Genomic DNA, 57,671 nt, shown 5'->3' with positions numbered 1-57,671 from the left:
ACGCCAGCACCTGTGACAAAACTTCCATCAACGGTTAAGTCAGGAAAGTCTAGCACACGAAACGAAAGGTAAACACCGAGCGCCATTAACGAGTAGAGAACACCTGATTCAACTGCTCCAAAAGTTGAAATAAACATAAAATATCCTGCCTTTCCACAACAATTAATTTCTTCATATGTAAGAGAGGCACGTGCAGAAATGTCTGCACGTGCACAGATTTTTCAAAAATAGGTATATCTTGCGTGCATGCTATCTAACTTCTAATAGGAAAAATCTAGCTTTTATTACGAATTTACGATCTTTTTTAGGAAAAATCCTGGTGGGCTAATATTATACATTAAGAATGTTTAACTTCGCTAAAGGATTAAAGTGTAAGATAAACTAAGGCTTTCGCCATGAAGGACTTGGCGATAAGTCAAGTTTTTCTAATATTATTCAAATAGTTCTGCTAAATCGTCCCAATCGTCGTGCCATTCAATAGCTTGAGCTTCTGCCGCATCTTGGTTGATAAATAATTGCATGTCAGCCGGATATTCTGAAGGGATCTCCGCTGTTGTTTTATCGCCACTAAGTATTTCGGCTGCCATTTCACCTGTACGGTATCCGATTGAATGGTAATCAATTCCGAATGTCGCAAATCCGCCTCTTTCAAGAGAGTCAGGCTCCCCAACAATAAGTGGAATGTCGTATTCGTTTGCAGTAGATACAACAGTTTCTAGCGCTGATACAACCGTGTTATCTGTAATAATGAAAAGGACGTCAGCTTCTCCGATTAGTGACTCTGCAGCTTGTTGTACTTCAGCAGACGTTGAGACACTTCTTTCAGCAGTATCAAGATTCGTTCCTTCAATCGCAGCATTGACAGCATCAATCTGTGCGAGAGAATTTTGTTCGCCAGAGTTATAAATCAAGCCAACTGTTGAGTCAGCAAAGTAATCTTCAATGAATCCAATTGTTTTTTCAATTGAATCTGGATGAAGGTCCACAACGCCAGTAATGTTGTCTCCAGGTTGGTCAAGTGACTCAACCAATCCAGCACCTACAGCGTCAGTTACTGATGTAAAGATAATTGGAATATCATCAGTCGATTGCAATGCGCCTTGTGCGCTTGGCGTTGAGTTTGCAAAAATCAAGTCGACTTCATCAGCGACAAAGTTCGTTGCAATCGGTCCTGTATTGTTTGGATCACCTTGAGCACTTTGGAAGTCAAACGTAACTTGTTCTCCTTCAACATAGCCATTGTCAGCTAAACCCGCCTTAAATCCTTCAAAAGCAGCGTCTAAAGATGGATGCTCAACGATCTGAGTCGCACCAATATGAACCATTTCTTCTTCAGCATTGTTCGCAGCATCATCACCATTTGATGCATTGTTAGCATTATTTTCATCTTCCGCACCTGCGGTTTCCTCATTGACAGAATTGTTGTCATTACCGTCTCCATTTTCATTAGCGCCAGCGTTCTCATCTCCTGTACCACATCCCGCTAATAATAAAAAACTCATCATTGCGGTTGCAATACTTACTTGCCATGTTCTTTTCATTTTCATTTCCCCCTACAATCATTTATCTGAATAATTTGATGATTTCATTATATTATAATATACGAAAAGTTACATGTATACACTAAATTTGCATCACTTTAAAGCGATAGAGAAGGAAGCGGGAGAACCGTCCCTCCGCTTCCTAGGAAGCGTGGGGACGGTTCTCCCGCTTCCTTCGTTACCATGTAGAGATTAATTTTTATGATATAATTATTATTAAGTTAATTTGACTAAACGTTCACGATAATTTAATCGATATTTTCTGAATCTAACTGGAGAAAAGAAAGGATGGTTACTTTTGATTGAAACGTTACTAATTAATTTTTTGTTTTTACTTTTCCCAGTAGTCATATATCTAATATTCTTTGAAAATATGTCTTTCACTATAAAGAATAAAATTTTTATGATTTTATTTGCATCGGCATCGATGATGTTATGTATGACATTTCCGATTGAACTAGATGTTGGATATATTTTTGACTTGCGATATATCCCGTTCATTATTGCTTCCCTTTACGGAGGGTATGTCATTGCTTTTCCCCTTTACCTAGTATTGAATATTTATCGGTTTCTTCTTGGCGGGGATGGCATACTGTTCTCCTTTTATTTTTCATCCATTCTATTCATGGTCATCCCTTTATGGAGTAAAAAGTTTATTCAGCAGAGATCTAAACAAAGAATTCGAACGGTAGGAATTATCTCGATTATTACAATGATCATTTTCCTTATTATTCTAAGTTTCCTTTATACAAACATAGGGGTGGAATATTTCAATATCGCTATGAATGTTTTAACTACGTATGTTATTGGTGGCATTGTGATCCTTGTATTGATAGAGAAAATTATTGTTAATGAAAAAAAACGGCAAAAATATATACAATCTGATAGATTAAATGTTTTAAGTGAATTATCAGCTAGTGTTTCACATGAAATTAGAAACCCACTAACTGTCACAAGCGGATTTCTTCAACTTCTAAAAACATCGCAGAATTTAGATAATAAGGAACAATCATATATAGACCTCTCATTACAGGAATTGAATCGCGCAGAAAAAATTGTGAGTGATTTTCTCTCGCTTGCGAAGCCACAAGCGGCAAATATGGTCTACTCTAATTTTAAAGACGAAATTGAGTATGTGAATAACATTATGATCGCTTATTCAAACATGCATCAAGTTAAGTTAGCATTCACTTTTAAAAATACATTATATAAGAGGTTCGATAAAAATCAAATGCAACAGTGTTTGATTAATTTATATAAAAATGGCATCGAAGCTATGAAAGAAACCGGTGGGACTCTTTCGATTGATATATTAGAAGAAAAGGGCAACATTAGCATCCAAGTGAAAGATACAGGGATAGGTATGACGAAAAGCGATGTTTTACGCCTGGGCGAACCATACTACTCTTCAAAAGAGGAAGGAACAGGTCTCGGTATGCTCATGGTGTACAGCACGATTGATAAATTGGGCGGAAAAATAGAGGTCAATAGCACAAGAGGAGTCGGTACGACATTCCGTATTTCCATTCCGACCGATGCTAAATAAACCAACAAAAAAATTTGACTGGAAGGGGATATGGAAGCAGGAGAACCGTCCCTGCGCTTCCTGGGAAATTAGGTGAAATAATTCACAATATAGTATATGATAGATCTAAGAAACCCTCTACAAAACACGGTCACTTTCTTTTTATGAAATCCGACCCTCCCATCCCGCCTAAGACATTATCCACTTTCATCAAACCTACATTTACCTTCAAAATCGAAACCTAATCTAATAAGTAGAGAAAGGAGTTGCTGTAGTTAGCTATATTGAAAATCAGTAATCGATGTGTACGTGTTTTCAGTTTAAGTGGACAGGTTTCTTTATTTTTCCAAAGAAAAGAGTTTCATAAAAAATAAGGGGAGTTGTGATAACGATGCCTCGAGTAGCTAGGGTGAAAAGTAGCTCTGGGATTTACCATATTATGTTGAGAGGAGTAAATCGGCGGCAGATTTTTCATGATGATGAAGATTGCATCAGGTTTCTCCAGACGGTCGGAAAATACAAACTGAAATCAGAGTTGGGCGTGTATGCGTGGTGTCTGATGGGCAATCATGTGCACCTGCTTTTAAGTGAGGGAAGGGAGGACCTTTCCGTTACGATGAAGCGGATTGGGGTGAGTTATGTTTGGTTCTATAATCAAAAGTACAGTTCGGTCGGGCATCTTTTTCAAGACAGGTTCCGGAGTGAAAGTGTTGAAACGGATGGATATTTGATGAGGGTTAGCCGCTACATTCATCAAAACCCAGTCAAGGCTGGCCTGGTTAAGTCAGCGGATGAGTGGCTTTGGAGTAGTTGTCAGGGCTATTACGGAAGACGTAGCTTTCCGGATGGATTGCTGGATGAAGCGATTCTTTTGCGGCGGCTAGCTGATGATCTTTCGGTTGCAAGAAGGGAATATAAAAAATTTAATGAGAGAGTAAATGATGATGAGTGTCCCTTCGATCGCGTGAATGACAGAATACGATTATCTGATGAAGAGGCGGCCGAAGCAATTAAGGAGGTAATTGGCCCACGCTAGATTGCGCACGTGAAAAATTTGCCGAGTCTGAAAAGGAAGGAAGTGTTGCGACATATAAAGGGGATTACTGGGGTATCACATCGCCAAGCAGCAAGAATACTAGGCATTTCAGCGAACCTAGTATTCAAAGCATAAAAAAAGGTGCGAAATCAACCCCACACCTTCTTCTTTGAAAAATCTAGTTTTACGTTCTTTCATATAGTACTAACTTACAACTAAATCGTAATTTCATTATCTTGTTTATGAGACCGGCGTCCGTCTAAAAGTAGTAAAATTGCCGTAATAATATGCAGAATCATTCCTAGGAAAGGGATCCATCCAAGACAAGAAGTAACAATCCCCAAGACACTTCCGTGAATTCTTTCTTTTTCTTTCATTGAAAAGATGAGAGTAACGATATGGAAAACGAGCATAAATAATAATGGGGTCCATCCCATGCTAATTATAACAAGGCCTCCGAGCACTGGGATGCCTAATAAAGCTTCTATCCCCCCGGAAATATACTTCAATAGCGTTGATATTTTCATCAATAAATACTCCTTCCAAAATTGTAAACTAAACTAATTATCCAAATTATAACACACCCAAAGGAGGAAGCGCAGGGACGGTTCTCCTGCTTCCGATCATTTCATAATTGACCTTTCCATACCAATAAATAATTAAGTAAATCAATGAACCTTTCACAATGAGGAAAACTACTTATAAATTCTTGATATAATTTATGAAGGTGAGACAAAAACCGAAATTAGAGATGAAGAGATGAGACCTTTTATTTGGATTATCGATGAGACATCAAATGCAAGGTATTTTTAAGTGATACCTGAAACTAATAAGAAAGCGCTGTTTTGGACTTTTTCTAATCCTTTTATTAAAAACATTGAGAATAACGTAAGAAGAAGAGAGTGGAAGCAGTAGAACCGTCCCTCTGCTTCTACTCTGCTTCCGGGGAGGTGTTAAGGTGAGTGAGAATAAGAAGAAGATTCGTAATCTGAGTTTATTTGCGCTAACGTGGCCTATTTTTATTGAAGCGCTTTTACATATGTTAATGGGAAATGCTGATACATTAATGTTAAGCCAATACTCCGATGATTCTGTTGCTGCAGTTGGCGTATCTAATGAAGTGATGCGTTTTATTGTTGTGATGTTTGGGTTTATTGCGACAGGAACCAGTGTCCTTATTGCGCAACAACTCGGAGCAGATAATGCGAAAAAAGCGAAAGAAGTTGCGGTTGTTGCCCTAGCTGCAAATTTAATTTCTGGACTCGTCTTAAGTCTCTTCCTTATTTTTGGTAGCTCGATGATCTTTAACCTGATGGGACTGGATGAAAGCCTGCTCGGTGAAGCGAGCTTGTATTTGGCGATTGTTGGTGGCTTTGCTTTTGTGCAAGCGCTGTTAATGACTTGTGGAGCGATTTTGCGCAGTCATCGTTTCACAAGGGATGTGATGTACGTAACGGTTGGCATGAACATCCTCAACATTATCGGAAATTACCTCGTTATTTTTGGACCATTTGGGCTACCAGTCTATGGTGTCACAGGGGTAGCTATTGTTACAGCAGGATGTCGATTTCTTGGGTTAATAGTTATATTTAGCGTTTTACTTAAGCGAATAAACGGTTCACTCCCCTTCGCTTATTTATTTCAAGGGATCCCTAGAATTGAACTCCGAAATCTTTTGAAAATAGGCATCCCAACAGCAGGGGAGCATTTTTCTTTTAATACGATGCAATTATTAATTACTTCATTTATTGCAACGATAGGCACGGAGGCTTTGACGACAAAAGTGTATACACAAAACTTGATGATGCTAGTGTTGTTGTGTGCGTTAGCGATTGGTCAAGGAACGCAAATTATCATTGGCTACCATGTCGGTGCAAAAAATTTAAATGCTGCATACAAACGCTGTATAAGTAGCTTGAAAATTGCGGTCTGTCTTTCTACAAGTGTAGCCATTATGTTTTACCTTCTTAGCAAACCATTACTCGGGATTTTTACGGATAATGTCGAGATTATTACAATGGGAAGCACTTTGTTGTTATTGGCGATTATAATTGAACCTGGCCGAACGTTTAATGTGATTTGCATCAACTCTCTACGCGCAGCCGGGGATGCTAAGTTCCCTGTCTATATTGGGATTTTTTCGATGTGGCTTATTTGCGTTCCAATTGCCTACCTCCTAGGGATTCATTTCGGGCTAGGGCTAATCGGCGTGTGGATCGCCTTTGCAGTAGATGAATGGTTTCGCGGCATTTTCATGCTCCGCCGCTGGAAACAAGGGAAATGGAGAGAAATGTCCTTTGTAACCGAAACAAAAGAGAAGCAGGGGGACGGTTCTCCTGCTTCCTAAAGGAACAGAAATTTTACAATGTGGAAGCAAGAGAACCGTCCCTGGGCTTCCATAATTAATAAATCTAGTAATGAGAACGTATGTTTGGTATAATGAGGAAGCAACTTCATAAAGCAAGGTGGTGGCTGAACTCCCTGTCGAAAGGGGGTGAGGTGAATGACGACATATGAAGCCTTCAGTTTAATCGCGCAGTTTAGTCTTGCAATAGCAACGACACTGACACTAGTCATAACGCTAATCGTCGTCATAAACAAAAAGAAATAGCCACCCGCAGTCCAAGTCAGGTGAGCTATTTCATAGGCAATATCCGTTTGGTCAGCCGCTTTTCATGCGGCATGTTGTTGCAACGGCAGAGTGTTAGCGCACTCAGCCGTTTTTATATCTGTTACCCAATTATACACGAATTTATAATAAGAATGCAATTTACTCCTGCTTCTCCTGATCTTTCTCTTCTAAAACTACACTACCTGTCAGCTAAACCTACTCTGCGAGTTCAGCAATCTCTTCTGCATCGATTGCCCCATCATAAATCCGTAATTCATCCATCATTCCTTTAAATGGCGGGTCCCACCAATTCACTCCTAAACTAAAGCTACCACCACTTGTCGTAAAAATATTCGGAAACTCAGAAACAACAAACGTTTCTTCACCATCAGGGCCTCTTGGTACAAGGCTTACCCAGTTATCCTCATCACGTGCACCAAAGAAAGTCGTTGTATACGTAGTTAATTCCTCAGGGTTGACCCATAAAGAAACCGAATAATCACTACTAGAAATCAAGCCATTCGGTAAACGGACTCCGGAATCACCATCAAAAACAGCTGCTTGACCTTCTCTTCCATCTGCAAAAGAAATTGATCCATCCGTATTATCGATACGATTACCAGTTTCTGAGCCGTCTTCAAAATCACCATGCTGATCACCCAAATTCTCATCGAACGGAAAGTGTGCCGTCAACTCTGCATCAACCATCGGCTGAACTTTAAGCTCGAAATCTTTTGTCTCCATAGCATCGCCTCTCGTAATCGTTGCTGTTAACGTAACATCGACTTCGCCCGCATCACTATTAGGACGAGTAACTTCTCCATCAGCTGAAATTAGATCTGAATCAGACGAAGCCCATGAAATTTCTGTATTTCTCGCTCCCTCTTGCGGAAGGTTTAAATTAGAAGAAATATTATTCGAATCACCGAGACTTAATTGGTCTTTAACCCTTGAAACTGTTACTTCATCATCACTATCATCGAACTTACTACCCCAAATTGTTTCATTCTGATTTGACATCGCTGTAAATGTCATCACGTCTTTCTCTGTTGAGTCATCCCATTGCTGCAAAAATATGCCATCAAACTCAACGCCATCTAAGGTCATCTGTAGTGTTGAACCATCGACTTTCTCCCAAGTTCCTTCAACCGTACCTGACACAGATTGATCATCATGCAAGTGAATTAAATCTGCACTCTTCACGGCATCATCATTATCGGTGCCATGGTTAATAAATTGATAATCGCCAACTATATCATCTTCATCTATGTTTTCGAGTGTTTCTCCACTATAACGATAAGGAGCTACTACTGGCCAATCATCGTCGGTCATAAACAATTGGTGAATGCGAAGTTCATGCTCTTCGCCCCTGTTTGGAAAACGAGAGTGAAACGCTAAAAACTTATTATCTGTATCAGAATCCGAGTAAACAGAATTATGACCTGGAGAAACATAGCCGTGGTTGCTACCAGAAGACCCACCGTCCTCTAAATCAAATTCAAAGTTGCCCATCAGTTTATATCCGTAAGAAGGGTTCCTAGCACCATCCGGCAAAACAGCATCCTGGTCATTGGCATCGAGATAAGGCCCTTCAGGGTCAGTAGCTCTAAATAATCTCATATTATAGCCACCATCAAGTCCTAACCAACCATATGTTACATACAAATAGTAATAACCTCGTTCCTCGTCGTAATCTAAATAAGGACCTTCCCCTGATTCACCGTTACCACCAGCAATATTGATCCCGAAATAACGATCAATTAACCGACCGTCAGCTGTCTCACCATCCTCACCAGGATAAATCGGTTTTCCGGTTTCTTCATCGATTTCAAGTAAGAAAATTCCGCCAGACCAGGACCCATAATTCATCCAAAGTGTACCTTCTTCGTCATAAAACAAATTTGCATCAATTGCATTTGGAAAGGATTGATTATTATAAGCCCCACCAACATGGAACCAATCGTCGCTCTCACCTGACAATTGCCCATCATCAATTAAATCGGGAATATTGGTATTCGACCAATCCTTATTAACGTCACTATTTTCATCATATGCTTCACCTTCTGTAAAACCAGAATAGACAATCGTATCGACATATTCGTAAGGGCCTTCAATATCTTGTGATACCGCATACCCTAATGCCGAGCGAATGTATGTGGATGAAGCACTATAATAAATCATATAAGCACCAGTTGATCCATCGTCATTGATGTAATTGTCATTCCAAAAAATATCCGGAGCCCATACCGCATAACCACCTTGACTGTCCGAATCATCTTCGCCAGCCCAATTAAACGATTCAGCCAAGTTCTCTGACAAATCACCATATAAGGCATTATCTGGTGTTGAATACCCATTTGTGAAGCTTATCCAATTCATTAAATCGGTAGAGTGAGCTGCCTCTATATGAGTTCCAAACGCATAGTATGTATCTCCTTCTTTAATAATTGAAGGGTCATGAACCGAAACATTAGTAAATGATGGGGCACCTCCTTCAGTGCTTTCTTGCATCGTGTCATTATTCTCAGAGTTCTGAGAACCATTTTCAGATGCTTCATTAAAACCACCATAATTCCCCCCGATAATAACCGCAACTAGAATAAATACAATTGAAATAGCAATCATCCAAACATTTTTTTTAGAACCTATCTTCACCACAAACCACTCCTCATCATTAACGCCACCCATAAAACAATGCTTTCAAAAACAATTGTTAATATATATATCAATATATTAACAATACTATAAACTATTAATTCAGGTCAACAGATGGAAGCAGGGGGACGGTTCTCCTGCTTCCTGAAGGAACAAAAATTGTTCTATTTGGAAGCAAGAGAACCGTCCCTTCGCTTCCACTAATAAAAAAGTTACCTAGAATACCCCTTTGACTTTCGTTTTTTTCTTGTATAATGGTAGATAATGTATGTGAACAGTATCTGGCGAAGAAGAGTCTCTAGTTAGTTAAGGAGGGTAACGCATGGATGATATCAAAATTCAATTGACAAAAATGAGAGCAGAACAGACGAAGCTTGCGAAAGATTTCGATGCAATTGTAAAAGAATATGAATCTAGTGATGTACTTCAGGAGAATGAAACACTTCGAAAAAGCGGGGAGGAATATCGAAAAAAACTTCAAGACATAAGCGAAAAGTATCAACATATGGAGGGAGAAAATCAAAAGCTGCGAGTCGCTCTTCAAGAGCAAATGTTAGATGAAAAAACAAACTTACTTAAGGTATCAAGACAAAAGTTGGATACATATTTTGCATCCACAGTTCGTCCGAAACAAAACGAGTTGAGAGATCTTGAGGAGCAATCCAAAAGGGAAATCTTGAAATTAAAGGAACGAGCCAATCAATCGATTCGTCAAGAGAAACAAGCGATGGTGGCGAAATTGGATGAAGTATCGATGGAAGTCAATGAAACGATCAAAAAGGAGCGTGCGCTTTTAGCAAAAGAAGAACGTGACTTGTTAAGTGGGGTCTCCGAACACTATGACAAGCTAGCGGATGAAGAGTTGACAGAGGATGTCATTCAAAAACGAGTGAAGCAAAATCAAATTGAAATGAAAATTGGCTTGAATTGGATCAACAAATTGGGAATGTTATTAATCATTTTTGGTGTAGCTGCTGCGTTTAGGCATTCTTACTCAAATTGGTTCAATGATTACCTCAAAGGCGGCACGTTTTTTGTAATTGGTATTCTCATGCTTGCAGGTGGCGAATGGTTGTATCAGAAAAAAAGAGAAACCTTTGCCTTAGGTCTTATTGGCGGGGGAATTGCCGTCATTTATGGATCGATTTTCTTTAGCTACTTTCTATTAGATATTATAACGTTAACGGGAGCTCTGCTTTTGTCTGTGTTGATAACTGTCACGGCAATTATCCTCTCACTTCGCTATCAATCGAAAACAATTTGTACGTTTGGTTTAATTGGAGGGTATATTCCATTTTACTCGTATTTAGGTACATTTGGACTGGAAGGCAATGCTGTCTATGCTGCTATGGCCTATATATTGATTTTGAATGTATCGATTTTATTGATTTCGCTGCAAAAACAATGGAATATCGTTCACTATATCAGTTTTATATTGAACCTTCCATCGTTTTTTATCCTAATCTACCTTTCGCAAAATAATGGGATTAATATGGCCTATACGATTCTCACGTTCTTACTATATTTGGTGTTAACGATTGGCTTTGCATTTAAACATAAAGTATCGATGAAGTGGATCGATGTGACCTTATTAGCTTTTAATACAACGATAAGTTGCTCAGTTATCTATTATTTGTTTAGTGACCTTGGCTGGCAAAATTTCAGAGGTTTATTAGCCGTAGGTTTTTGTATCCTTTATTTCGGATTAGGAAAATCGGTGCAACAGATAATGAACCACGAAAAGCAAACAATGGTGCTGTTTTATGGGACGTCGATAACGTTTGCGGTCCTTGTTATACCGTTTCAATTCGGCGTCGAGTGGCTAGCGTTAGGCTGGTTAGTAGAGAGTATCGTTATCATGCTCTACGCAAATCGCTATAAGCTTAAATTGCTTGAAAAAGCAGGGTGGGCGATCTTCAGTTTGACATTGATAACTTTTTTCATCGATTTCTTGCAATACATGGATGGAATATCACGAAACCCTGATCTCTTCCATTTTAAGTATTTTGCGATTATGACAGGTTTAGTTCTCGTTATGCTCTATTATGTGTACGATCAGGCGAAAAGAGAGAGCACATATCTCTTCAGAGGGTTTGCTAATTTTATTAATTGGTTGAAGTATTTCACCCTGGTTAATGTTTGGATTTATTTCACCCATGAAACTTCGTACTGGTACGATCAATGGGTACCGAATGATTTTGATCACTTTTGGTTTTACAAATTTCTGATGTTTTCATTCATGTCAATCAGTTTGGCATATGGACTTAAGAAAACCCCACTTTTATACGACAGAGTGGTCAAATATTATTGTCTCTTTTTATACAGCATTGGAAGTTTTGTCACATTAATTGTTACGGTGTCGATGCCAACGTTAAACTCGACTATGGCAGAAAATACATTTATCGACTATTTGGCCTTGATTGTACTTATCGGATTTAATGTCCTGATTTTCGCAACAGGTCGCGACCTATTAATGGCTTATATTAGAGGTCAATTTAAAAATGTCGAGTTGTATCCAACGATTTTGTCTGTGTATTTTTTAGCCATTTTAGCAGCATTTTTAAATGTACAGTTTCAGCTAGGAGATGTTGGGTTTGTCATTAGTTTGATCTTCCTCGTCGTTGCAGTTGGCTACATTCTTTATGGATTCAAGAGGAAGTTCGTCTACGTCCGTCGGATTGGACTTGGATTAACCTTGCTATCAACGGGGAAACTATTCCTTTACGATTTAGCATTCCTTACTGAAACGAGTAAAATTCTCGCATACTTCTGCTTTGGAATCGTGCTATTAGGAATCTCGTATATTTACCAAAAAGTCTCCAGCCGTCAGGAGGAAGCGTAGGGACGGTTCTTCTGCTTCCTCTCGACCGTCTTTGGCTGTGGTTGGTATGCACAAAATCCGTGGGTTATGCTGAAAGACTGGTGCCCTATGCACAAAAATCACGAGTTATGCTGAAAAAAATACGTTGTATGCACAAATATCTGGATTTATGCTGATATTAGAATAATTATCAGCTATTTACGAACCTAGCAACGCCTAAGAGGCGTTGCTAAATTTTTGATACTATTCTGGGTAGGTGCTAAAGAAATGAGGGACAATAATGAAAATTTTATTAGTTGAAGATGATAAAACAATTGCATCAGGTTTAGAATATTCGTTACAGCAAGAACAATTCGAGACAATCCTTTGCTATGACGCGAAATCTGCTGAAAAAGTCATTAATGAAGAACTCAATCAGATTAGTTTGTGTCTGTTTGATTTATCGCTCCCAGATGGAAGTGGTTATGATTTGTGTAAAGCTGTGAAAGATCGTAAAGATGTGCCAGTTATTTTTTTGACGGCGATTGATGATGAAGTGAATGTTGTGATGGGACTAGATATGGGCGCGGATGATTACATTACAAAACCTTTTAGAGTTCGTGAATTGATCTCTCGAATTAAATCTGTCTTACGCCGATATGAAAAACAGACGAAACCAAAATCAATCATTGTGGTGAAGAATATACGTGTCAATACGCTGGAAGGAAAAGTGTATAAAAATGAGGATGAAGTATTCATGACTGCATTGGAATACCGCCTTTTTCTCATTTTTGCCAATCATATTGGCCAGATTTTTACGAGAAATCAATTGTTGGAACAAATCTGGGACGTGGCAGGAGATTTCGTTAATGACAATACATTGACTGTTTATATAAAGAGATTACGGCAAAAATTAGAAGATGATCCACAGCACCCGACGATTATTAGAACGGTTCGCGGGTTGGGCTATAAGGTAGGTGACTAAAGATGTTTCGCAATCGAGAAATTTTACTTTTCTTTGCTACCTTGATATTCATCGCTATTGGAACGAGCGGATATGCAGCGCTACTATCGACAGAGGCGCTACTTATCGCACTAGTGTCTTCTGTCTTGTTAATCACCGTGACCTTTCTTTTCACCCAATGGCGTTACCGAGAACTCGAAAAACTATCGACCTATCTCCGTGAAATTAGCAATGGAAATTACACTTTGGATGTTCGCGATAATTTCGAGGGTGAGTTAAGTATTTTGAAAAGTGATATTTATAAAGTGACTCGAATGCTTTCAGAACAAGGAAATCACCTTAGAAAAGACAAGCTTGAATTGACGAAAGGAATCTCTGATATTTCTCATCAATTAAAAACGCCGCTCACATCGTTGCAAGTGATGGTCGATTTATTGAGTGGATCAAACTTGCCTGACGCAAAACGGGTTGAATTCACGGAAAACATTCGTCGCCAGCTCTTACGAATCGACTGGCTTGTTTCCTCGTTGTTGAAGCTTTCAAAAATTGATGCAGGAGCGGTATCCTTTAAAAAGGACGAGCTTCGAGTAAAAGACTTAATCAATAAAGCGGTGGAGTCTGTGCTCATTCCGATTGATATTAAAGAACAACGCCTGAATATACAGGGCGACGAGAAGGTAACGTTTCAAGGTGATTTGAATTGGACTGCTGAAGCTCTGATAAATCTGCTGAAAAATGCAGTTGAACATACCGATGAGCAAGGTATCATATGCATTTCTTGGGATGAGAACGCACTGTACACCGAAATTATCGTGATAGATAACGGAGAAGGTATTGCGAAACAGGATCTTGCTTACATTTTTCAGAGATTCTATAAAGGAAAAAATGCGAGTGATGAAAGTATCGGCATTGGACTAGCAATGGCGCATAGCATTGTTACGAGTCAAGGTGGCGATTTAGTTGTCACGAGTGAACGGGGGAAAGGAACCGAATTTCGGATCAAGTTTTACAAGTAGAAGGCTAAGTGACTAAACTGTCATATTTCAGTCACTTGAGAGTCATCTTGGACAGATATACTGAGCCTATCATATAAAAAGGTGGAGGCCTGATTAAACATGGAAATATTGAAAATAGAAAATCTGTCCAAACAATACGGAAAGGGAGAAACAGCAGTAAATGCATTGAATGATATATCTTTTTCGATCAACAAAGGAGAATTTGTCGCAATCATTGGACCATCTGGTTCGGGGAAATCAACACTTCTCCATATGCTTGGGGGTGTAGACCGACCTACTAGTGGAAAAGTAATGATAGATGGCACGGATATTTATAGCTTAAATGAAACGCAACTTGCTATTTTTAGGCGCCGCCAAATTGGATTGATTTATCAATTTTATAATCTGATTCCTATTTTAACAGTAGAAGAAAATATTACCCTTCCGATTCTATTGGACCAGCATAAAGTTGATCAGAGAAACTTGGAGGAGATTGTCGGTAAATTAGGTTTACAGGAGCGCCTGAATTATTTGCCTAATCAGCTTTCAGGTGGCCAGCAACAGAGGGTTTCCATTGGTAGAGCATTGGTTAGTAATCCAACGATTATGCTTGCTGACGAACCGACAGGTAATTTAGATAGCAAAAACAGCGGTGAAATTATTGATTTATTAAAAATGTTTAATAGAACGTACAATCAGACACTTGTTATTATCACCCATGATGAACGTATTGCCTTACAAGCCGACCGAGTGATTGAAATAGAAGACGGAAAGATTGCGAAGGACGAGGTGATTCGTCCGTGAATATCATAAATAAACTAACTGTTCGTCATTTGAAGGAAAATAAAAAACGTACGTTAGTGACGGTAATAGGTGTAATTATTTCAGTCGCCATGATTACAGCAGTTGTAACACTCAGTTTTTCGTTTATGGATTTACTACAACGGGAGACAATGAAACAAGTAGGCGAATGGCATGTCGTCTACAAAGATGTAAATCTAGCACAAATCTCAGAGATTGAAGCAGATGAAGGAACCAAGCGAGTCATCCTTTCTCAAGATCGTGGTTATGGGGATTTAGAGGGGAGCATAAATCAGAACAAACCTTATTTATTTGTGAAATCTTATAACACAGTCGGGTTCGAACAGTTTCCGATTGAACTAAGTGGCGGGCGATTACCTGAAACGACAAATGAAATTGTTCTCTCTGATGCGATTGCCGATAACGCCGACGTTCATTATGAAATCGGTGATGAGATAACGGTCGACATAGGAGAACGCCAATTTCTCAGTGTGGAACCTGAAGGAAAGATTGATCAAACTTATTCATTAGAAATGGTGGATGATCAAATCGATGAGGAACTCATCAATACAATGGAAGAAAGCTATACCGTTGTTGGTTTCATTGATCGGCCAACGTGGGAACCAAGTTGGGCACCTGGCTATACTGCGATAACCTATATAGACGAAGACATGCTTAAGGAAGGTGAGCTTGTAAATGCTTCGGTTGTGTTGGAAGACGTTACAAGTTCTATCTATGACGATGCCGAAAATATAGCTACGGAAAATCAGATTTCTAACGTTAGTTATAACAATGACCTTCTTCGTTATTATGGTGTGACAGATAATGATGGTTTAGGACAAACTTTTTTCGGCCTTTCAGCTGTAATAATTTCGGTAATTATGATCGGTTCTATCGCGCTTATCTATAACGCCTTTGCCATTTCCGTTTCGGAAAGGTCTCGACATTTAGGGATGTTATCGAGTGTTGGAGCAACGAAGCGACAAAAGATGAATTCCGTCTTTTTTGAAGGGGCAATCATCGGGTTGATTAGTATTCCAATTGGACTCTTATCTGGTTTTCTAGGAATCGGTGCAACCTTTTGGTTTATAAATTCATTTTTGGAAGGTGCGCTGAATGTCACGGAAGAATTACGCATCGTCGTAACCCCGATTTTACTAGTTATTTCTGTTGCGATTTCGATGCTGACAATCTTCATTTCGACTTATCTACCAGCTCGAAAGGCGTCAAAAGTTTCAGCAATTGACGCAATACGCCAAACGACAGACGTGAAATTGACGAAAAAGGCAGTGAAAACGCCTAAAATAGTTCGCGTAATATTTGGAGTAGAGGCTGAAATTGCACTTAAAAATTTAAAAAGAAATAAGCGTAGATATCAAGTGACTGTCTTTTCACTTGTGATAAGTATTGTACTCTTTCTAACTGTTTCTTTTTTTACAGCAAGCTTAGAGAGATCATTGAAAATGTCACAAGACGGAGTGAATTTTGACATTCAAATACAGTTGAATCAGGCTGATGAAGAAGAGAAGGAGCAGCTTACAACTTCGATTACTGCTCTGCCTGATGTGACTGAGTCAAGTGTGATGAAACAACTTGATATTCATTCGTTTGTCCCTGAAGAAAAATTAGGGGAACAACTGGCCGAGCAGGTGAAAGATGACCAAACTCAGCTTATTGAAGGAGGATATCCTTATTATGTTGAAGTGAACAGTTTAAAAGATGAAGCACTTGATGCGTATGCTACAGAAATTGGTGTTGAGCCTGATTTACTGCGAGATAAAACGTCACTTAGAGGAATTCTTGTCGATACTGTTTCGTATTATGATCATCAAACTGAAAAAGTTATTGAGTCACGAGTGATTGAATCGGAAGTAGGAAGTACCATTCCACTCAGCAAATTCGACTGGGAAACAGAAGAGAAAACTTCTATTAGTGACATAGAAATTTCTGCACTTACAGGAGAATTACCTATGGGTGGGATTTCTGGTTATGAAGGAGGTCTTCAATTCTTCGTTTCGGAGGATGCCTTTGACGATTGGATAGATTTTTATGAGTTAGAAGGTTCGGTAACAGAGGTTTACCTTAATAGCGCTGACCCGCTTAAGACTCAATCTGAAATTGAAGAAGTAAGTGATACTAATATTTATGTGCACAATGTATTTCAAAGAAGGCAGCAAGAAGAACAGATGATTTTGATGATGTCGATTTTCACTTATGGGTTTATTGCCTTAATTACTGCAATTTCGGTCGCTAATATTTTTAACACAATTTCAACGAGCATTTCATTACGAAAAAGGGAGTTTGCGATGCTGAAGTCGGTAGGTATGACTCCGAAAGCATTTACAAAAATGATGAATTTTGAAAGTTTGTTCTATGGCATAAAAGCTTTACTATATGGGATTCCAATTAGTATCGGAGTGATGTATTTGATTCATTATTCGATGATGAATTCATTTGATTTTAATTTTTCACTCCCTTGGCTGGATCTTTTGTATGTCATCATCGCCGTATTTGTAATTGTCAGCTCAGCAATGCTTTATTCCATATCAAAAGTAAAAGAAGAAAACATCATAGACGCATTAAAACAAGAAAATATCTAATTTTGAGGAAGCGGAGGGACGGTTCTTCTGCTTCCTCCTGGCGTGTGGCACCCAATGCGGTTTTATGCACAAAAATCGTGAATTATGCAGATAAAATGGGTCCGTATGCACAAAAATCAATGTTCTTTGCTGAAATCATCGGCATCTATGCACAAATTCCACTGTTCTATGCTGATATTAGAACAATTATTATCAACCAAAAGGAACGCCTCTCATGCGGAGGTGTTCCCTTTGACGTTTTACCTAAGTTATTTGTATGTGACAACAATTTTCATTTGAAACAATCTTGAAGGAGGTGTATAATTTCTAATTAGTTTCAGAATCCGAAATAGTTTCATTTTATACTTTAAGAATGCTTAACTTGGCTAAAGGATTAAAGAATAAGATAAACTAAGGCTTTCGCCATGGAGGACTTGGCGACAAGCCAAGTTTTTCTAAATTATTCCCCATATAACGATTCGGTTGTTCTTTCTGAGTTTCTGACAAAGCTTCCCCCTTTATATCATGTGAAAATATAGATAGATTGATGAAATACTCGCAATAATAGATTTATAGATGAAAAATAGGAGTCCTTTGAATGGATAAAAACGAACAGAATTATAGTAAAGTATTGATTGCAGGATTGTTGCTTTGTGGTTCTTTTATTGCCGTTTTAAATCAAACATTGATGATTACAGCGATTCCACCAATCATGCAAGAGATGAATATTACTGCGAATACAGCTCAATGGTTAACGACTGTATTCATGTTGATAAGTGGAATCATGATACCCATTTCTGCGTTTCTGATTGAGAAGTTCACGACAAGACAACTTTTTATGACAGGTATGTCAATATTCGCACTTGGGACACTTGTCGGTGGTCTTGCAACGGATTATCCATTGTTACTTACAGCTAGAATCATTCAATCCATGGGGGCAGGAGTCATGCTTCCACTTATGCAAACTGTTTTTCTGATGATTTTTGCAGTAGAAAAACGAGGCGCAGCGATGGGGTATATCGGACTGGTTATCTCTTTCGCACCAGCGATCGGACCAACTCTTTCAGGGTGGGTGACATCAACATATGATTGGCGTTTTTTGTTCTGGGGTATATTACCGCTTGCATTAATTATGATTGTTGTCGCTTATTTTGCGATGCGGAACGTGACGGATCAAAAAGATCGAAAAGTCGATCCAATTTCGATTATGTTATCTACGGCTGGTTTTGGTGGACTACTTTATGGCTTTACGAGTGCCGGTAATATTGGGTGGGCGGAACCAATAACAATCATCGTTATGGTTGTGTCCGTAGCTTCCATTTATTTGTTTATTAAGCGTCAGCTTAGTATGAAACATCCGATGCTCGAATTCAGAGTGTTTAAAGCACGAATTTTTACCATTTCGACAATTATTTGTAGTATAGGTTTTATGGGATTGATTGGGCTAGAGACGATCATTCCATTATATGTGCAAAACATGCGAGGGTTTTCGGCAATGGAAGCAGGACTTGTCTTATTTCCAGGTGCGTTAATTGCTGGCTTGATGGCACCAATTACTGGCCGGATTTTTGACAAAATCGGTGCTCGCGCATTGGCTATTCCGGGATTGATCTTGATGATCATTTCAACGTTTGCGCTACTATTCATTAATACAGATACGTCTCTCGTATATCTCGGTGTGATGTACGCAATCCGCATGTTTGGCTTCTCTATGGTCATGATGCCAACGAATACAGCCGGTCTAAATCAGATGCCTAGAAAGCTGATTCCACACGCGGCTGCAGTAACAAATACAATGCGTCAGATGGCAGCATCGATTGGAACGGCTTTGCTTGTTGCAACGATGACGACAACTGAGATGAATACAACTGGTAACCCGTCGGTTGCTAATCCTGATATCTTAGGTGCGATTGTAGCACTTGGAATGATCGGTTTATTGACAGCGGTCGCGTTTGTATTGTCTTTCCAGATTAAGAGGACCTATCCACCAACAGACGAAGAGTGGGATGCGAGTATTAGAAAAGAAGCATAGGGATTTTTCCTTCCGAAAACAAAGGTAGCGCCTACTTAGGTGCTACCTTTGTTTGTCATATCCGGCTACTTTTTCTCGACGATACCGTAAAATAATATCTTATTGATATCTTCGGTAATAGGTAAGATTTTCGGATAGACATCTTCTCGTTGCATGTACTCCTGCATCATATGGATGTAAAATAGAATCGCTTCATTTGAAATGTCAGGATTAATTACTCCTTGTTCTTTTCCTTCATTAAATAAATCAATCATCCGTGGAATAGCCTTATTTTGTATGAATTCGTCTATATAATTGAGACCAGAAGTATACTCCTTCATAAAATAATTGTAGAAATCTGGGTTAATGTTATTTGCTGTTTCTTTTTTATTAAAAATAAGTTGCTTTATTTTTTCCTGAACAGGTATGTCGCTATCCATGACTAATTCCGCTTGTCGCCACTCTTTATCCACATAAAAAATAATTGTTTCGTGAACTAAATTATGTTTACTATTAAAGTAATTATAGATGGTTACTTGAGATACATTCGCTTTCTTAGCAATTTCAGCAATTGAAACTTTTTGCACGCCATGCACCATAAATAAATCTAATGATGCTGCTAATATTTCTGTTTTTTTGAGTTCTCTTCGACGCTCGAATCCATCCATTTGTCTTTCACCTCATTCCTAGTTTAATAAAAATTATGAAATATGACAAATAAATTGTTTCAAAACATATTGCATTCCGGTCATTTATTATATATTATGAACCATATAGGTATATATATTTCATATTTTAGTGTTATCTAAAATGAGGAGGAATAAATATGGGACTCGTTAACGTATCAAATTTAACGAAAAAGTTTGGTGGGTTTACTGCTTTAAACGGAGTTAATCTAGAAGTGAATGGTGGGGAAGTATTTGGATTTATAGGCCCGAATGGTGCTGGTAAATCAACGACAATTCGTGTGTTGCTAGGAATTTTAAAGGCGTCAGATGGAGAGGTCAAGATTTTTGGGAAGGATGCATGGAACGATGCTGTCGAGATTCATAAGCGTGTTGCCTATGTCCCAGGTGACGTAAACTTATGGCCGAATTTAACAGGTGGAGAAGTGATTGATTTATTTGTGAAATTACGTGGGACAAATCATCAAAGCAAACGAGAAGAGCTAATCAAAAAATTTGATTTAGATCCAACAAAAAAATGTCGAACGTACTCTAAAGGGAATCGGCAAAAAGTAGCGTTGATTGCTGCTTTCTCATCCGATGCGGACTTGTATATTTTAGATGAACCGACGTCAGGACTTGATCCATTGATGGAACAAGTTTTTCAGGAATGTGTAATGGAAGTTAAAAGCAAAGGGAAAAGCGTTTTGCTGTCGAGTCATATCTTATCTGAAGTGGAAAAACTATGTGACAAAGTTGCGATCATTCGTGAAGGGGCTATCATCGAGACAGGAACGTTAAACGAGCTTCGTCATTTGACTCGAACTCAAATTCTCGTTGAAACGAAACAACCGATAACGAATTTAACAGGTATTAAAGGAATTCACGAAATCGAAGAGACAAGTCAAGGTCTGTCTTTCCAAGTAGAAACAGAAGAAATGGACGTCGTAATCAGGCATATTAGTCAGTTTGGTATTGTAAAACTGGAAAGTGCTCCGCCAACATTAGAAGCATTATTTATGCGTCATTATGAAGGGACAGAATCAGTAACGGGTACAGGAGCGGGAGGTGCAAACTAATGGCTAAAAATCTATTGGCTAGAACTAGTCACCTTTCCCGGTTTATTCTCCGTCTTGATCGGATGCAAATTCCAATTTGGTTGATCGGTATTACTTTCTTCACTTTGATCGTGCCAATTGCTTATAGAGATTTATATGGTTCACAGCAGGAAAGAGATGCGATGGTTGAAACGATGGCAAACCCAGTGATGACGGCAATGTTCGGTCACGGTGATTTGAGTAATTATACGATTGGTGCGATGACGGCGCATTCAATGTTACTTTTTACCGCTGTTTTAGTTGGGTTGATGAGCATTTTACTCGTGACTCGTCATACTAGAGCAGCTGAAGAAGATGGTCGCATTGAAATGATTCGATCGTTGCCGGTAGGTCGGCTTTCTTATTTAAATGCAACATTACTTGTCTTGGCTGGAAAAAGTGTTGCTTTAACTCTTATCGTAGGATTTGGATTAGCCGCACTTCGAGTTGAAAGCATGAATGTAGCAGGGTCACTGCTTTATGGAGCTGCTTTAGGTGCAACATGTTTGTTTTTTGCTGGGGTGACAGCAGTATTTGCCCAGCTTTCAGAAAACTCGCGAGGTACGATTGGTTTCTCGGTTGCGGTATTACTTGGCTCCTACCTAATTCGAGCAATTGGTGATGCAGGGGAAACGGCACTTTCATGGTTGTCTCCATTAGGATGGGTAACGAAAGCAGAAGTGTATTCCACCAACAATTCGGGCCCGATCATTTTATTGGTTGCTGCATCTTTTCTATTGTTCATCTTTGCAAATTATTTGAATGCGATCCGTGACCTAGAAAGGGGCTTCTTCCCTTCGAGACCAGGTCGGAAGTATGCGACGCGATTTTTGCAAAGCACGATTGGACTTGCATTAAGACTTCAGCGAACGGGGATCATCGCTTGGGCAATTGGCATGTATATTCTAGGTGTTTCTTATGGATCAGTTTTAGGTGATTTAGACGCCTTCTTTGAGGGTATTGAGATGATGGAGCAGATGTTGATAGCTGCTGATGGTGCTACATTAACGGAGCAATTTATTCCGATGTTAATGATCGTGATTTCGCTGTTGGCGACAGTTCCTCCTGTGATGGCAATGAATAAATTGATGGGAGAAGAGAAAAAAGATCGTATTGATCATATGTTAGCAAGAGCAGTTTCACGTACGAAACTGATGGGAAGTTATTTAGTGATAGCAGTAGTTAATGGTTTTGTAATGATTTCTCTTTCGGCGCTCGGACTATGGTCTGCTGGAGCAGCAGTGATGGAGGGGGGGCTTGACTTTGGCATGATCTATGGAGCTGCGCTGTCTTATTACCCTGCCATGTTGGTAATGATTGGTGTTGCAGTATTCTTAATCGGAGTTCTGCCAAAGTTGACTCAATTGACATGGCTATATGTTTTTTATTCCTTTATCGTTCTTTATTTGGGAGGTATGTTTCAATTCGCCGATTGGGTGGGGAAACTTTCCCCATTTGGCTATATTCCACAGGCACCAATAGAAGAGATGACATACTTGCCACTGTTTGTTTTGAGTATCGTAGCAGTTGCCTTGATGATTGTTGGTTTTGTTGGATATAACAAACGAGATATTTTATAGATGATATAAATTTGGATATATAAAGAAGTGAACCCGTAAAAAATTACGGGTTCACTTCTTTGTGATGGAAATAAAGGCAAAGATTACGATATTGGAGCTTACAGGGCAAAAGCATCTTACTTTTGTGACCAATCATTGCAAATTCGAGAGCACAAAGGGCACGAGGAGCAAGCTAATGTGACCTCACTATCTAATTCAATTTAGTTTAACCTTCTATTATCTACTTCCTGAGATTTGTAAGTAGTTTAGCTAAAAATTAAAAAAGAATCGAAAAAAACAATAAACTTTATGAGAATATTAATAGTATTAGCCATTTAAAGTGGCATGGTATGTTAAATTTAAGATACGTATAAAGATCATTGTCTCAAATATTCAAAAAAACGAAAGGGAAATTGGGCATGAAGTTAAATCAAATTCATCATATTGCAATTATATGTACCGACTATTATAAATCTAAAGATTTTTATGTGAGAATCCTGGGTTTTGAAGCTCGAAACGAAGTATATCGAAAAGAACGTCAATCCTATAAGTTAAATTTAGCCTTGAACGGTACATATCAAATTGAGTTGTTTTCATTTCCAAATCCACCGAATAGATTAAGTTACCCAGAAGCGGCTGGGCTCCGCCATCTTGCCTTTGAAGTAGATGACATAGAAGAAGCTATCACGTATTTGACGAATCATGGCGTTTCGGTAGAAGGTGTTCGCATAGATTCGGAAACTAATAATCGATTTACTTTTTTTTGTACTTTAAGAATGTTTAACTTCGCTAAAGGATTAAAGTATAAGATAAACTAAGGCTTTCGTCATGAAGGACTTGGCGACAAGCCAAGTTTCTCTAAAAGATCCAGACGGACTCCCCATTGAACTTTACGAGAAGTAGGAAGCGGAAGATGACGTTTCTATTATCAACTATCATTCCTTGGGTAGCTTCAATGCCTTCAATGAGAAACAAATTTTTAAAAAATCAACAGAATAAAATAATTGGAAAAGTTAGGTGATTATTTCATGGAATTTAAAAGTATGGCTGTATTTTGTGGATCTCGAACAGGATCTGATTCTATATATATGAAGATGGCAGGATACCTTGGGAAAAAACTGGCTCAAGAGAAGAAAACATTAATATATGGAGGTTCCCATGTTGGTTGTATGGGTGCCATGTCAGATGCTTGCCTGGAAGCTGGCGGTCAAGTCATTGGTGTTATTCCAGAAAAGTTGAAGAACGTAGAAGTTGCTCATCAACAATTAACGGAGCTTCATGTCGTAAAAACGATGCATGAACGAAAAGCAAAAATGGCTGATTTGGCAGATGTTTTTGTCGCGTTGCCTGGAGGAGCGGGAACTCTAGAGGAGTGGTTTGAAGTATTCACTTGGTCGCAAATTGGCTATCATCAAAAGCCATGTTGTCTTTTGAATATTAATGGATTCTTTGACCCATTGATTGCAATGTTAGATCATACAATTGACAAAGGGTTTATGGATCCGTCTCAACGGGACTTCATTATGATAGAAACTAGTGTTGAAGGTTTATTAGAGGCACTTCAAAATAAGAAGGTCTGAGGGTACCCTGGAAATGCGAAAAATTATCAAAGAAGCATGCCCCCGAAAAAATCTGCAAAAGCTTCTAAGAGAAACCTATGGGTGCGTTTTTGCCGCTTCTGATTACCTCCGAATTAGTGAAACTGGTCGACGTCCAAAAATAAAAAGGAGTCATTTTCCCTTTCGAAATAACTAATTTAGATGAAATACTTGCAGAAATGGAAGCGTAGGGACGGTTCTCTTGCTTCCAAGTTATTAAATATTCAACCATTCTAAAAGTAGAGTCATTCTTTGCAAATCAACAACTCCTAGCAATCCAACCTAAGTAGCTTCCTTCTAATTGCTAAATAGCCCCTCAACTAAGCAGGTAATATCTTGTTGAAACAACTACTCAGTCGCTGGATTGTTAGTTCCCTTTCGTTACTCTCACATGCTTGATTGATTGTTTATATAAATTAAGTGTGTCATCTTCAACAATATCAGACGTAATTAACGTATGAATCTGATCAATCATTAACCAGCGCAGCAAGGACCTATGGTTGAATTTGCTATGATCAGCCAGAACAATGATTTTTTCAGAAAGTTCTGCAATGCGTCCTTTCGTTTGCCCTTGGAGTTCGTGACTATCACTGACTCCCCAGTCATGATGAATACCTGTGCAGGAAATGAAATATTTATCGATGTGATAGTCATTAATAATTTTGTCAGAGGAAACTCCAACTAATGACATCGACTCGGTACGTAAATACCCCCCACTTAAGATCACCTTAATTTGCTCCTTTTGCGACAATTCAACAGCAACATGAATCGAATTAGTTATCACAGTGAGTGGAAAATTGGGAAGAACTCGCGCTAACTGTAGGCTCGTAGTACTTGCATCAATCGCGATAATTTCTCCTTCTTCAATGATTTGAAGAGCCTCGTTTGCGAGAGCCTGTTTTTCAACTAAATTATTTTTTTCTCTTTCAAGTAGAGGCGTTTCTGAACCCATAGGTTGTTTGCTAATGGCTCCGCCTCGAACGCGGATGAGCATATTTTCGTTTTCTAAAGATTCCAAATCACGACGTATCGTTTCCTCCGTGACGTTCAACTCGGCACTTAAACTTGTAACTTTCACTTTTCTCTCTTTATGTAGCAAACTAATTATTTTTTTGTGACGTCTAGCTGTTTTCGATTCATTTAACTTCATTATCATCAAATCTCCTTTTTACCGATGGAAATGGTTACTTTTAAGTATAACGATAATTGAAAGAATAAGCCATATTCAGGCAAAAAAAAGTACGTTTTCAAACTAAAATTTTTGTTTCAAAGATAAATGATTGTTTTTTAAACTTTTTAATACTATAATAATAGATATAGTATTAAAAAAACTTGCTAAGGGGATGTATTAATGGTTAAAAATTTATGGAATCAACAAAATGAATCCGATTTAAAGACAGGTTTGGACGAACTAGTCTATCGTTCAAATTTAATAGGCTCTGATCGTGCCGTTTGTAACTGGGGTGGCGGCAATACATCGATGAAAACGATGGAGAAAGACTTTCGTGGTCGTGAAATCGAAGTAATGTGGGTGAAAGGAAGCGGCTCAGATTTAGCAACAATGAAGCATGCTAATTTCACAGGCTTAAATATGGAAGATATCCGACCATTAATGGAAAACGATAAAATGTCTGATGAGGATATGGTAGAGTATATTTCTCATTGTATGATTGATAGTAAGCACCCGCGTTCTTCTATCGAAACACTACTTCACGCGTTTTTACCGTTTAAACATGTCGACCACACGCATCCAGATGCAATCATTAGCCTATGTTGTGCGGATAATGGTAAAGAGTTGGCGAAGGAAATTTTCGGAGACCGTTTTGTTTGGGTACCTTACGTGCGTCCAGGCTTTACTCTTTCAAAAATGATAGCGGAAGGTGTACAAGAAAATCCAAAAGCTGACCTTGTACTTATGGAAAAACACGGTTTAGTTGTGTGGGGTGAAACGTCGAAAGAAAGTTATAATAAAACAATCTCTGTTATAAATGAAGCAGAGGACTTTATTAATAAAAAAGCGCAGGAAGTTGAAACATTCGGCGGGAAAAAATACGATCAGTTAGCAAGCGAAGAGCGAGAAGATATCTTGGCGGAAGTAATGCCTTACTTACGCGGACAAGTTTTTGAAGAGAAATCAATGTTATTAACATTTGATGATAACGAGGAAGTCATGCAATTCGTTAACAGCAAGGATGCTAAACAGTATTCACAGGTTGGGGCAGCTTGCCCGGATCACCTCGTTCATACAAAAATGATTCCGTTATTTTTAGATTGGGATCCATCGTCTAAAGATGTTGAATCTCTAAAAGAAGCGATCAAAAATGGCGTAAAAGCATATAAAGACGAGTATCGAGCTTATTTCGAGCGAAACAAAAACGAAGGAGACGTGATAAACGAACCTTCACCACGTGTGATTCTCATTCCTGGACTCGGCATGGTAAACACAGGGAAAGATTTGAAAATGGCAAATGTCAGTGGCGCCCTTTATAATCGTGCGATTCAAGTTATTAAAGGTGCGACGGCTCTAGGAAACTTTGTATCTCTTAATGAAAATGAGTCGTATGAAATCGAATATTGGCCTTTGGAGCTTTACAAGTTGTCACTCGCTCCACCAGAAAAGGAATTCTCACGACAAATTGCGCTCGTCACCGGTGGTGCTGGCGGAATAGGAAGTGAAACGTGCCGCGTTTTAGTTGAACAAGGGGCGCATGTAGCTGTGACTGATTTAAATTTAGAAGGTGCAGAGAAAGTAGCCGAAGAGATTAATGAGAAATTTGGTGCTGGACGTGCAATTGCTATAAAAATGGATGTTACGAGTGAAGAAGCAATTGTTGCTGCGTATCGTACGGTAGCCCTTACGTATGGTGGCGTTGATAACATTGTTAATAATGCTGGTCTTGCAACATCAAGTCCGTTCGATGAGACAACGCTTAAAGAATGGAACCTTAATATGAATGTTCTAGGAACTGGTTACTTCTTAGTTGCTCGTGAAGCATTCAAACTAATGAAAAAACAAGAAACTGGTGGAAGCATGGTATTTATCGGTTCGAAAAACTCTGTTTATGCTGGAAAGAATGCTTCAGCATACAGTACAGCAAAAGCAATGGAAACACATCTTGCGCGTTGTATCGCTGCAGAAGGTGGAGAATTCGGTATTCGAGTAAATTCTGTTCTTCCAGATGCTGTATTACAAGGTTCTGCGATTTGGAATTCAAGCTGGCGCAATGAACGAGCTGCTGCTTATGGAATTGAGCCAGATGAGCTTGAAGAGCATTACCGTAAACGAACGACGCTTCGAGTGAATATTTTACCAAGAGACATTGCTGAATCGATTGCATTTTTATCGTCATCTAAATCAGCGAAAACAACAGGCTGTATGGTTACTGTTGATGGTGGTGTACCAGCTGCATTTACTAGATAATTCAAAAAATTACTATTAAAAGTCCTCATAATTTGAGGGCTTTTTTCTTTTTGTAAAACCAATACGGTAAAAGCAAAGAACACTCGCACCTGCAATTAAAATGCCTCGGTTATAAAATCACTTAATCATAAAAATAGCCCCAATAATAGATGCCCATAATGGAATACTAAAAAGAACGCCCCAGAATAATCCAGTGAAAAAAGATTCTTCGCTTGGCATTATGTAACCTCCTAAATGATGTGTTATCTACGGTTCTTAATAAGTAGTAGACAAAAGAACGTTATTCTTTAAGTCTTTTCAAGAAATACTTATTTTATACTTTAAGAATATTTAACTTCGCTAAAGGATTAAAGTATAAGATAAACTAAAGCTTTTGCCATGAAGGACTTGGTGACAAGCCAAGTTTTTCTAATACGGCGGTTAACCAAGGCATTCGCTTAATAGTAATTACCTAACAGAGGAAGGTGTGAAGAAATAATTTAGATTCGACTTAGTACTTTTATAGATATTCATCATCAATTAAAGATTAAATCAAAATAAAGCAGAAACGGCAATAGTTCATACCGGTTCTACTTTATTAGTGATAAATTTGAGTGTAGTTTTAATAAATGAAGATAAAATAAATTAAGTATTACAGTATGAGTGGAGTATACAGAGGTGTCTTGAGCGGTGTCGTTAATTTCCAACTTGTTTTTTCAAACGTTCGATTTCCATATCATGCCTGCTCGTGATGTCTCTCAAGTAATCAATATCACTAGGAATGTGTTCTGTTTTACTATCAATTGTTTTTAACAAGGTGACAACATCGTCTTGCTGCAGCTTCTCCAAAGTATCAAAGCGTTTAGTAAATTTACAGTCGATTTCATCAAAGCGTTCAGAAAATTTAAGATCGAGCTCATTAATACGGCTAGTGAATTTAAAGTCGAATTCATCAAAGCGTTTAGTAAACTTCTGGTCGAGCACATTGAATTGATTGGTAAACTTCTGATCGAGGACATTGAATTGGTTAGTAAATTTCTGATCAAGGTCACTGATTCTTTGATCTAAGTCACCAATTTGTTTTGTGAATTTATTGTCCATGTCAGTAAAACGTTGATCAATTTTTCCGAATTGTTCTTGTAAAAAATTCATTAACTCTACATCTGCTATTTTTTTCACCTCCAATTATATTGAATTAGCATAGGCGTGAAATGCCTATGGGTTAATTATAATGAAAAGCGAACGAGCTGTCACGAGAAATAAGTAATTTGTCGTTAACAAAATGATTTCCTGGCATTGAAGGTATTTCAGTAGATCAAGTGATAGACAAAATAGTAATTTCTAACTATGGATATTAATAGTAATTATTGTTATTTTTAGGGTGAGATAAACAACGTTGTTATTTTGTTAGCAGTGGTTCGTATCAGCGTCTGCTAGAAAAAGCTAATATGGGAGGTGAAAACTGGTGAAATACGATACGAATACATTTAAATAGAGAAAGGGAGATAAAAATGAAAAAAGTAGCTAGATTGTTAGGAATTATGGTATTAATGTTCTCCTTCTTAGTAACATTTTCAGTAAACACCGAGGCTAATTCATTTAACGATTATTCTTATTATAATATTGTAAGCGTTAACAGTGGGAAGTATTTAGAGGTGGAGAGTGCAGCGACGGAAAATGGTGCGAATGTGCAGCAGTGGGAAGATACAAATCATCATTGTCAGGAATGGCGTATTATCGAAAATAATGATGGTTATGTTGAATTGATAAATCGAAATAGCGGTAAAGCATTAGATGTATACAATTTGTCATTAGAAAATGGAGGGAATATTGTTCAATGGGATCACAATCGTGGGAATCAACAGCAATGGAATTTACAGCCTAGTGGATCTGGCTATAAATTTATTAGTAGACATAGCGGGAAGGCTTTAGAGGTATTTGAACATTCGCAAAATAATGGTGCGAATGTGGTTCAATGGGATGATTTAGGGAATTCGAATCAACAGTGGAGGATTATAGAATCTAACCAAGGGTCTAGTTCACCAGATAGTTCAGATGGACCGGTTGGGTTTGCTTCGATGAATGGTGGTACAACAGGTGGTGAAGGTGGGCGCGTAGAATACGTTAGTACTGGATCACAAATTCAACAATTAATTAATAATCGAAGTAGGAGTAACAATCCAGATGAACCATTAAAAATTTATGTTGATGGGACTATTACTCAAAACAACTCATCAGGTTCTAGCATAGAAGTGAAAAATCATAGAGGACAAGCACATGAAATAAGAAATGTATCTATCGTTGGTGTTGGATCGAACGGAGAGTTTGATGGTATCGGCTTGAGATTAATCAATGCTCAGAATGTTATTGTTCAGAATTTGTCAATTCACCATGTGAGTCAAGGGGAAGGAACATCAATTGAAGTGACTCAAGGTAGTAAAAATATTTGGATAGACCATAATGAATTTTACAGTGAATTAGATGGCAATGACGATCGCGACTATTATGACGGTCTTGTTGATATTAAACGTAATTCAGAGTTTATTACAGTTTCTTGGAACAAGTTTGAAAACCATTGGAAGTCGATGTTGGTAGGGCATACTGATAATGCATCTTTAGCTCCAGATAATATTACGTATCATCACAATTATTTTAATAATTTAAATTCAAGAGTTCCACTAATACGCTTTGCAGATGTGCACATGTTTAATAATTTCTTTAAGGACATTCAGGATACTGCAATAAATAGTAGAATGGGAGCAAGAGTATTTGTGGAAAATAATTATTTTGACAATGTTGGATCAGGGCAAAATGATCCAACGACTGGTCAAATAAAGAGTGCAGTTGGCTGGTTTTATGGAAGTTCGAGTACGGGGTACTGGAACTTAAGTGGAAATGAATTTATTAATACGCCTTCAAACCACTTAAGCTCGACAACAAATTATACGCCTCCGTATTCGTATCAAGTTCAATCAGCTATACAGGCTAGAACATCTGTTGAACAGAACTCAGGTGTCGGGGTAGTAAATTGATTTAACTGACTTCCTGCGAAAGGTTGATTAGGTGGAAATAAATAAAATTACAATGAGCTGACACCATATTAAAGGTAGTTAAATCCAACAAATTTGTAATAGAATTTGTTGGATTTTTGTTAATTTATATGAAATGATCGATAAATAACCTTTATCAGGTCACTCGTGCTTTGCATGAGTAATCGCTTGATCAATTAAAGTGATGACATGTTCATCGTTACAGCTGTAATAAATATAATGACCATCTCTTCTTGTTCGAACGAGATGAGCTTGCCGTAGTGTTCGAAGTTGATGAGAAACGGCTGATTGGTTCATCTCCAAAATATCGGCTATATGATTAACGGAGCATTCTTCTTCAGAAAGTAAATGGAGAAGTTGGAGGCGTGTTGGATCTGCGACTGCACGAAACATAGAAACGGCCTCGTTGATAATTTTTTCGTCAAGAAGTTGGTGGTGTTTTTTATCCATAAAAGGTCCTCCTAAGTTATAGATCACATTCGACTAGGTACTTTTTTCGAACTTTATCTAGCGAATAAGATCAGTTACTTAGTATTATAGCGATTATCCGCTATATAGTCGAAATAAATCTTAAAGCGTTATAGTTCTTAGATAAAGTTGTTTCAATAGAACTTCTCCCATTTTGATTATGCATGGTGAACATGATCATCTGCTAGATGAATATCAGAACATATGAATCGGTTGGCTTCAATTTGAATCGTACAGCGATCAATATGAAGCGATTGTTTTACCCATTCATTAACGTCTTTTAGTATTTTTTGCTGATCCGAAATTCTGTCATCATCTATAACGAGATGGCATGAAAATTGATGTATTTCAGAAGATAGACTCCAAATGTGAAGGTTGTGAATATTATTTACGCCTGAAAGTTGTTCTAGCTTCGTTGCTATTTCCATGACATCTACTTCAGACGGAGCCCCTTCCATTAAGACATGCACAGCATCCTTCATCAGTCGGAAACCTGTAAAGGCAATAAGGGCGGCAATTAATAAGCTTAGGAGTGGGTCCGCCCAATACCATTGAAAAGTGAGCATCAATCCACCAGCGATGATTGCCGAAACAGAGCCTAACGTGTCTCCGAGCACATGTAAATACGCGCCTCTCATATTTAAGTTAGACTTAGAACTTTTTCCTGACAAAACGACAAGGGCACCGATATTAGCGACTAGACCAATTGTAGCTATGGTCATCATTGGTCCACTGTTAACAGAAGCAGGATCCATCAAGCGTTGAATAGCTTCAAAAATGATGAAAATACTGACTCCAATTAGAGCGAGACTATTTAAAAGTGCAGCGAGAATTTCTAACCGATAGTTCCCGAATGTTTTTTGCTTCGTTGCTGCCCGTGCTGCAAAAACAATTGCGATAAAACTGATTAATAAATTGAAGAAGTCACTAAACATATGACCTGCATCTGCTAACAGTGCAAGACTTCCTGTCCAAAGCCCACCGATAAGTTCAACAAACATCCAAGCTCCAATGATGATCATGGCAATAATTAACCGCTTTTTATTTTTTGTACCGTGATGATGATTATGGTGACCAGACATGATAATCGCTCCTTTTAATATGTTTATATGAACACTTACTCATATATATAAAGTATATGAGTAAGTCGTTTTTTTGTCAACGGAGAATTTGAATTAATTTGGTGACGGGAGGTTTCTAGGGGAGGATAAAAGTTGGAACTCCTCTGAATGTTTTTTGGGAAGTAACTAAAAAAGAGAAAGACTCCATCCGTGACACACGGGAGTCTTTCTCTTTTTTTATGTTGAACGGTCATCCACCCATTTTTCGACGCGTCATTGCCGTTTGTTTCGCTTTTTGACTTTTCATTTGTTTAGGGTTTCCAAGTGAGTTGGTGTTTGATTTATTGTTCTTTTGTTTGTTTTTCTTGTTTGCAAGTTGTTCTTTAATTGCTTCCTGCAAACTAATTTTCTTCTTGTTTGACTGTTCGGGTTGATTTGAATCCATATATCGTTCCTCCTGAAAATGTATTGTATCTCTATTATAATCGAAAATTCATTAATTTGCTCATGAATTTGTCATTTGATTTATTATAAAACAAAAGGCAGGTGGATTATCTAAGAAATAAGTGCGATATTTCATTTAAAATAGAGGGGGAAATTCAAAATTTAGCAAAACTATGAAAACATCGATTCAAATTATCAAACATATCATTGTTGTTCATCAAAAATGTATGTTTTGCAGGTAGTATTAAAAATACAATTGTTATACAATATTGGATGGGAAGTTCCATTGAAACGTTTATAAAATCGATTTTTAAATAATAATATATTGAATAAAGGGAAGTGTTGTAAAAGTGAAAATTGCAGTTGCAGGAACAGGTTACGTTGGATTATCGAACGCCGTATTACTTGCTCAACATCACGATGTGACAGCGTTGGATATTGATCAGGAAAAAGTCGATATGATTAATCGTGGCCAATCACCGATTGTTGATGCAGAAATCGAAGACTTATTTAAAAAGAACGGATTGAAATTGACAGCAACGACCGACAAAGAATTAGCTTATAAGGATGCTGACTTTATTATTATTGCAACTCCGACAGACTATGATCCAGAACGCAATTTTTTTAATACATCAACGGTTGAATTGATCATTGAACAAGTATTGAAAAGCAATCCTACCGCTGTGATGATCATTAAGTCTACTGTACCAGTAGGATTTACAAAGGAAATTAGTGAAAAATATGAGACAGAACAAATCATCTTTTCTCCAGAGTTTTTACGTGAAGGTAAAGCGCTATATGATAACCTGCACCCAACGCGAATTGTTGTCGGTGAGCGCTCAGAGCGAGCAAAAGTATTTGCCGATCTTTTAGTAGAAGGGGCGATCAAGGAAGATATTGATGTTCTGTTTACAGATTCAACGGAAGCTGAAGCAATTAAATTATTCTCTAATACGTATCTCGCATTACGTGTTGCTTATTTCAATGAATTAGACACTTATGCAGAGGTGCGTGGACTTGATACAAAACAGATTATTGAAGGTGTTGGACTTGATCCACGAATTGGGAACCATTATAACAATCCTTCATTTGGATATGGTGGTTATTGTTTGCCGAAAGATACGAAACAGTTACTAGCAAACTACACAGATGTCCCGAATAACATTGTATCAGCGATTGTTGATGCAAACCGGACCAGGAAAGATCATATTGCGAATCAAATATTAGCAAGAGAACCTGAAGTTGTAGGTATTTATCGTCTGACGATGAAGACAAATTCGGATAATTTCCGAGCATCTTCTGTGCAAGGTATTATGAAGCGTTTGAAAGCAAAAGCTGTTGAAGTCGTTATTTATGAACCTGTGATGGAAGAAGCGGAGTTCTATGGTTCAAAGGTCATCCGGGATTTAAGTGAGTTCAAAAGAATGTCGGATGTTATCGTTTCTAATCGCTTAAATGATGAGATCCGAGATGTGAAAGACAAAGTGTATACGAGAGACTTATATAGTAGGGATTAAAAGGATTTAATCCGTTATATGTGAACAAAAATAGGAGGGAGCTATGATTTATCATGGGATCCCTCCTATTTTTATTTTAAGGAACACTACGCTATTCATCAGTGAATAATTTAGAAGTAAGATGAAAAATAACGATTTATAGGACTAAAGTCAGATGAAATTGTGTAAAAATAACGCTAGCATAGGTTGTGTAGGAAAACGCTTGCACAAAGTTTATTAGCTAATTTTGTAAAAGTGTATTTTTTTAACTTTTAGCGCAAACGCTTTCGTAAATTACAATTTCAAAAAAGGAGGAATGAAGATTAGATAATCCATTATTATTTCAGAAAATCAATTATCAATTTACAATTAAAATTTTTAAAAAGGAGCTGGACGATCTTTGATGAAACGAAAAATGAAACGTTATTCGGCTATTTTTATGGTGTTTGTTATGCTGATGAGCTTACTGCCAACATTTATAATTGCACAACCTGTTCAAGCAGAAGAAGAAATTGATGTTAATGCTATAGAAAATAATATGGATGAAATTCAGGACAACCACCTCCGTGTTCACTTTGAAAACCGAGATAGAAACGTAGCCGACCTAGCTCTATGGCTATGGGGAGATGTGGCAACACTATCTGAAGAGGAAGGTGACTGGCCAGATGGTAAGTCATTTATAGAAAATCAATCTACAGATTATGGTCCATATTTGGATATTGAACTTAATGAGAGCGCCGAATTAATCGGCCTGAACGTATTATATGAGAATGATAATTTACTAGAGGGATTAGAGATTGAACTGATCACTGAGGCTATGAACGAAGTTTGGATTTCTGAACAAGGGGATATTTTTGTTTATGAACCAGTGGATCTTCCAGATGACCACATTCGTATTCATTATTACAGTGAAGAAGAAAGTTATGAACCTTGGGGTGTTTGGGCTTGGGGCGAAGTTTCAGCTTCATTTGAAAATTGGCCGGAAGATGCGCAATCGTTTTCCAATGAACAGATAGGGAAATATGGGGCATATATCGACCTTGAACTAAATGAAAATGCTAGTGGAATTGGCTTCCTTCTCGTTAATCGAGAAAACGGAGACGAACAGACGGAAGATATGTCATTCAATGATGTTGAAAACCACAACCAGATTTTTATCCGAGAGGGAGATTTAGATGTCTATACAAATCCATACTATTTCTCGGAAGAAGAAGAGGAAGTAGAATATAAGGATGGCGAAAATGATATTTCAGTTAGTGGCGAAGTGTCGTCATCACTCAATTATAATGAAAGCGCTATATTGTCAGTGGTCATTGAAAATGATGATAATGTTGGCATTGAGGAGATTTATGCTGACTTGAGTGAACTGGGTGGAAGGAACGAAACAAAAATCCTGACGGATACAAATCGCCTATCGATTTCTGTTCGCCACGATATAGAGCCTGGGGAGAAAAACATTCCAATAACTGTAATTGATGAAGAAAACGGAACATATACAGGCAATGGAACAGTTGTGGTTGAACCACGTCCAGCAAAAAATGGTGATTTTGACTGGGATGAAGCGATGATTTATTTTATGTTGACCGACCGATTCTATGATGGAGATTCAAGTAACAACGATCCATATGGGATTGGTTATGACGATTTTGATAATGATCGTGGCACATATCAAGGCGGCGATTTCGTCGGTATTACGAAAAAGTTAGATTACTTAGATGACTTAGGAATTAATACAATCTGGATTAACCCGATTGTAGAGAATGTTGGACATGATGTAGAGTTTGCTAGTGAAAGTGGGGCATACTTTGGCTATCACGGTTACTGGGCAAGTAATTTTGAAGAATTGAATCCTCACCTCGGTTCGATGGAGGATTTCCATAATTTAATTGATGCAGCTGCAGACCGTGATATGAAAATCATGGTAGACGTTGTATTGAATCATCCAGGTTATGGAGTGAAGGAAGAAGATGCGCTCCCAGAAAATGAACGACCTGATGGATACCCGACAGATGGAGACCGTGAACGTTTTGCAGGAATGATTCGAGAAGAGTCAGGGTCGAATGATTTAACGATGGAATTAGCCGGTTTACCAGATTTTTTAACAGAAGAAGCAGATGTTCGTGAAGCAATTATCGATTGGCAAACGAGCTGGATTGAACGATCGACAACAGCTAACGGTAACTCTATTGATTTCTTCCGTGTCGATACTGTAAAACATGTCGATGATACGACTTGGCAGCAATTTAAGAATGAGTTAACGATGGAGATGTCTGAATTCAAAATGATTGGTGAATCTTGGGGTGCTGGTCCAAACAACGATCATGGCTACCTCGATAGCGGTATGATGGATTCACTGCTTGATTTTGATTTCAAAAATAGCGCGAGAAGATTTGCACAAGGTAATCTTGAAAGTGTTAACGAAGATCTCAAAGAGAGAAATGCAGGGATTGATAATAAAGCAACACTTGGTCAATTCCTTGGAAGTCATGACGAAAGTGGATTCCTTTCTCATCAAGTCGATGGAAATGAAGGAATGCTAAAAGTGGCTGCAGCTCTGCAAATAACTGCTAAAGGGCAGCCTGTTATCTATTACGGGGAAGAACTTGGTCAATCTGGAGCTGACAATTGGCCGCAATACGACAATCGGTATGATTTAGATTGGGATAATGTAGAGGGCAATGATATTCTTGAGCATTATCAAGCTATTCTTTCATTTAGAGGTGATAACTCTGAAGTTTTTGCTCGCGGGGAACGAAACCAAATAGCAGGATCAGATGATGAGGAATTTCTTTTATTTGATCGGGCATACAACGGAGATAGTGTTTATGTTGGTTTAAACGTTTCCGAAGAGGAACAGTACGTTACTCTTAACGTGGATTCTGAAGATGTCGAGGTTATGAACCACTATAATGGTGAGGCGTTTGCTACGAACAGCGATAATGAAGTGACGATTCCGATACCAGCAATGGCTGATGGTGGAACGGTTCTTTTAACAGCAGTTGGAGGCGAGATTCTAACGGCTAATGCTGGTGATGGTGACGATGTAAATGAAGCACCAACTCCGCCAGGTATTCCTGACAATACGTTACGTGTTCATTATGAAAATGAGCAAAACGACTTTTCAGGACTTGGTCTATGGTTTTGGGAAGATGTTGTCACTGCATCTGAAGATAATGGGGCGTGGCCAGATGGATCTACATTATTCTCAGAAGGAGGGACAACAAGTTACGGCGCCTATGTTGATATAGATTTGATTGAAAATGCTGAAAGAGTGAGTTTGCTCGTGAATAATAGGCCAGCGGGTGAAAATCTTACGGGTGATATCAACCTTCGACTTTTCTCAGCAAAAATGAACGAAATTTGGCTTTCTGAAAGCGGCGACGTTTCGTTGATTGAACCAGTGGAATTACCGGAAAATACAGTAAGACTACATTACGAAAGAGACGACAAGGCATATGAGCCATGGAGAGTTTGGACGTGGGGAGATGTACTAGAGGCAACAACAGATTGGCCAACAGGAGCGCATCCATTTTCGAACGATCAAACTGGAAAACATGGGGCATACATTGACTTGGATCTTGCAGAAGATGCCGATGAAATTGGCTTTTTGTTATTGAATCCAGACTCTGGTGATCAAACGGAAGATATGACTTTTTCAGGTTTAAGAGAATATAATCATATCTTCATTCGTGAAGGAGATGAAACAGTTTATACGAATCCTTACTATGTTTTCGAAGAAGGTCTTGAAAGTGGAGAGATGCTCTCGGAAGAATTAATCGAATTACGTTTCACATCTACAGAGGATTTTTCTAATGAAGATTTAGAAGAAGGGCTAGAGATTGTTGATAAGGATGGAATTGACGTTGATTTTGACAGTGTATCCAAAAATGATGATGGAAAAACAGTCAATATTAATGGTAGTTTTGATTTAGATGAAGTGCCATATGAAGTGACATACATGGATAAGACCGTAGTTGTTTCTATTGGCTGGCGTTACAAAGATGAAAAGTATGCATATGAAGGTGATTTAGGCGTTGATTTGCACGAAGATGGTTCGGCAACATTGAAAGTGTGGTCTCCAAGTGCTGACAACGTGTCGATCGTTTTGTATGACGCAGACGATCAGTACGAAGTAATCGCAGAGGGGGTTGAAATGACGCGAGGGGATCGCGGTGTTTGGCAAGTAACGCTCGATGAAGATAACACAAGTGTCACAGATCTAAACGGATATTACTATCATTTTGAAATTGAACGTGGCGGTGAATCGGTCCTTGCACTCGATCCATATGCGAAATCGATGGCAACATGGAATAGCGATGATACTGATAACGTTCCGATAGGTAAAGCGGCGATTGTTGATCTCAGTGCGATTGGTCCAGAACTCGATTTTGCTGACATTGATGGTTTTGAAAAACGAGAAGATGCGATCATTTACGAAATACATGTACGTGATTTCACATCTGATCCAGACATCGATGAAGAGTTGGAGGCACAGTTTGGAACGTTTGCATCATTCATAGAAAAACTTGATTACATCGAAGACTTGGGCGTAACACACGTGCAAATGCTTCCAGTAATGAGTTATTTCTTTGCAGATGAATTCAACAATGATGAACGATTGCTAGAGTATGACTCCACACAAAACAACTATAATTGGGGTTATGATCCACACAGTTACTTCTCATTAACAGGCATGTATTCGGAAGATCCCGATGATGCAGAGAAGAGGATAGAAGAGTTTAAGATGCTTATTGATGAAATTCATGACCGTGGCATGGGTGTTATACTAGATGTCGTTTACAACCACACGGCTCGCGTAGAAATCTTTGAAGATCTTGAACCAGAATACTATCATTTCATGAACGCTGACGGAACGTCTCGGACAAGCTTTGGCGGTGGCCGTCTTGGTACCACTCATGAAATGTCACGAAGAATTCTCGTAGATTCTATCATGCATTGGGTCGAAGAATACAAAGTCGACGGTTTCCGATTTGATATGATGGGTGACCATGATGCCAAAAGCATCCAAATCGCCTACGACAAAGCAAAAGCAGCTAACCCGGATATCGTGATGATTGGGGAAGGATGGGAAACATTCGCTGGCGACGAGAATGGTGGAGATGTGATGCCTGCTGACCAGCAATGGATGCAGCACACAGAATCTGTAGGTTCTTTCTCTGATGAATTTAGAAATGAACTGAAGTCTGGTTTCGGAAGTGAAGGGCAGCCACGATTCCTTACAGGTGGTGCTCGTAATATTCAGCAAATTTTTGACAATGTGACGGCTAATCCACACAATTTCACAGCAACGAATCCAGGAGATGTCGTGCCTTATATTGCAGCACATGACAACTTGACGTTGCATGATGTGATAGCTCAATCGATTAAGAAAGATCCTGAGCATCACCAAGAAGAAATTCACCAAAGAATTCGGTTAGGTAACTTGATGGTGTTAACATCGCAAGGAACGGCGTTCATCCATGCGGGGCAAGAATTTGGACGTACGAAGCAGTTCCGTGCTGAAACGGATGAAGCACCATACAAGTCAACGTATATGGAAGATGAGAATGGAGAACCATTTGAATATCCATATTTCATTCACGATTCCTATGATTCGACGGATGCGATCAATATGATCGAGTGGGATAAGGCAACAGAAGCAGAAGCTTATCCAATAAATAACCAGACACGTGAATACACGACAGGATTGATTGAATTACGCCGATCTTCTGACGCTTTCCGGTTAGGAACGATGGAAGAAATTGCAGACAAGGTAACTTTGATTGATGCGCCTGAAATTGCCGATGAAGACTTAATTATTGGGTACAAAACGGTTTCTTCTGATGACTTAGAAGAATACTACGTTTTTGTGAACACAGATAATCAAGAACGCACGTTGACAATGAATGGTATTGATTTGACCAAAGGTACAGTACTTGTTGATAGCAATGAATCAGGAATCGTTGAAGTCACAGATCCAAGTGGATTTGAGCTTACAGAAGAGCAAATCACGATTGATGCTCTTACGGCTGTTGTTGTGAAAAAAGACGTGAGGTTTGAAAAAGAGCTAGATTTGGAAGATATTGAAGAGGGAGAAGAGGTTTCTGAAAAGTTACCTGGATTGAATAATGTTATTCGATTTAATGGCAAAACTCTTATCGAAACCAATGCTTCAATTAGTTTTGCCATTGTTGATAAAGATGTAGGGAAAGAAATGAAAGTACACTTTCCATCTAGTATCTTTAAAAATGCAACAGGAGAAGTAACATTCACTGCAACATGCTCTGATCCAAGGGGGATCGAGGGCGATAAGAAAGCATATAGCAATAGTTATAATCTCACATTAAGGGGAGATGGAATCGACAGCAAGGACTTTGGAGAGAATCCAGTTAAGCTTGAAATACCAGTGAAAAATGTACCTGAAGAAATAGATGTGAACAAACTTGCGATTCACTATTTCAATGAGGATACAGATAGCTGGGACTATATTGGAGGATCTTTTAAAGATGGTGTCATTATAGGGGAAACTCCTCATTTTAGCGAATTCGCTGTATTGGAAGATGTCCGTTTAGATGAAGCTATGGATGAGATTCTAGATTTGCAGGAGCAGATATTAGACCTTAATGATAGAATCCAAGAGTTAGAAAACGATAATTCAGTCGAGGAGCTTAAGAAGTTATTCGCTGAACTTGAAAAAGAAATAAGCGATCTTGTAAACAAATATCAAGACTTAGCAAATGTAAATGTTGAACTTGAAAAGCTACTAAATGATCTACGTGCAGAATTAGATTATGCATTTGCGGAAGCGGATGAAAAGGCGCAAATGTTACAAGAGCAACTTAATGATTTATTAGAAATGATCCAAGATCTTAATAATGATAGTAATTTGGAAGATCTTGAAAAGAAATTAGCCGAACTTGAAGCCAAGTATTCGGAGTTAAAAAGTGATTCTGATCTGGAAAAAATGCTAAATGATCTTAAAGTGGAGCTCGAAAAGTTAAAAGAATCACAACTTGAGACACCTGGGACCGATGAGGGTGATAGTGAAGGTGATGCTGACTCTGCAGATGATGGATCAAAAAGTGGTGACGTTTCAGCAAACGGAGAGAATGAAAGGTCAGAATCAGAATCTGACCAAGAAAGAAAAGATGGTGAAACATTGCCAGAAACTGCGACAAATACTTTTAATCTCTTATTCATCGGTGTGCTGCTCCTATTAGTAGGTGGTACTATTGGAGGGGTAGTTTACTATAAGAAAAGAAATAGTGTAACTGAATAATAATTATCTGAAAGAAGTATTAACCTTCAGAACAAATGGATCCATAAAAATGACCCAAATAGCCAAAATAGCTATTTGGGTCATTTTTTTAGTTATATTCTCTGATCAATGGTAAAGTACAGCACCTAAACGATCCCCCTGATTTTATAATTTCTGTAATGTCGACTTCAATAACCTCGAATCCGCGTATACGAAGTTGTTGGTTGACTTCTCTGTTGACCGGTAGACTAAGTATTTTTTTGTCACCGATAGAAAGGACATTCGTTCCAAGTGTAAATTGTTCTTCTTCATTCACTTCAATTAAATCAAAATGAGATGCTAATACCTTTAGTTCTTTTCGATCAAAGGCATCAGGATAATAAAGTGCTTCCGTTTTAGAAATGATATTAAATACGCAATCTAAGTGAAGATACTTTGTTTTGAAGGGTATTGTGACGACTTCATATTCGTGCAAAAGCGTTTGTAGATGATGAATAGACTGTTGATTTGTGCGATTACTGAGACCAATGTAGATCTGATGACCGTTAATGAGTACATCGCCACCTTCAACCCTATCGCCAATCAAATTGTAATAAGAAATTTCATGTTTTTCTAACCATTCCTTTAAGACGTTTTCTTCACCAATTCGTGCTCCATGAGCCATTTCAGCAACAAAAATTGTTTGTCCAAGCGTAAAACCGATGTCGCGAGTGAATACTTGTTCTGGAAATTGTTTTTTTACAGGCAAAAGAATGACTTTAATCCCGTGTTTTTTTAATGTGTCAATGAGGTCTTGGTGTTGCATCTGAGCCTTTTTTAAATGGAATTCTTCGTCCTTAAAGTGTTTTTGTGTCTCATTTATTTGCTCTTTGATCGTCATATGGTGCGGTTCACATAAAAACACTTTAGTTAATTTATCATACTCAGTTCTACATAGTGATTTTTCTGTTATCTTTCGTAATTTCATGGACATCCTCCTGAATAGTTGGGTCTTTTATAATTAGCATTTCCAATTTTATGAAAGAATATGAATCGTGGGATTTTTGCAGAGTTTTGTAAATTGGAATAGGAAGAGACTGCCACCAAAAGTATTCTGGGACAGCCTAATAACAACCTTTCATCTCATTCACGCAATAAAGGAAGAGTACAGCAACGGAATGAACCTCCCGATTTAATAATTTCTGAGATATCTACTTCAATGACATCGTAACCACGGTTTAGAAGTTGTTGATTGGTTTGCCTGTTTATTGGAAGACTAAGAATTTTTCTTTCACCAAGAGACAGGACATTTGTAGCTAATGTAAATTGCTCCTCTGTGTTAATTGGAATTAAATCAAACTGATTCGCCAATCTAGCAATCTCATTTTGATTAAATGCTGGTTGAAAATAAAGAGCCTCGGTAGGAGAGATAATATTAAATACGCAATCTAAATGAAGGTATTTATTTGAAAAAGGAATAGCTATTACCTCATATTTTGGTAAAAGTTCTTTTATTTGCCCAATAGCTTGTTGATTTACCCTTTGACTAAGACCGACGTATAGCTGATATCCGTGAACGATGACATCCCCACCTTCAATGATATCGTTGATTAAACTGAATTTAGTTAGTCCTTCACCTTTTAACCATTCTGTAAGAATATTTTCTTCTCCACGTCGAGCTTCATGAGCCATATTTGCAATGAAAAATGATTCTCCTATAGTAAAACCAATGTCGCGAGTGAATACTTGTTCTGGAAAATTTGGCTGATTATTGAGGATGATTACTTCAATGTCGTGTTTTGTTAAAGTATCTACAAGATTTTGGTGTTGGTTCAATGCCAATTTATTAGAAAATTCATTTGTATTATAATGTTTCTGTGTTTCATTAATTTGGCCATGAATACTCATATGTTGGGGTTTACACAAGATAACACGCTTTAATTTGTCGAATTCATTCTGGCAATTCATTTTTTGTGTGGGCTTAAACATTTCCATAAGAAACCTCCGTTGATATTTATAATCGAATTGGCATTGGAGTTGAAAAACAAATGTATTAAAAGAAAAGTAATAATTTTATTACAACAAAACTAAATCCACTATACAGTAAAGCATTCCGAATATACATGAGGGCAATCATTTTTTTTCTTATTTTAACATAAATAGATTTAGAGCCAACTAGACTTGTAAGGTTTTGTTTCTAATATTATGTTGTTTAATGTCGGTGTTAGTTATATAAAAAAAGCACCACAAAGGGTGCTAAAACGATACAACTCTTAGATTAGATTTTCATTCAAATATATTTACACAAAAGCTCGAACGCGTTGTTCAAATCGATCCCAGTTGGGAAACTGGTTGGGCTCATATAAAGAGCCGACCTCCATTTGAAATTGGTTATTATAGGATTCAGTCATCCGAAACTGGTTATTTAATTCTTCTTTAGTAGCTGTATCTGTGTAATATCGTTTAATGACATAGAACAATTCGTTTTTAACTTCTTCTGGACTCACTTGAAATTGGTTTGATAAATAGTTAATCGCTTCATTAAGGTCACTTGCAGCAGGTATTAAGCTATCATCACTAATGTAACATTCATATCTGGAACCTGGCTTTTTAATAATATTTGAGTTATATACTAACAGATAGAAACTTCTACACAAATTGTAAATAAGCGGTGACTTTATATTGTTCTGCAAAAGTTGAGTGACAATGGACGTGTGATCAAACGTTTCATCAATTAACAATCGATGGTTGAATTCTTGTTTAAGCATTTAAATCAACTCCTCTAGTATGATTTAAGTTAAAAACCACTTATGTAAATCACTAATTCATTAATCGAAGGAGATCTAGTCCATTGATTACCTATTATAATTAAATCCTTGCCTTTTCATGTATATTTCCTTACATCTATTTTATATTCCACTTGATTTTTTGTTATTTATACAGAATATTCAATTAAATTATTTTCTGGTTAGTAATTCTCAGGTACTAAAGGTTTTATTGTGAAATTATGAACAAGCTGTTGTATTCATATCTTTCTTTTAAAGTTCTGAAGGCTATAGTGCATAAGAAGGGCGCTCAATAACAAAGAATATTAGAAGATTTTGGTGAGGGTATTTCTGAAATGTCCATTTAGTGGTTAATTAAGGTGTAGTTATAATCAGTCAGTGGCACGATCATTCATTACTTTTTAAATTAATAAGATGTTGTTAGCGATTACTTAAAGTGAACAATAGTAAAAAAATGTATGTAATAATATAATATCAATTTTTACAATCATTGTCACCGCTTATTTCGCGATTAATGTGATTTTTTTATGTCAATTATAAATAAACGGTCAAAGGAAGTTAGTGTTCGGGCGACAGTTAGTGCATAGGTACAACGAAATCACAGAGAAATAAACAGTGCGAGTGGTATTCATTTAATTCATGATATAATAAAGTAAGATTTATTTACTTTTGTTTGGAGGGAAAGTTATTGCAATATTTATCTAAAGGACACTATAAAGAATTGAAACGTGCGACCATAGATGTGTTGAGAAGACTCAGCCAATTTATCAATATAAATACGGTATTTATCGCAAAAAATGATAGGGAAAATGTTGAAATTTATCATTCATTTAATCGTGATTACGTAGTTATTGAAGAAGGCTTTACAACCAAATTTTCCGATTCATACTGACAGTTCATTGTAGATAATGACCGTGGGTCAATGCTGGTTGAGAATTTAAATGAACATTCGTTAACGAAAGAATTGGGAGGTGGGACGCTTCTCGGAGTGCCGATCATGTTTGGAAACGGTGAAAACTATGGAACGCTCTGTGGTATCGACAAATATCCTCAGAATCGCATATGGTTTTACTTTAATGAAAGAATTAAAGGACACTGCTCAGATGATCATTGTTAATAGCGAGAGTGACCTCGCAAATTACTAAATACCTTTGTTTGCCTTAAGTGATGATGAAAATTAGTAGGAAGGACTAGGAGTACAATTCTAGTTCTTTTTTTAGTGAGGGGTCCTCGTAGTCATAGTCATCGTAATATTTCACCGACGTTTTAGGAAGGTCAAAAAGAGGGAATAAGGTAATAAAATCGTGTCTGTGCAAATATATCGAATGATTTGTACAGTCTTAGAAAAAATACTCTTGCTTTCCACATAACTGGATGCATACACTTAGGGGAGTTAAACTCTTTCGAAAAAGTTAGAAGAGGTGGAATATTCATGGATAGACAAACATTTTTAATTAAACTTGAAAAACATATCGTTTCTGATGATGAAACTGTCAGAAAGTTTATGTTAAATATACTTAGTACAAGCTTTATAGGTGATGAGAGTACATTCATGTTAGGTCTAGAAGCTAATACGATAAATCGCACGAAATGGAAAACGAATGCATACTTGAATTATTTGAAAAAGCTGCCAATGTCGGCAGAAGGAGTTAGAAGACTGCTTTCTGATTTACGAGCTGAACCTATGTCGGCTGAGCAGGCAAACTATTATTTGAGTCTGCTTAACCATGCTGATCCATGTCTTGTTGATCAATTTCAAGATGATATTTCATTAACGTTAAAGGAAAAAGGAATAAAGGTACCTAATTTATCGTTTTATACGAATCTTTGTTCCGATTCGAAAGATGCTATATTACAAAAATTACAGGGCGTAATCCGTAACATCAATGCAAGTGAACCTTTTAATTACAACCATTTTCTGTTAGGTAAACAAATGATTGAATGGATTGCTAAACGCGGACTAACTGGAGAAAATGAGATTTTGTACAGATTATCAAGAATGAAAAAAAGGTCTAAGCTGACAGTTAGTGATTTGTACGATATCGTACTCGCTGGTGATATGCAGATTGAAGCAGCTATTCCAAATCTATTAGCATTATTAAAGTTGCATTATAAAGATGAAATTTCTTCAGAAGAAGTAGTTAACAGTCTTGTTAAGATTGGCACTGATAATGTGGTTGATTTATTACAACCGTTGATTGATGATAAACATGTCTGTTTTCATGTTATTGACGTACTTAGTAATATCAAAACCGATTATGCTAAAAAAATACTATTAAAAGAATTTAAACAAACGAAAAGAAGAGACGCAAAAACGTTGATTGCAGCTAGCTTATGCGAACATTTTTCACAAGAAGCTATCCCACTGATTGAAGCCTATATCGATGAAGGCTACGAAACATGGCTGTTAACCTTAGAAGAATACTTATATTGTAACTGCATTGTTAACGGAGTGAACCATCCTAAGTTATCTGAGTGGAAACATGCAGGACAAACACCTGGATTTGGAGAGGTTGAACTAGAACCTGATACTCCCAATATGATATTTGAAGAACAAATGACACCGGGAAAACAAGGTGAGGAAGCAAGTAAATCCGATGGCTCAACATACGAAGAGCAAAACATAAAGGAAGAATCCCGTAATCAGTCAGAGTTATATAGTACGAACGAAAGTCCTGCAAATGAGTCAACAATAGCAGTGGAAGAAAATCTAGAACGTAAAACGATGTCGACCATAAGTGAAGCAAGGGAAAAGAACCTTTCAAGCACAAGAGTGTCAGAAGGTTCCAAACAAGAGGCTAACGAAGTCTCAAATAAGGAAATGAGAGCAGCAATGCAACGGTTATTAAAAGCTAGGGAAGACAATGAATTGCAAAAAAAGTTGCAGGCTGTAGGGAGAAATTCTCCATGTCCGTGTGGGAGTGGAAAGAAATTCAAAAAATGCTGTATTGGAAAGATATCGTAATCTTAGCTTAGCAACGCTTGTAGCAAAAGATACGTACAAAATAAGCTGCTAATTTTTATGTGATTAGCAGCTTATTTGTCTTTTTATTATCATGTCGTGACAGGCAAGACGACAGAACCATTTCCTGAAGGATAATGATCAGCATCTTCTCTAACACGTATAATGAACATTTATATTTATTTAAATCTTTCTTCTTTGTAAGGGTCCGCGTTCATCGAGTAACCTAATTCCTCCCAGAACCCTTCCTCATCTTCTTTCATAAATTTAATTCCAGACACCCACTTTGTTCCTTTCCATAAGTAAAAGGACGCAGGTGGAATGAAGCGCAGTGGATAACCGTGCTTAACGGAAAGAGTTTCCCAGTCGCGAGTCTCATCTTTCCATTTATATACAAAGAGTGCGTCATCACTTAACAGCTTTTCAAGTGGTAAATTTGCCGAATATCCAAAACGGTCACCATCGTAATAACCAAAGATTTTAACGTATTTTACACCGTCTTTCAGTTTGACTTTTTTCAACAACTCTCGAAAGGCAATTCCTTCAAAAATAGTATTAAACTTTGACCAAGTCGTTACGCAATGCATATCAATTGTTGAAGTTGTTTTCGGTAAGGCTATGACCTCTTCGTAACTCAACGTAATTTCTTGATCAACATCACCAAATAGTTTTAATGTCCATGTTTGTTGATCAAATTCATAGACTTCTCCTTGATGCAAAACCGGCCACTTTTCTGTTTTAAATTGTCCTGGTGGTAGAGGATTGGTCATTTTTTTATCGCTCCTTATGTAATTAATTTGATTATAAAAGATGAACCCTTCTAAGTAAAATAGAAGGGTCCACCTTTTTCATAGATTGGTCTTACAGTTTGCTGTCAATTTGGTTTATTCGTCGTTATTTTGTTTTCTTCAATGATGCAGGAATCTTTGGAGCGTGAACAAAAGGACTAGACGCACTGACAAATACGGATGACAAACTTTTAGTCATTTTAGAAACTGTTTTAGCTGTTCTTTTCATCTAATTCACCTCCTTTTTGTGAGAAAGAATTCAATGCATGAGTGAATACAATTCCTGGTGGTGTGAGCATTACTGCCTGCAATAATACGCCTAAAACAAAGCCGACTTCATCTGTTAGAACATATATGAATAGGGAAAAGATTACCCATAACATTGCAAACCGTTTCTTTTTTTGTTCCCACTGTTTTGAGTGTACTAATTGATGTCGTTCGTAGAAGGGGGCGAATATGGAAAGTAGAATCAAACTTAAACTAAAATAGGCGTAAATAAACATCGATGAGGAAGGTAAGAATACAACGGAACAAATAAGAACCACGGTAACTAAAGAACAAGCAAAAGATTGCTGCAGATGTGCACCGCCAGTCAACATCCTCATAAACATAAAAGACAAAGCAACTTGGATTGTTAACCAAAAGATGCCAAGCAACCAGCCAAGAAGGAAGATAAGTATCCAAGTGATAATCAAATTATAAATGACAGTAAAGCCGAATATTAATACGTCAAGTGGTTCAGTTTCCTCAGGATTGGCTTCTTTTATTCGTATTGCAGTTATCTTAGCTAGTTTATCTATCACCATTACTCTCATCCCCCCGTTTGGTTGCTTGTGTAAATAACTTTAAAGGGCTCTAATTGCGACAGAGTTAAGGTCATTTCATTGTCTATTTCATTTAAGGAATTTAACAAATTTAGATTGATGTCTTGGTGTTTATTAAGGTTAAGGTCTGAATCAATATGGAATTCTATGCCTTGATTATTTGTGATGACTTCAAAATTGATTCTCTTCTCAGTAACTTCATGTGATTGGGAGTGGAGAGTAATTAAGTCATTGATTACCGTATTAAGGCTTTTAATTTGTTTGAATGTAACAGGAATAGTCTCTTGAATATTAGATGAAAACCTCATTTGAATATTAAATAGCCTCGCTAACTTACGTTTATTGACTAAAAATGCAAACATTAGTTCATCGAGTGGTTGACCATATTGATAAATATTATTCTGCGGACTTTTTATACTAACTGTTCCTCTATCTAATTTTTCTTTTTCAATATAAGATTTGATAAATTCAGTAGATCCATTTTCACTCAATTTACTAATAACTTGAAAGTGATTTTCTGATTCTCTTTTTATGTTTTCAATCATCTGTGAAAATTGTTGATCTTGATCTAAGTAATATTTCTTTGCTTCTATCAAACTTCTCATTTGGAATTGAATATATAAAACATGGTAAAAAGACAAGATTAACATGAATACAATAATCGACAAGATGATCATTAATTGTTTGAAGGCCATATCGTCAGCTAGCATAACAAAAGAAGAGATACAAATAAAAATAAAAGTAAGCATGGCACTGGAAATGATCATTGTTTTAATTTTTGATGAAATCTGTGATGCAGTGATATGCATCCTCAGTTCGCTTAGGTGATAGTTTTTCCATTTCAACAAGGAACAAATAGATACGCCGATGATCACGGTCATACCTTGAAGAATAGGAGTTATAGCATTAGTAGAAAAAATCACATCAAAATAACTGAAAGATGAAAGGTTCATGATGATTTCAATGAGCAATACCTGAATAAGAACATAAAAACCGTAGCCCATTGTAGCAATGACAAAGACTTCAAGCAATTTTCTTCGTAAGAATGCCTTAATAAATAAAACAAATATAGCAATTTGTGCTGCAATAATAATTGTAAGGTGCATAGGTGTGAAGTGTAATAATGTAGAAATTGCACTCATCGCTAATGCAATCCAAAAGATTCTATTTAAATATTGACGAAATTGATAACCAAGAAGCATCAAAGGGAAGGCAAGCAAGACAACCCATTCCAATAATGACATGATAGATTTCACAATAAAGAACATAATTAATATCCCCTACCTTTTATATAAAGCATGTTTACTTGCAGGTATTTTAATAATGATATGGACACCTAATTGAGAATGGTTACGTATGTCGATCGTTCCCTGCATTGTTTCAATTATCGTTTTACAAATCGGCAACCCAATTCCAGTTCCTTCATCTTTTGTTGTATAAAATGGATAGAAAATGTTTTCCAAATCTTCGTCAGCAATTCCTGGACCACTATCAATGATATCAATATGAATGAAGTCTTTTACTTTATGAGCGTCAATTTGAATTGTTCCATTTTCCCCGATCGATTCCATTGCGTTTTTAATCATATTTATTAGCATTCTTTCAAAGCCACTCTCATTGCCACTAACGAAAACGTCGTTAGGGATGTTTTTACTAATTTCGATCTGTTTTAGAGAAGATGGATAATCATATAAAGTAATGACTTTTTCAATACTCTTTCTTACATTAATAATAGATAAATTCTCAAAGTAGGTATGACTATTTGATAGGTTTAGTAGTTCTTGAATGAGGGACTCCATTTTTGTTGATTCATCTTTGATGATAGAAATGTAGTTTTTTAATTTAGGATCGGCATTGATAGTTTCGTCTCTTTCCAGTACTTGAGTAAAACCGATCACCGAGGTAAGTGGGTTTCGTATTTCGTGAGCGAAAAATGCTGACATTTTTCCAATAGCTCTATGGTAATCATCTCTAGAAATAGCTGATCCCTCAAATTTAACTGTTTTTTTTTGAGGTGTATCATCTTCTTTTTCTTCCAAAGATTTTTTTTGGGTCGACCATTTTTTAAATAATTTCATTGCTAACACTCCTAAATATCAAGGATATGAAGTTGTCGAATAATTAAAACTAATTTATATAAACTTATCACATTTATTTGCTATAAATCCACAATAAATCCAAAAAAATATATTAAATTACAATAAATGACTTATAAGAAAATTGTCGTAAGAATAAGTATAGAATGAAGTAGCAATTAATTGGTTTCATAGAGTTGATTTTGAGACGTTAAGAAAATAACTCATGTAGAGATAAAGAAATAAATACATATACGAGAAAAACAATGCTCAATTACTAGCTATCTAGTATAATAGTAGGAAATCTGTTTTTAAAGAGAGGGAATGAGATGTTTTGCCGGAATTGCGGGGTAGAAATAGAAGATTACAGTAAAAAATGCTCCAATTGTAGATTAAAGCAACTGCCTTCTCGAAGAGCATTTTTCGTGTCCTTATTCTTGATGCTTTTACTTGGAGTCGGGTTGGGCGCGATATCCTTATTTGGTTATCAATCCTATGTAACATCGCCACCCCTTGTCTCCACTCAAATATCAGAGTGGAAAGATACATATAAAGAACCAGTATTATTTGAAGTCCCAACATTTATTGAAGTAAGAGAGACACCACGTGATCTTACAGAAGTGATTGCAGATGCGCAAAATTGTGTATACACTATCGAAACATTTAGAGAGCAAGGATCAGGTTTTCTTTACAATGAGGAAGGGATCATCGTTACAAATGCTCATGTTGTAGAGGGAATGGAGAGTGCTACGATTGTTACATCAAATGGAAATGAATATTCTGGAACGATAAAAGCGTATTCTGAAAAGTTTGACGTAGCGATTATATATGTGGAAGAATTTGAAGGAAGAGAACCTTTTCCATTAGAAGAAGATAAAGAGTTTATGACTGGAGAAGAAGTTGTTGCTTTGGGAAGTCCTTCGGGGGTCAACAATACAGCTACAATAGGTCATATTACGAACACAAATCGGCATTTAACGATTAATCAATATCATTATGAAGATTTGTATGAAATATCAGCTAAAATAAGTCATGGAAACAGTGGAGGACCATTGTTATCTCAAAAAGAGGAAAAGTTCATTGCTATTAACGCGGCTAAAAATTTAGCGGATCCTTCAATTGGGTACAGCATCCCTCTTTATAAAATAAAATCACTTGTCCAAGAAATGATTGAAAATAATTAGGGTGGAGTGAACCTAGGGGAATCGAGCCGAACCGAGTAGAAGGAAAGTAAGTAGGGAGAGAACCTAGTAGAATTCGAGTCGAACCGAGTAGGAGGAAGGTAAGTAGGGAGAGAACCTAGTAGAATTCGAGCCGAACCGAGTAGGAGGAAGGTAAGTAGGGAGAGAACCTAGTAGAATTCGAGCCGAACCGAGCAGAAGGAAGGTAAGTAGGGAGAGAACCTAGTAGAATTCGAGCCGAACCGATTAGGAGGAAAGTAAGTAGGGAGAGAACCTAGTAGAACTCGAGCCGAATCGAGTAGAAGGAAGGTAAGTAGGGAGTGAACAGAATTATAATCGTACAACCTAAGCAAGCCCTCAAACCTTCAAAGCAGTTAACTAAAAAAAGTGGAACAATATGTAGCGTTCCACTTCAAACAAATCATCATCAGTGATTGTATAAATTAAACTGATTTTCAGTGAAGAATATCTCCTGTTTATTATAGGATCTCAGCTTGCTCTAAGTTGTACTTTAATTTATGAAAAGCTAATGCGCCTACTAAACCTGAATCATTTCTAAACTTACATGGTTCAATTTTGACATGAAAAACTTGGTCAATATAAATTAAATGATTTCTTAACTCATCAACGAATGTAGGGCGACTAGTAACTCCGCCACCAATGAGAACTTTCTCAGGGTTTAAGACGGAAGTGATATTATAAATACCAATAGCGAGCTTTTGATAGAAGCTATTAATAATTTGTATCGCAGCAGGATCATGAGCATCGTATGCTTGAAAAACCCTTTCACCGGTGACCTCATTTAGAGGAAGTGAATAAAAGGCTGCATATTTTTTTCGGATACTACTCATAGAAGCTAGTGAACTAAGACTGTCTCCAGAAGGTAAGTTAGCATGGAGTCCTGATGTAACCATATACCCGAACTCTCCCCCACGAAAAGAATGACCACGGTATAGTTGGTTGTTTAAAATTAAAGCTCCACCGATACCTGTTCCTACAGTCAAACAGATAAAGTCGCTAGAATCTTTCCCATTCCCAAGCCATTTTTCAGCAAGAGCAACACAATTTACGTCATTCTCAATAGATACAGGGATTGAAAACTCAACTTCAAGCAATTTTTGCATTTGAAGTTGATCAAAGGCGCGGATGGCACCGCCATTTTCAATGTAGCCAGTTTCTTGATGAATAAACCCTGGCGCAGAGATAGCTACGCCTTCAATATTAGGTTTAAACTCAGCCATTTTTTTTCTTATTCCCTTTAAAATTGTTTTGCCATCTGCATTCGCAGAAGTGAAAAAATCATTTTTAATTATATCACCGTTATTGTTAAGAATCCCCCATTTGGTGTGGGTACCTCCGATATCAAAAGATAAATAATGCGCTAGTTTCAATGGTTATTCACCATCCTTTCGATGAAGGTTTTCCCCATTGGTTGAAATGACTTTCGAATACCAATGATAGCTTTTCTTCTTGATTCTTCTCAATTCTTTAGGGCCATCTTCATCTCGATCTACATAGACAAAACCATAGCGTTTTTGGTATCCATTTAGCCAACTTAATAAGTCAGTAAATGACCATGTGCAATAACCGATAATTTCAACACCGTCGGAGATCGCTTGCTGGATTTGTAGTACATGCTGATTAATATAATCGATTCGGTAGTCATCATTAACTTTGTCACCATGCTCCAATTTATCAAATTCTCCTAGCCCATTTTCTGAAATCAAGATAGGAAGTTGATATCGGTTGTTAATTCTTCTCATCGAAGTCCTTAAACCAACAGGGTCAATGACCCAATCCCAATTTGTTGTTTCAAGGTGCGGGTTTTTCACGCTTTTGAACAATCCTGGGATACCAGATTCTTCAGAAGTCCCTTTTTTCCCAGAAGTATTCATTTTTCCTTCTCCAACACCATCAAGAGGGTTGCTTGCAACCGTTGCTGTTTGATAGTAGTTTACGCCCATAAAATCCGGCTTTCCTTCTTTCAATAAAGCAAGATCACCTTCTTCAATAACAGGGGCTAACCCCTCTCTTTTAAGGTAATTCATCGTAGCTTTGGGGTATTCTCCCCATGCATAGACATCCATGTACCAATGGTTGTTCATTTCTTCCGCATTTTCCGCAGCAAGAATATTAGCGGGATGGCTGTCGATTGGATAGACGGGCCCATGAGCAAAACTCGGTCCAATATGACCGTTTTTTACAATTTTTCTAAATGATTGAATCGCCTTTGCATTTGCTAGATTTGCAATATGATTTGCTTGATACATCCGCTTTAAGTCTTTAACTCCAGGGGGATGAATGCCTGAGCGGTACCCAAGCCCTATAAAAACATTTTGCTCGTTCAATGTTACCCAATATTTTACTCTATCTCCATAGCGGTTAAATAGGCTGATACAATAGTCATTAAAATCGTCAATGATATCTCTTGATTCCCATCCACCATATTCATCCATAAGTGCTTGGGGAAGATCCCAATGATATACTGTAATAATAGGTTCGATCTGGTTTTCTATTAATAAATTTATTAAGCGATCGTAGAAAGCCAAACCTGCTTCATTAACAGATCCCTTTCCTGTTGGAAAAATACGAGACCAAGATATCGAAAATCGATATGCTTTTAATCCCATTTCGACCATTAAGTTCACATCTTCTTCAAGGTGATTGTAGTGATCGACAGCTACGTCACCATTAGTATTTTTATAAGTAGTGCCTTCTTTTTTTGTATATACATCCCATACAGAAGGTCCTTTTCCATCCTGATTCCAAGCCCCTTCAATTTGGTATGCAGCTGAAGCGGAACCCCAAAGAAAGTTATCGGGAAATGGTTGAATGTGTTTGTGAAACATAGTTAATCCTCTCCTACTATAAAATTAGATTTTAAATAGCGTCTGATTCATTAAAAGTATTTATATTTACAATCTTGAAATAAATCTGTAAGATGAAAATATTACGAAATCGATTTCGTTAAAATTATAATAGACTTCAATTACTTTGTCAAAACGACTTTGATTGTTTTTCTATAAAGCAAGGACCGGGTGATACTTATGGGATTCGATAAAAATATGACTTATGGAAAATTACAATTTTATTCATTATGGATTTATAGATTAGCAATAATGAATATTTTGTGGATCTTATTTTCAATGCTTGGTTTATTAGTTTTTGGAATTGGCCCTGCTACAACAGCTGTTTGTGGTGTTATTCATCGATGGTTAAAACATGAACAAATCCAAGAAAGTACTTTTAATCATTTTTGGCATATATATAAAGAAAACTTTGTTAAAGCAAATGTTCTTTGGTTTATATTTTTATTCGTAGGTTTTGCTTTGTATTTTGACTTTTATTTTATCTTTAGATTGGATCATTTCTTAGTACCAGTATTGTTAGGATTGGTTGGTTTTTTGTCGATTCTTTATGTGATTGTACTTATATTTAGCTTTGCTTTATTAGTTATTTTGAAATCAACGATCGTACAAACTATTAAATACGCATTTATATACGGTCTTACTTCACCATCGCTAACAATATCAATCTTAATGAGTCTAGTAATCATTCACTATATCAGCTATCAATTTCCAGTAGTATATTTATTTTTTACAGTAAGTGTAGCAAGTTTATTAATTGTAGTAGTTGTAATAAAAAATACATCTAAATTAAAAATGGATGATTCAAATTCTTAAATATCACGTTGATACTTGATCATTTTACGATTGTAGCCAAAGAAGATGTAGCAAGTGAATAAATTTATACTGTTTTTTACAGTGACTTACATCGATAATAAACTTTGAATTTTATTTTTTAAAAAATTCCCTCCTCACTTAAAATTTACGAAACCGGTTTAGTTATAAGGATAAATAACAGATTATAGAATGTCAATGAGCAATATTATTACAAAATTTATGAAATAGTAGTTGACAAAGATAAAATCAGCAAGTAGAATGCAAATTAACGAAACCGGTTTAGTAAACCGCTTTCATTCCCTTGTTTTAGAATCATAGTTTAATAATTTCCAAATATTTCAGGAGGTGATAAATACTGATTTCTAGGGTAATGTAAGCGTTAATTTGTGGTTCGGTATTACAAATTGAAAATTATGGGGGAAGTAAAAATGAAAAAATATCTAATTAGTGTTATGAGCTTAGGTTTGGTGTTGTCTCTGGCTGCTTGTGGAGATAACAATGAAGAAACAACTGCTGATAACAATAACAACAATGAAGATGTAAATGAAGTTGAAAATGAGAATAACGCCGGTAATGATAATAATGATGTCAATAATGATAACGATGCTGGTGACCAAGAAGAAGTATCATTAAATTTTTGGCTGTTTGGAGCTACAGGCTATCCAGATCTTGCTGAACAATACATGGAAGAAAATCCACATATCTCAATAGAATTTCAAGAAATAGACATGGAGGACCACCACAATAACCTCTTTACAGCGCTATCAGCAGGAAGTGGAGCACCAGATATGGCAGCATTAGAAGTTGCCGAACTCGAACGGTACCGTGGTGCTGAAGACAGTTTTTATAATTTAAATGAGTTTGGTGCTGGTGAAATGGAAGGCCAATACCTTGATTGGGTATGGCAACTTGGTCAAGACTCAGACGCTGATTACTTATTTGGACTACCGACTGATATTGGTCCAACTGTTATGTTCTATCGCGCTGATGTGTTCGAAGAAGCGGGACTTGACTCTTCACCAGAAGCTGTTGAATCGATGATGGCAACTTGGGATGATTATTTTGATGCAGCGGCAACTATTTTTGAAGAAACTGGGAAACCGATGACTGATAACCCAGAATTAATTTTCAACGCATTACGTGATCAAAGTGAGGAGCTTTATTTTAATCCAGAAAACGAGCTTCTACTTGAAACAAATCCAGAAATGCGAGAGGCGTATGACTTCACAGCGGAAATGATTGCCGAAGGCTATGTTGGAAGTTATGAGTTATGGTCACCTGAGTGGGGATCTGGAATGGAAGAAGGCAGCTATGCAACATTGTTAGCTCCAGCTTGGATGCAAGGTGTTATAAAAGATAATGCACCAGATGAAGAAAATTGGAGAATGGCAACACTTCCTGAAGGTGCTGGAAACTGGGGCGGTTCTTGGATCACAGTTCCAGCGCAAAGTGAACATCCAGAAGAAGCTTACGCGTTTTTAAATTGGTTACTATCGCCGGAAATGCAATTGGAAGCATTTCTAAATATGGGTCTATTCCCTTCTTCACCTGATGTTTATGAAATGGAAGAATTTCAAAATTATACGGATGATTATTTCGGCGGTCAAGAAACAGCTCGCATATTCGCAGAGGCAGCTGAAGTAGTAGAGCATAATTACACTGGTCCTAATTATTCTGATGTCAATGACGAAATGGTAGATGGTCTTTACAATGTATTAGATGGTGCTGATCCAGATGATGAGTGGGAAAGCATGCTTGACAGAGTTGATCAACGAATCA

At 37.4% G+C, this 57,671-nt stretch carries 45 protein-coding genes (2 of these 45 cut by a window edge); 25 read left to right on the top strand and 20 right to left on the bottom strand.

The window, feature by feature from the left end:
• Both ACM26V_RS14615 and ACM26V_RS14610 read right to left on the bottom strand, forming a co-directional pair.
• Positions 1–137 carry the 5' portion of an ABC transporter permease gene (locus tag ACM26V_RS14615; protein ID WP_416147457.1) on the bottom strand. It extends 877 nt beyond the left edge of the window, so the window shows 137 of its 1,014 coding nt (coding positions 1–137); the start codon lies at positions 135–137; its stop codon lies beyond the left edge, outside the window.
• A gap of 294 nt (positions 138–431) precedes the next feature.
• The gene (locus ACM26V_RS14610) at positions 432–1,541 is read right to left on the bottom strand and encodes an ABC transporter substrate-binding protein (RefSeq protein WP_416147456.1); all 1,110 of its coding nucleotides are present in this window, start codon (positions 1,539–1,541) and stop codon (positions 432–434) included.
• Between the two features lie 403 nt (positions 1,542–1,944).
• Between ACM26V_RS14610 and ACM26V_RS14605 the strand changes: the two genes are divergently transcribed.
• Together ACM26V_RS14605 and ACM26V_RS14600 are read left to right on the top strand one after the other, a co-directional pair.
• On the top strand, positions 1,945–3,087 hold the full coding sequence (locus tag ACM26V_RS14605; RefSeq protein ID WP_416147454.1) for an ATP-binding protein: 1,143 nt from the start codon (positions 1,945–1,947) through the stop codon (positions 3,085–3,087).
• 388 nt (positions 3,088–3,475) lie between these two features.
• Positions 3,476–4,102: a transposase gene (locus ACM26V_RS14600; RefSeq protein WP_416147453.1), complete on the top strand. Its 627-nt coding sequence runs from the start codon at positions 3,476–3,478 to the stop codon at positions 4,100–4,102.
• 215 nt (positions 4,103–4,317) lie between these two features.
• Here the strand turns inward: ACM26V_RS14600 and ACM26V_RS14595 are convergent, their stop codons facing one another.
• A complete protein-coding gene (locus tag ACM26V_RS14595; RefSeq protein WP_416147452.1) occupies positions 4,318–4,629 on the bottom strand; it encodes a hypothetical protein in 312 nt (103 codons plus the stop codon).
• A 431-nt stretch (positions 4,630–5,060) separates the two neighbouring features.
• Here ACM26V_RS14595 and ACM26V_RS14590 point away from each other — a divergent pair, with 431 nt between their 5' ends.
• Both ACM26V_RS14590 and ACM26V_RS14585 read left to right on the top strand, forming a co-directional pair.
• Complete coding sequence (locus ACM26V_RS14590; protein WP_416147451.1) at positions 5,061–6,449, top strand: MATE family efflux transporter; 1,389 nt, start codon at positions 5,061–5,063, stop codon at positions 6,447–6,449.
• A 156-nt stretch (positions 6,450–6,605) separates the two neighbouring features.
• Entirely contained in the window at positions 6,606–6,713 is a 108-nt protein-coding gene (locus ACM26V_RS14585; protein WP_416147450.1) for a putative holin-like toxin, read from the top strand.
• Between the two features lie 216 nt (positions 6,714–6,929).
• Here the strand turns inward: ACM26V_RS14585 and ACM26V_RS14580 are convergent, their stop codons facing one another.
• Complete coding sequence (locus ACM26V_RS14580; protein WP_416151886.1) at positions 6,930–9,338, bottom strand: lipocalin-like domain-containing protein; 2,409 nt, start codon at positions 9,336–9,338, stop codon at positions 6,930–6,932.
• A gap of 352 nt (positions 9,339–9,690) precedes the next feature.
• On the opposite strand from ACM26V_RS14580, the gene ACM26V_RS14575 reads away from it, so the two are divergent.
• From ACM26V_RS14575 to ACM26V_RS14545, 7 genes are all read left to right on the top strand, one after another.
• Positions 9,691–12,210, top strand: a complete 2,520-nt coding sequence (locus tag ACM26V_RS14575; protein WP_416147449.1) for a DUF2339 domain-containing protein — start codon at positions 9,691–9,693, stop codon at positions 12,208–12,210.
• A gap of 259 nt (positions 12,211–12,469) precedes the next feature.
• Positions 12,470–13,153 carry a response regulator transcription factor gene (locus tag ACM26V_RS14570; protein WP_416147448.1) on the top strand — a complete coding sequence of 228 codons (684 nt, stop codon included), beginning with the start codon at positions 12,470–12,472 and terminating at the stop codon, positions 13,151–13,153.
• Positions 13,154–13,155: 2 nt separating this feature from the next.
• The gene (locus tag ACM26V_RS14565) at positions 13,156–14,148 is read left to right on the top strand and encodes a sensor histidine kinase (RefSeq protein ID WP_416147446.1); all 993 of its coding nucleotides are present in this window, start codon (positions 13,156–13,158) and stop codon (positions 14,146–14,148) included.
• A 99-nt stretch (positions 14,149–14,247) separates the two neighbouring features.
• A complete protein-coding gene (locus ACM26V_RS14560) occupies positions 14,248–14,931 on the top strand; it encodes an ABC transporter ATP-binding protein (protein WP_416147445.1) in 684 nt (227 codons plus the stop codon).
• Complete coding sequence (locus tag ACM26V_RS14555) at positions 14,928–17,528, top strand: FtsX-like permease family protein (RefSeq protein ID WP_416147444.1); 2,601 nt, start codon at positions 14,928–14,930, stop codon at positions 17,526–17,528. Before ACM26V_RS14560 ends, ACM26V_RS14555 begins: the two co-directional genes overlap by 4 nt.
• Before the next feature lie 77 nt (positions 17,529–17,605).
• The gene (locus tag ACM26V_RS14550; RefSeq protein ID WP_416147443.1) at positions 17,606–17,818 is read left to right on the top strand and encodes a hypothetical protein; all 213 of its coding nucleotides are present in this window, start codon (positions 17,606–17,608) and stop codon (positions 17,816–17,818) included.
• A gap of 287 nt (positions 17,819–18,105) precedes the next feature.
• Positions 18,106–19,539 carry an MDR family MFS transporter gene (locus ACM26V_RS14545; RefSeq protein WP_416147442.1) on the top strand — a complete coding sequence of 478 codons (1,434 nt, stop codon included), beginning with the start codon at positions 18,106–18,108 and terminating at the stop codon, positions 19,537–19,539.
• 65 nt (positions 19,540–19,604) lie between these two features.
• On the opposite strand, the gene ACM26V_RS14540 is transcribed toward ACM26V_RS14545, so the two are convergent.
• Positions 19,605–20,186 carry a TetR/AcrR family transcriptional regulator gene (locus ACM26V_RS14540; protein WP_416147441.1) on the bottom strand — a complete coding sequence of 194 codons (582 nt, stop codon included), beginning with the start codon at positions 20,184–20,186 and terminating at the stop codon, positions 19,605–19,607.
• A gap of 158 nt (positions 20,187–20,344) precedes the next feature.
• Here ACM26V_RS14540 and ACM26V_RS14535 point away from each other — a divergent pair, with 158 nt between their 5' ends.
• From ACM26V_RS14535 to ACM26V_RS14520, 4 genes are all read left to right on the top strand, one after another.
• Positions 20,345–21,262, top strand: a complete 918-nt coding sequence (locus ACM26V_RS14535) for an ATP-binding cassette domain-containing protein (RefSeq protein WP_416147439.1) — start codon at positions 20,345–20,347, stop codon at positions 21,260–21,262.
• Entirely contained in the window at positions 21,262–22,860 is a 1,599-nt protein-coding gene (locus tag ACM26V_RS14530) for an ABC transporter permease (protein WP_416147438.1), read from the top strand. The genes ACM26V_RS14535 and ACM26V_RS14530 overlap by 1 nt, the downstream gene beginning before the upstream one ends.
• Before the next feature lie 398 nt (positions 22,861–23,258).
• Positions 23,259–23,657 (top strand): VOC family protein, encoded by a 399-nt coding sequence (locus ACM26V_RS14525; protein ID WP_416147437.1) that lies wholly within the window; start codon positions 23,259–23,261, stop codon positions 23,655–23,657.
• Positions 23,658–23,867: 210 nt separating this feature from the next.
• On the top strand, positions 23,868–24,419 hold the full coding sequence (locus ACM26V_RS14520; protein WP_416147436.1) for a TIGR00730 family Rossman fold protein: 552 nt from the start codon (positions 23,868–23,870) through the stop codon (positions 24,417–24,419).
• A 385-nt stretch (positions 24,420–24,804) separates the two neighbouring features.
• Here ACM26V_RS14520 and ACM26V_RS14515 read toward each other — a convergent pair whose 3' ends face one another.
• On the bottom strand, positions 24,805–25,587 hold the full coding sequence (locus tag ACM26V_RS14515; protein ID WP_416147435.1) for a DeoR/GlpR family DNA-binding transcription regulator: 783 nt from the start codon (positions 25,585–25,587) through the stop codon (positions 24,805–24,807).
• 201 nt (positions 25,588–25,788) lie between these two features.
• Here ACM26V_RS14515 and ACM26V_RS14510 point away from each other — a divergent pair, with 201 nt between their 5' ends.
• On the top strand, positions 25,789–27,858 hold the full coding sequence (locus tag ACM26V_RS14510) for a bifunctional aldolase/short-chain dehydrogenase (protein WP_416147434.1): 2,070 nt from the start codon (positions 25,789–25,791) through the stop codon (positions 27,856–27,858).
• Positions 27,859–28,533: 675 nt separating this feature from the next.
• On the opposite strand, the gene ACM26V_RS14505 is transcribed toward ACM26V_RS14510, so the two are convergent.
• On the bottom strand, positions 28,534–28,989 hold the full coding sequence (locus tag ACM26V_RS14505) for a hypothetical protein (RefSeq protein WP_416147433.1): 456 nt from the start codon (positions 28,987–28,989) through the stop codon (positions 28,534–28,536).
• Positions 28,990–29,348: 359 nt separating this feature from the next.
• Here ACM26V_RS14505 and ACM26V_RS14500 point away from each other — a divergent pair, with 359 nt between their 5' ends.
• Complete coding sequence (locus ACM26V_RS14500; RefSeq protein ID WP_416147432.1) at positions 29,349–30,869, top strand: RICIN domain-containing protein; 1,521 nt, start codon at positions 29,349–29,351, stop codon at positions 30,867–30,869.
• Between the two features lie 159 nt (positions 30,870–31,028).
• Here ACM26V_RS14500 and ACM26V_RS14495 read toward each other — a convergent pair whose 3' ends face one another.
• The 3 genes from ACM26V_RS14495 to ACM26V_RS14485 form a co-directional block, all read right to left on the bottom strand.
• Positions 31,029–31,337 (bottom strand): ArsR/SmtB family transcription factor, encoded by a 309-nt coding sequence (locus tag ACM26V_RS14495; RefSeq protein WP_416147431.1) that lies wholly within the window; start codon positions 31,335–31,337, stop codon positions 31,029–31,031.
• Between the two features lie 176 nt (positions 31,338–31,513).
• Complete coding sequence (locus ACM26V_RS14490; RefSeq protein WP_416147430.1) at positions 31,514–32,437, bottom strand: cation diffusion facilitator family transporter; 924 nt, start codon at positions 32,435–32,437, stop codon at positions 31,514–31,516.
• A gap of 229 nt (positions 32,438–32,666) precedes the next feature.
• On the bottom strand, positions 32,667–32,861 hold the full coding sequence (locus ACM26V_RS14485; RefSeq protein WP_416147429.1) for a hypothetical protein: 195 nt from the start codon (positions 32,859–32,861) through the stop codon (positions 32,667–32,669).
• Positions 32,862–33,210: 349 nt separating this feature from the next.
• On the opposite strand from ACM26V_RS14485, the gene ACM26V_RS14480 reads away from it, so the two are divergent.
• Positions 33,211–34,377 carry a nucleotide sugar dehydrogenase gene (locus ACM26V_RS14480; protein ID WP_416147427.1) on the top strand — a complete coding sequence of 389 codons (1,167 nt, stop codon included), beginning with the start codon at positions 33,211–33,213 and terminating at the stop codon, positions 34,375–34,377.
• Positions 34,378–34,759: 382 nt separating this feature from the next.
• Positions 34,760–41,635, top strand: a complete 6,876-nt coding sequence (locus ACM26V_RS14475) for a pullulanase (RefSeq protein WP_416151885.1) — start codon at positions 34,760–34,762, stop codon at positions 41,633–41,635.
• Between the two features lie 88 nt (positions 41,636–41,723).
• Here ACM26V_RS14475 and ACM26V_RS14470 read toward each other — a convergent pair whose 3' ends face one another.
• The 3 genes from ACM26V_RS14470 to ACM26V_RS14460 form a co-directional block, all read right to left on the bottom strand.
• The gene (locus ACM26V_RS14470) at positions 41,724–42,587 is read right to left on the bottom strand and encodes a dimethylarginine dimethylaminohydrolase family protein (protein ID WP_416147426.1); all 864 of its coding nucleotides are present in this window, start codon (positions 42,585–42,587) and stop codon (positions 41,724–41,726) included.
• A 149-nt stretch (positions 42,588–42,736) separates the two neighbouring features.
• Positions 42,737–43,501, bottom strand: a complete 765-nt coding sequence (locus ACM26V_RS14465) for a dimethylarginine dimethylaminohydrolase family protein (RefSeq protein WP_416147425.1) — start codon at positions 43,499–43,501, stop codon at positions 42,737–42,739.
• 392 nt (positions 43,502–43,893) lie between these two features.
• A complete protein-coding gene (locus ACM26V_RS14460) occupies positions 43,894–44,361 on the bottom strand; it encodes a hypothetical protein (RefSeq protein ID WP_416147424.1) in 468 nt (155 codons plus the stop codon).
• A gap of 706 nt (positions 44,362–45,067) precedes the next feature.
• On the opposite strand from ACM26V_RS14460, the gene ACM26V_RS14455 reads away from it, so the two are divergent.
• The 3 genes from ACM26V_RS14455 (at position 45,068) to ACM26V_RS14445 (ending at position 47,344) form a co-directional block, all read left to right on the top strand.
• Positions 45,068–45,271 (top strand): hypothetical protein, encoded by a 204-nt coding sequence (locus ACM26V_RS14455; RefSeq protein WP_416147423.1) that lies wholly within the window; start codon positions 45,068–45,070, stop codon positions 45,269–45,271.
• 30 nt (positions 45,272–45,301) lie between these two features.
• Positions 45,302–45,496 (top strand): hypothetical protein, encoded by a 195-nt coding sequence (locus tag ACM26V_RS14450; protein WP_416147422.1) that lies wholly within the window; start codon positions 45,302–45,304, stop codon positions 45,494–45,496.
• 315 nt (positions 45,497–45,811) lie between these two features.
• Entirely contained in the window at positions 45,812–47,344 is a 1,533-nt protein-coding gene (locus ACM26V_RS14445) for an SEC-C metal-binding domain-containing protein (RefSeq protein ID WP_416147421.1), read from the top strand.
• Between the two features lie 176 nt (positions 47,345–47,520).
• On the opposite strand, the gene ACM26V_RS14440 is transcribed toward ACM26V_RS14445, so the two are convergent.
• From ACM26V_RS14440 to ACM26V_RS14420, 5 genes are all read right to left on the bottom strand, one after another.
• Positions 47,521–48,111 carry a molybdopterin-dependent oxidoreductase gene (locus ACM26V_RS14440; protein ID WP_416147420.1) on the bottom strand — a complete coding sequence of 197 codons (591 nt, stop codon included), beginning with the start codon at positions 48,109–48,111 and terminating at the stop codon, positions 47,521–47,523.
• Between the two features lie 124 nt (positions 48,112–48,235).
• Positions 48,236–48,358: an AgrD family cyclic lactone autoinducer peptide gene (locus ACM26V_RS14435; protein ID WP_416147419.1), complete on the bottom strand. Its 123-nt coding sequence runs from the start codon at positions 48,356–48,358 to the stop codon at positions 48,236–48,238.
• On the bottom strand, positions 48,342–48,935 hold the full coding sequence (locus ACM26V_RS14430) for an accessory gene regulator ArgB-like protein (protein ID WP_416147418.1): 594 nt from the start codon (positions 48,933–48,935) through the stop codon (positions 48,342–48,344). Before ACM26V_RS14430 ends, ACM26V_RS14435 begins: the two co-directional genes overlap by 17 nt.
• 5 nt (positions 48,936–48,940) lie before the next feature.
• Positions 48,941–50,197: a hypothetical protein gene (locus tag ACM26V_RS14425; protein ID WP_416147417.1), complete on the bottom strand. Its 1,257-nt coding sequence runs from the start codon at positions 50,195–50,197 to the stop codon at positions 48,941–48,943.
• 36 nt (positions 50,198–50,233) lie between these two features.
• Positions 50,234–51,031: a two-component system sensor histidine kinase NtrB gene (locus ACM26V_RS14420; protein ID WP_416147416.1), complete on the bottom strand. Its 798-nt coding sequence runs from the start codon at positions 51,029–51,031 to the stop codon at positions 50,234–50,236.
• A 437-nt stretch (positions 51,032–51,468) separates the two neighbouring features.
• Between ACM26V_RS14420 and ACM26V_RS14415 the strand changes: the two genes are divergently transcribed.
• The gene (locus ACM26V_RS14415; RefSeq protein ID WP_416147415.1) at positions 51,469–52,212 is read left to right on the top strand and encodes a S1C family serine protease; all 744 of its coding nucleotides are present in this window, start codon (positions 51,469–51,471) and stop codon (positions 52,210–52,212) included.
• A 476-nt stretch (positions 52,213–52,688) separates the two neighbouring features.
• Here the strand turns inward: ACM26V_RS14415 and ACM26V_RS14410 are convergent, their stop codons facing one another.
• Together ACM26V_RS14410 and ACM26V_RS14405 are read right to left on the bottom strand one after the other, a co-directional pair.
• On the bottom strand, positions 52,689–53,600 hold the full coding sequence (locus ACM26V_RS14410; RefSeq protein WP_416147413.1) for an ROK family protein: 912 nt from the start codon (positions 53,598–53,600) through the stop codon (positions 52,689–52,691).
• Positions 53,601–53,603: 3 nt separating this feature from the next.
• A complete protein-coding gene (locus ACM26V_RS14405; RefSeq protein WP_416147412.1) occupies positions 53,604–55,058 on the bottom strand; it encodes a glycoside hydrolase family 1 protein in 1,455 nt (484 codons plus the stop codon).
• A gap of 198 nt (positions 55,059–55,256) precedes the next feature.
• Here ACM26V_RS14405 and ACM26V_RS14400 point away from each other — a divergent pair, with 198 nt between their 5' ends.
• On the top strand, positions 55,257–55,892 hold the full coding sequence (locus ACM26V_RS14400; RefSeq protein WP_416147411.1) for a YesL family protein: 636 nt from the start codon (positions 55,257–55,259) through the stop codon (positions 55,890–55,892).
• A gap of 428 nt (positions 55,893–56,320) precedes the next feature.
• A protein-coding gene (locus ACM26V_RS14395; protein ID WP_416147410.1) for an ABC transporter substrate-binding protein crosses the window boundary here: on the top strand, positions 56,321–57,671 show its 5' portion. The gene runs 8 nt beyond the window's last position; 1,351 of the gene's 1,359 nt are visible here — the first part of the coding sequence; it begins with the start codon at positions 56,321–56,323; the stop codon falls past the right edge of the window.

It is taken from the genome of Salipaludibacillus sp. HK11 (assembly GCF_047795645.1).
Taxonomy (GTDB): Bacteria; Bacillota; Bacilli; order Bacillales; family Salisediminibacteriaceae; genus Salipaludibacillus.
This window is presented reverse-complemented; position numbering and strand designations above follow the sequence as displayed.

Coding starts and splice junctions, on each gene's coding strand:
- ACM26V_RS14610 (WP_416147456.1), bottom strand. CDS start 1,541: ATGAAAAGAACATGGCAAGTAAGTATTGCAACCGCAATGATGAGTTTT.
- ACM26V_RS14605 (WP_416147454.1), top strand. CDS start 1,945: ATGATTTTATTTGCATCGGCATCGATGATGTTATGTATGACATTTCCG.
- ACM26V_RS14595 (WP_416147452.1), bottom strand. CDS start 4,629: ATGAAAATATCAACGCTATTGAAGTATATTTCCGGGGGGATAGAAGCT.
- ACM26V_RS14585 (WP_416147450.1), top strand. CDS start 6,606: ATGACGACATATGAAGCCTTCAGTTTAATCGCGCAGTTTAGTCTTGCA.
- ACM26V_RS14580 (WP_416151886.1), bottom strand. CDS start 9,338: ATGATTGCTATTTCAATTGTATTTATTCTAGTTGCGGTTATTATCGGG.
- ACM26V_RS14575 (WP_416147449.1), top strand. CDS start 9,691: ATGGATGATATCAAAATTCAATTGACAAAAATGAGAGCAGAACAGACG.
- ACM26V_RS14570 (WP_416147448.1), top strand. CDS start 12,470: ATGAAAATTTTATTAGTTGAAGATGATAAAACAATTGCATCAGGTTTA.
- ACM26V_RS14565 (WP_416147446.1), top strand. CDS start 13,156: ATGTTTCGCAATCGAGAAATTTTACTTTTCTTTGCTACCTTGATATTC.
- ACM26V_RS14560 (WP_416147445.1), top strand. CDS start 14,248: ATGGAAATATTGAAAATAGAAAATCTGTCCAAACAATACGGAAAGGGA.
- ACM26V_RS14545 (WP_416147442.1), top strand. CDS start 18,106: ATGGATAAAAACGAACAGAATTATAGTAAAGTATTGATTGCAGGATTG.
- ACM26V_RS14540 (WP_416147441.1), bottom strand. CDS start 20,186: ATGGATGGATTCGAGCGTCGAAGAGAACTCAAAAAAACAGAAATATTA.
- ACM26V_RS14535 (WP_416147439.1), top strand. CDS start 20,345: ATGGGACTCGTTAACGTATCAAATTTAACGAAAAAGTTTGGTGGGTTT.
- ACM26V_RS14530 (WP_416147438.1), top strand. CDS start 21,262: ATGGCTAAAAATCTATTGGCTAGAACTAGTCACCTTTCCCGGTTTATT.
- ACM26V_RS14525 (WP_416147437.1), top strand. CDS start 23,259: ATGAAGTTAAATCAAATTCATCATATTGCAATTATATGTACCGACTAT.
- ACM26V_RS14520 (WP_416147436.1), top strand. CDS start 23,868: ATGGAATTTAAAAGTATGGCTGTATTTTGTGGATCTCGAACAGGATCT.
- ACM26V_RS14515 (WP_416147435.1), bottom strand. CDS start 25,587: ATGAAGTTAAATGAATCGAAAACAGCTAGACGTCACAAAAAAATAATT.
- ACM26V_RS14510 (WP_416147434.1), top strand. CDS start 25,789: ATGGTTAAAAATTTATGGAATCAACAAAATGAATCCGATTTAAAGACA.
- ACM26V_RS14505 (WP_416147433.1), bottom strand. CDS start 28,989: ATGAATTTTTTACAAGAACAATTCGGAAAAATTGATCAACGTTTTACT.
- ACM26V_RS14500 (WP_416147432.1), top strand. CDS start 29,349: ATGAAAAAAGTAGCTAGATTGTTAGGAATTATGGTATTAATGTTCTCC.
- ACM26V_RS14495 (WP_416147431.1), bottom strand. CDS start 31,337: ATGGATAAAAAACACCACCAACTTCTTGACGAAAAAATTATCAACGAG.
- ACM26V_RS14490 (WP_416147430.1), bottom strand. CDS start 32,437: ATGTCTGGTCACCATAATCATCATCACGGTACAAAAAATAAAAAGCGG.
- ACM26V_RS14485 (WP_416147429.1), bottom strand. CDS start 32,861: ATGGATTCAAATCAACCCGAACAGTCAAACAAGAAGAAAATTAGTTTG.
- ACM26V_RS14475 (WP_416151885.1), top strand. CDS start 34,760: ATGAAACGAAAAATGAAACGTTATTCGGCTATTTTTATGGTGTTTGTT.
- ACM26V_RS14470 (WP_416147426.1), bottom strand. CDS start 42,587: ATGTCCATGAAATTACGAAAGATAACAGAAAAATCACTATGTAGAACT.
- ACM26V_RS14465 (WP_416147425.1), bottom strand. CDS start 43,501: ATGAGTATTCATGGCCAAATTAATGAAACACAGAAACATTATAATACA.
- ACM26V_RS14460 (WP_416147424.1), bottom strand. CDS start 44,361: ATGCTTAAACAAGAATTCAACCATCGATTGTTAATTGATGAAACGTTT.
- ACM26V_RS14450 (WP_416147422.1), top strand. CDS start 45,302: ATGCTGGTTGAGAATTTAAATGAACATTCGTTAACGAAAGAATTGGGA.
- ACM26V_RS14445 (WP_416147421.1), top strand. CDS start 45,812: ATGGATAGACAAACATTTTTAATTAAACTTGAAAAACATATCGTTTCT.
- ACM26V_RS14440 (WP_416147420.1), bottom strand. CDS start 48,111: ATGACCAATCCTCTACCACCAGGACAATTTAAAACAGAAAAGTGGCCG.
- ACM26V_RS14435 (WP_416147419.1), bottom strand. CDS start 48,358: ATGAAAAGAACAGCTAAAACAGTTTCTAAAATGACTAAAAGTTTGTCA.
- ACM26V_RS14430 (WP_416147418.1), bottom strand. CDS start 48,935: ATGGTGATAGATAAACTAGCTAAGATAACTGCAATACGAATAAAAGAA.
- ACM26V_RS14425 (WP_416147417.1), bottom strand. CDS start 50,197: ATGTCATTATTGGAATGGGTTGTCTTGCTTGCCTTCCCTTTGATGCTT.
- ACM26V_RS14420 (WP_416147416.1), bottom strand. CDS start 51,031: ATGAAATTATTTAAAAAATGGTCGACCCAAAAAAAATCTTTGGAAGAA.
- ACM26V_RS14415 (WP_416147415.1), top strand. CDS start 51,469: ATGCTTTTACTTGGAGTCGGGTTGGGCGCGATATCCTTATTTGGTTAT.
- ACM26V_RS14405 (WP_416147412.1), bottom strand. CDS start 55,058: ATGTTTCACAAACACATTCAACCATTTCCCGATAACTTTCTTTGGGGT.
- ACM26V_RS14400 (WP_416147411.1), top strand. CDS start 55,257: ATGGGATTCGATAAAAATATGACTTATGGAAAATTACAATTTTATTCA.